This is a genomic window from Saccharopolyspora shandongensis (assembly GCF_900106995.1).
Classification (GTDB): domain Bacteria; phylum Actinomycetota; class Actinomycetes; order Mycobacteriales; family Pseudonocardiaceae; genus Saccharopolyspora; species Saccharopolyspora shandongensis.
This window is the reverse complement of the sequence record NZ_FNOK01000041.1, coordinates 1-55,624: the sequence shown is the minus strand read 5'-3', so window position 1 is coordinate 55,624 and position 55,624 is coordinate 1. Positions and strand designations below refer to the sequence as shown.

General features: G+C 69.7%; 53 protein-coding genes and 1 pseudogene (1 of these 54 cut by a window edge). 21 read left to right on the top strand and 33 right to left on the bottom strand.

All coding sequences use genetic code 11. The features are described 5' to 3' along the window. Nucleotides 1–417: the 5' portion of a winged helix-turn-helix transcriptional regulator gene (locus BLW84_RS32235; RefSeq protein WP_218157557.1), read on the bottom strand. The gene continues 108 nt to the left of window position 1, outside the view; only the first 417 of its 525 coding nucleotides appear in the window; the start codon lies at nt 415–417; the stop codon falls past the left edge of the window. 60 nt (nt 418–477) lie between these two features. Here BLW84_RS32235 and BLW84_RS32230 point away from each other — a divergent pair, with 60 nt between their 5' ends. Together BLW84_RS32230 and BLW84_RS32225 are read left to right on the top strand one after the other, a co-directional pair. Continuing rightward, nucleotides 478–1,887 (top strand): MFS transporter, encoded by a 1,410-nt coding sequence (locus BLW84_RS32230; RefSeq protein WP_245761536.1) that lies wholly within the window; start codon nt 478–480, stop codon nt 1,885–1,887. A gap of 340 nt (nt 1,888–2,227) precedes the next feature. Next, nucleotides 2,228–2,353 (top strand): annotated as a pseudogene (locus BLW84_RS32225) (IS200/IS605 family accessory protein TnpB-related protein); the annotation flags it as partial. Nucleotides 2,354–2,447: 94 nt separating this feature from the next. Here the strand turns inward: BLW84_RS32225 and BLW84_RS47860 are convergent. Continuing rightward, nucleotides 2,448–2,591, bottom strand: a complete 144-nt coding sequence (locus BLW84_RS47860) for a hypothetical protein (RefSeq protein WP_177226798.1) — start codon at nt 2,589–2,591, stop codon at nt 2,448–2,450. Between the two features lie 231 nt (nt 2,592–2,822). After that, nucleotides 2,823–3,719, bottom strand: a complete 897-nt coding sequence (locus BLW84_RS32220) for a LysR family transcriptional regulator (protein WP_093273200.1) — start codon at nt 3,717–3,719, stop codon at nt 2,823–2,825. A gap of 408 nt (nt 3,720–4,127) precedes the next feature. Between BLW84_RS32220 and BLW84_RS32215 the strand changes: the two genes are divergently transcribed. After that, on the top strand, nt 4,128–6,131 hold the full coding sequence (locus tag BLW84_RS32215; RefSeq protein WP_245761534.1) for an acyl-CoA dehydrogenase family protein: 2,004 nt from the start codon (nt 4,128–4,130) through the stop codon (nt 6,129–6,131). 83 nt (nt 6,132–6,214) lie between these two features. Here BLW84_RS32215 and BLW84_RS32210 read toward each other — a convergent pair whose 3' ends face one another. The 6 genes from BLW84_RS32210 to BLW84_RS32185 all read right to left on the bottom strand — a co-directional run bounded on the left by BLW84_RS32210 (nt 6,215) and on the right by BLW84_RS32185 (nt 11,169). Then, nucleotides 6,215–6,793, bottom strand: coding sequence for a GAF domain-containing protein (locus tag BLW84_RS32210; protein WP_177226803.1), 579 nt, complete (start codon nt 6,791–6,793; stop codon nt 6,215–6,217). A gap of 65 nt (nt 6,794–6,858) precedes the next feature. After that, nucleotides 6,859–7,431: a GTP-binding protein gene (locus BLW84_RS32205; RefSeq protein WP_093273153.1), complete on the bottom strand. Its 573-nt coding sequence runs from the start codon at nt 7,429–7,431 to the stop codon at nt 6,859–6,861. Next, complete coding sequence (locus tag BLW84_RS32200) at nt 7,412–7,771, bottom strand: DUF742 domain-containing protein (protein WP_093273152.1); 360 nt, start codon at nt 7,769–7,771, stop codon at nt 7,412–7,414. The genes BLW84_RS32205 and BLW84_RS32200 overlap by 20 nt, the downstream gene beginning before the upstream one ends. Before the next feature lie 2 nt (nt 7,772–7,773). Further along, nucleotides 7,774–8,211, bottom strand: a complete 438-nt coding sequence (locus BLW84_RS32195) for a roadblock/LC7 domain-containing protein (protein WP_093273150.1) — start codon at nt 8,209–8,211, stop codon at nt 7,774–7,776. A 44-nt stretch (nt 8,212–8,255) separates the two neighbouring features. Continuing rightward, nucleotides 8,256–9,998, bottom strand: coding sequence for a sensor histidine kinase (locus BLW84_RS32190; protein ID WP_093273149.1), 1,743 nt, complete (start codon nt 9,996–9,998; stop codon nt 8,256–8,258). A 580-nt stretch (nt 9,999–10,578) separates the two neighbouring features. After that, the gene (locus BLW84_RS32185; protein WP_093273147.1) at nt 10,579–11,169 is read right to left on the bottom strand and encodes a DinB family protein; all 591 of its coding nucleotides are present in this window, start codon (nt 11,167–11,169) and stop codon (nt 10,579–10,581) included. A gap of 76 nt (nt 11,170–11,245) precedes the next feature. On the opposite strand from BLW84_RS32185, the gene BLW84_RS32180 reads away from it, so the two are divergent. Continuing rightward, nucleotides 11,246–12,286 carry a sigma-70 family RNA polymerase sigma factor gene (locus BLW84_RS32180; RefSeq protein ID WP_245761533.1) on the top strand — a complete coding sequence of 347 codons (1,041 nt, stop codon included), beginning with the start codon at nt 11,246–11,248 and terminating at the stop codon, nt 12,284–12,286. Between the two features lie 279 nt (nt 12,287–12,565). On the opposite strand, the gene BLW84_RS32175 is transcribed toward BLW84_RS32180, so the two are convergent. Both BLW84_RS32175 and BLW84_RS32170 read right to left on the bottom strand, forming a co-directional pair. Beyond that, entirely contained in the window at nt 12,566–13,495 is a 930-nt protein-coding gene (locus BLW84_RS32175) for an ABC transporter permease (protein WP_093273146.1), read from the bottom strand. Continuing rightward, a complete protein-coding gene (locus BLW84_RS32170; RefSeq protein ID WP_177226802.1) occupies nt 13,492–16,302 on the bottom strand; it encodes an alpha/beta fold hydrolase in 2,811 nt (936 codons plus the stop codon). The genes BLW84_RS32175 and BLW84_RS32170 overlap by 4 nt, the downstream gene beginning before the upstream one ends. 528 nt (nt 16,303–16,830) lie before the next feature. Between BLW84_RS32170 and BLW84_RS32165 the strand changes: the two genes are divergently transcribed. Further along, the gene (locus tag BLW84_RS32165; protein ID WP_093273195.1) at nt 16,831–17,808 is read left to right on the top strand and encodes a TerC family protein; all 978 of its coding nucleotides are present in this window, start codon (nt 16,831–16,833) and stop codon (nt 17,806–17,808) included. Between the two features lie 334 nt (nt 17,809–18,142). On the opposite strand, the gene BLW84_RS32160 is transcribed toward BLW84_RS32165, so the two are convergent. The 3 genes from BLW84_RS32160 to BLW84_RS32150 form a co-directional block, all read right to left on the bottom strand. Further along, on the bottom strand, nt 18,143–18,799 hold the full coding sequence (locus tag BLW84_RS32160) for an RES family NAD+ phosphorylase (RefSeq protein WP_177226801.1): 657 nt from the start codon (nt 18,797–18,799) through the stop codon (nt 18,143–18,145). A 40-nt stretch (nt 18,800–18,839) separates the two neighbouring features. After that, nucleotides 18,840–19,424, bottom strand: coding sequence for a DNA-binding protein (locus tag BLW84_RS32155; protein ID WP_093273144.1), 585 nt, complete (start codon nt 19,422–19,424; stop codon nt 18,840–18,842). 170 nt (nt 19,425–19,594) lie between these two features. Next, complete coding sequence (locus BLW84_RS32150) at nt 19,595–20,575, bottom strand: chitinase (RefSeq protein WP_093273143.1); 981 nt, start codon at nt 20,573–20,575, stop codon at nt 19,595–19,597. A gap of 198 nt (nt 20,576–20,773) precedes the next feature. Here BLW84_RS32150 and BLW84_RS32145 point away from each other — a divergent pair, with 198 nt between their 5' ends. From BLW84_RS32145 to BLW84_RS32130, 4 genes are all read left to right on the top strand, one after another. Continuing rightward, entirely contained in the window at nt 20,774–22,447 is a 1,674-nt protein-coding gene (locus BLW84_RS32145; RefSeq protein WP_245761540.1) for an AMP-binding protein, read from the top strand. A gap of 43 nt (nt 22,448–22,490) precedes the next feature. Then, nucleotides 22,491–23,246 carry an SDR family oxidoreductase gene (locus tag BLW84_RS32140; RefSeq protein ID WP_093273141.1) on the top strand — a complete coding sequence of 252 codons (756 nt, stop codon included), beginning with the start codon at nt 22,491–22,493 and terminating at the stop codon, nt 23,244–23,246. A gap of 62 nt (nt 23,247–23,308) precedes the next feature. Then, nucleotides 23,309–24,082 carry an SDR family oxidoreductase gene (locus BLW84_RS32135; RefSeq protein ID WP_093273137.1) on the top strand — a complete coding sequence of 258 codons (774 nt, stop codon included), beginning with the start codon at nt 23,309–23,311 and terminating at the stop codon, nt 24,080–24,082. Nucleotides 24,083–24,153: 71 nt separating this feature from the next. After that, nucleotides 24,154–24,771: a TetR/AcrR family transcriptional regulator gene (locus BLW84_RS32130; RefSeq protein WP_093273134.1), complete on the top strand. Its 618-nt coding sequence runs from the start codon at nt 24,154–24,156 to the stop codon at nt 24,769–24,771. On the opposite strand, the gene BLW84_RS32125 is transcribed toward BLW84_RS32130, so the two are convergent. Further along, on the bottom strand, nt 24,749–25,912 hold the full coding sequence (locus tag BLW84_RS32125; protein WP_245761532.1) for an ATP-binding protein: 1,164 nt from the start codon (nt 25,910–25,912) through the stop codon (nt 24,749–24,751). The genes BLW84_RS32130 and BLW84_RS32125 overlap by 23 nt on opposite strands. On the opposite strand from BLW84_RS32125, the gene BLW84_RS48545 reads away from it, so the two are divergent. The 3 genes from BLW84_RS48545 to BLW84_RS32110 all read left to right on the top strand — a co-directional run bounded on the left by BLW84_RS48545 (nt 25,809) and on the right by BLW84_RS32110 (nt 28,189). Further along, nucleotides 25,809–26,030 carry an SDR family oxidoreductase gene (locus BLW84_RS48545; protein WP_218157555.1) on the top strand — a complete coding sequence of 74 codons (222 nt, stop codon included), beginning with the start codon at nt 25,809–25,811 and terminating at the stop codon, nt 26,028–26,030. The genes BLW84_RS32125 and BLW84_RS48545 overlap by 104 nt on opposite strands. Before the next feature lies 1 nt (nt 26,031). Beyond that, complete coding sequence (locus BLW84_RS32115; protein WP_093273129.1) at nt 26,032–26,472, top strand: nitroreductase family deazaflavin-dependent oxidoreductase; 441 nt, start codon at nt 26,032–26,034, stop codon at nt 26,470–26,472. Nucleotides 26,473–26,629: 157 nt separating this feature from the next. Continuing rightward, the gene (locus BLW84_RS32110; protein ID WP_093273127.1) at nt 26,630–28,189 is read left to right on the top strand and encodes an AbgT family transporter; all 1,560 of its coding nucleotides are present in this window, start codon (nt 26,630–26,632) and stop codon (nt 28,187–28,189) included. Nucleotides 28,190–28,244: 55 nt separating this feature from the next. Here BLW84_RS32110 and BLW84_RS32105 read toward each other — a convergent pair whose 3' ends face one another. The 10 genes from BLW84_RS32105 to BLW84_RS32060 all read right to left on the bottom strand — a co-directional run bounded on the left by BLW84_RS32105 (nt 28,245) and on the right by BLW84_RS32060 (nt 37,849). Beyond that, nucleotides 28,245–28,697 carry a MaoC family dehydratase gene (locus BLW84_RS32105; RefSeq protein WP_093273125.1) on the bottom strand — a complete coding sequence of 151 codons (453 nt, stop codon included), beginning with the start codon at nt 28,695–28,697 and terminating at the stop codon, nt 28,245–28,247. 242 nt (nt 28,698–28,939) lie between these two features. Next, on the bottom strand, nt 28,940–30,058 hold the full coding sequence (locus tag BLW84_RS32100) for an acyl-CoA dehydrogenase family protein (RefSeq protein WP_093273122.1): 1,119 nt from the start codon (nt 30,056–30,058) through the stop codon (nt 28,940–28,942). Further along, nucleotides 30,055–31,239, bottom strand: a complete 1,185-nt coding sequence (locus tag BLW84_RS32095; RefSeq protein WP_093273120.1) for an acyl-CoA dehydrogenase family protein — start codon at nt 31,237–31,239, stop codon at nt 30,055–30,057. The genes BLW84_RS32100 and BLW84_RS32095 overlap by 4 nt, the downstream gene beginning before the upstream one ends. Further along, on the bottom strand, nt 31,239–31,994 hold the full coding sequence (gene fabG, locus BLW84_RS32090) for a 3-oxoacyl-ACP reductase FabG (RefSeq protein ID WP_093273118.1): 756 nt from the start codon (nt 31,992–31,994) through the stop codon (nt 31,239–31,241). Before fabG ends, BLW84_RS32095 begins: the two co-directional genes overlap by 1 nt. A gap of 198 nt (nt 31,995–32,192) precedes the next feature. Beyond that, the gene (locus BLW84_RS32085; RefSeq protein ID WP_093273192.1) at nt 32,193–33,404 is read right to left on the bottom strand and encodes an acyl-CoA dehydrogenase family protein; all 1,212 of its coding nucleotides are present in this window, start codon (nt 33,402–33,404) and stop codon (nt 32,193–32,195) included. Between the two features lie 185 nt (nt 33,405–33,589). After that, nucleotides 33,590–34,648 (bottom strand): phosphotransferase family protein, encoded by a 1,059-nt coding sequence (locus tag BLW84_RS32080; RefSeq protein ID WP_093273115.1) that lies wholly within the window; start codon nt 34,646–34,648, stop codon nt 33,590–33,592. Further along, entirely contained in the window at nt 34,645–35,328 is a 684-nt protein-coding gene (locus tag BLW84_RS32075; protein WP_093273112.1) for an HAD family hydrolase, read from the bottom strand. Before BLW84_RS32075 ends, BLW84_RS32080 begins: the two co-directional genes overlap by 4 nt. Before the next feature lie 134 nt (nt 35,329–35,462). Further along, complete coding sequence (locus BLW84_RS32070) at nt 35,463–36,389, bottom strand: NADP-dependent oxidoreductase (RefSeq protein ID WP_093273109.1); 927 nt, start codon at nt 36,387–36,389, stop codon at nt 35,463–35,465. Between the two features lie 86 nt (nt 36,390–36,475). Next, nucleotides 36,476–37,231, bottom strand: a complete 756-nt coding sequence (locus tag BLW84_RS32065) for a glucose 1-dehydrogenase (protein WP_093273107.1) — start codon at nt 37,229–37,231, stop codon at nt 36,476–36,478. 6 nt (nt 37,232–37,237) lie between these two features. Beyond that, on the bottom strand, nt 37,238–37,849 hold the full coding sequence (locus tag BLW84_RS32060) for a TetR/AcrR family transcriptional regulator (RefSeq protein ID WP_177226800.1): 612 nt from the start codon (nt 37,847–37,849) through the stop codon (nt 37,238–37,240). Between the two features lie 143 nt (nt 37,850–37,992). On the opposite strand from BLW84_RS32060, the gene BLW84_RS32055 reads away from it, so the two are divergent. Next, nucleotides 37,993–38,526, top strand: a complete 534-nt coding sequence (locus tag BLW84_RS32055; protein WP_093273104.1) for a DinB family protein — start codon at nt 37,993–37,995, stop codon at nt 38,524–38,526. 136 nt (nt 38,527–38,662) lie between these two features. On the opposite strand, the gene BLW84_RS32050 is transcribed toward BLW84_RS32055, so the two are convergent. Then, nucleotides 38,663–39,571, bottom strand: coding sequence for a TIGR03619 family F420-dependent LLM class oxidoreductase (locus tag BLW84_RS32050; RefSeq protein ID WP_093273101.1), 909 nt, complete (start codon nt 39,569–39,571; stop codon nt 38,663–38,665). 369 nt (nt 39,572–39,940) lie between these two features. Here BLW84_RS32050 and BLW84_RS32045 point away from each other — a divergent pair, with 369 nt between their 5' ends. Next, nucleotides 39,941–40,576 carry a cyclase gene (locus BLW84_RS32045; protein WP_093273099.1) on the top strand — a complete coding sequence of 212 codons (636 nt, stop codon included), beginning with the start codon at nt 39,941–39,943 and terminating at the stop codon, nt 40,574–40,576. Nucleotides 40,577–40,633: 57 nt separating this feature from the next. On the opposite strand, the gene BLW84_RS32040 is transcribed toward BLW84_RS32045, so the two are convergent. After that, on the bottom strand, nt 40,634–41,806 hold the full coding sequence (locus tag BLW84_RS32040) for a benzoate/H(+) symporter BenE family transporter (protein WP_245761531.1): 1,173 nt from the start codon (nt 41,804–41,806) through the stop codon (nt 40,634–40,636). Between the two features lie 49 nt (nt 41,807–41,855). On the opposite strand from BLW84_RS32040, the gene BLW84_RS32035 reads away from it, so the two are divergent. From BLW84_RS32035 to BLW84_RS32025, 3 genes are all read left to right on the top strand, one after another. After that, the gene (locus tag BLW84_RS32035; RefSeq protein ID WP_093273098.1) at nt 41,856–42,419 is read left to right on the top strand and encodes a helix-turn-helix domain-containing protein; all 564 of its coding nucleotides are present in this window, start codon (nt 41,856–41,858) and stop codon (nt 42,417–42,419) included. Between the two features lie 217 nt (nt 42,420–42,636). Further along, on the top strand, nt 42,637–43,203 hold the full coding sequence (locus BLW84_RS32030) for a TetR/AcrR family transcriptional regulator (RefSeq protein ID WP_218157559.1): 567 nt from the start codon (nt 42,637–42,639) through the stop codon (nt 43,201–43,203). After that, a complete protein-coding gene (locus tag BLW84_RS32025) occupies nt 43,200–43,574 on the top strand; it encodes a VOC family protein (protein ID WP_093273093.1) in 375 nt (124 codons plus the stop codon). The genes BLW84_RS32030 and BLW84_RS32025 overlap by 4 nt, the downstream gene beginning before the upstream one ends. Before the next feature lie 199 nt (nt 43,575–43,773). Here BLW84_RS32025 and BLW84_RS32020 read toward each other — a convergent pair whose 3' ends face one another. The 3 genes from BLW84_RS32020 to BLW84_RS32010 all read right to left on the bottom strand — a co-directional run bounded on the left by BLW84_RS32020 (nt 43,774) and on the right by BLW84_RS32010 (nt 48,569). After that, nucleotides 43,774–45,321, bottom strand: coding sequence for a GMC family oxidoreductase (locus tag BLW84_RS32020; protein WP_093273090.1), 1,548 nt, complete (start codon nt 45,319–45,321; stop codon nt 43,774–43,776). A 21-nt stretch (nt 45,322–45,342) separates the two neighbouring features. Then, nucleotides 45,343–46,890: an APC family permease gene (locus BLW84_RS32015; protein WP_093273087.1), complete on the bottom strand. Its 1,548-nt coding sequence runs from the start codon at nt 46,888–46,890 to the stop codon at nt 45,343–45,345. Between the two features lie 185 nt (nt 46,891–47,075). Next, nucleotides 47,076–48,569: an aldehyde dehydrogenase family protein gene (locus BLW84_RS32010; protein WP_093273085.1), complete on the bottom strand. Its 1,494-nt coding sequence runs from the start codon at nt 48,567–48,569 to the stop codon at nt 47,076–47,078. 442 nt (nt 48,570–49,011) lie between these two features. Between BLW84_RS32010 and BLW84_RS32005 the strand changes: the two genes are divergently transcribed. Further along, nucleotides 49,012–49,584 (top strand): TetR/AcrR family transcriptional regulator, encoded by a 573-nt coding sequence (locus BLW84_RS32005; RefSeq protein WP_093273083.1) that lies wholly within the window; start codon nt 49,012–49,014, stop codon nt 49,582–49,584. 267 nt (nt 49,585–49,851) lie between these two features. Then, the gene (locus BLW84_RS32000) at nt 49,852–50,802 is read left to right on the top strand and encodes a coiled-coil domain-containing protein (protein WP_177226799.1); all 951 of its coding nucleotides are present in this window, start codon (nt 49,852–49,854) and stop codon (nt 50,800–50,802) included. 86 nt (nt 50,803–50,888) lie between these two features. Here the strand turns inward: BLW84_RS32000 and BLW84_RS31995 are convergent, their stop codons facing one another. Then, nucleotides 50,889–51,284 carry a PPOX class F420-dependent oxidoreductase gene (locus BLW84_RS31995; RefSeq protein ID WP_093273078.1) on the bottom strand — a complete coding sequence of 132 codons (396 nt, stop codon included), beginning with the start codon at nt 51,282–51,284 and terminating at the stop codon, nt 50,889–50,891. A gap of 148 nt (nt 51,285–51,432) precedes the next feature. On the opposite strand from BLW84_RS31995, the gene BLW84_RS31990 reads away from it, so the two are divergent. Beyond that, entirely contained in the window at nt 51,433–52,800 is a 1,368-nt protein-coding gene (locus BLW84_RS31990) for a S28 family serine protease (RefSeq protein ID WP_093273075.1), read from the top strand. A gap of 37 nt (nt 52,801–52,837) precedes the next feature. On the opposite strand, the gene BLW84_RS31985 is transcribed toward BLW84_RS31990, so the two are convergent. Beyond that, on the bottom strand, nt 52,838–53,950 hold the full coding sequence (locus BLW84_RS31985) for an acyltransferase family protein (RefSeq protein WP_093273190.1): 1,113 nt from the start codon (nt 53,948–53,950) through the stop codon (nt 52,838–52,840). Between the two features lie 106 nt (nt 53,951–54,056). After that, complete coding sequence (locus tag BLW84_RS31980) at nt 54,057–54,860, bottom strand: SAM-dependent methyltransferase (RefSeq protein ID WP_093273072.1); 804 nt, start codon at nt 54,858–54,860, stop codon at nt 54,057–54,059. A gap of 165 nt (nt 54,861–55,025) precedes the next feature. Here BLW84_RS31980 and BLW84_RS31975 point away from each other — a divergent pair. Continuing rightward, on the top strand, nt 55,026–55,624 hold a 599-nt coding region (locus BLW84_RS31975; RefSeq protein ID WP_093272153.1), incomplete at its 3' end, for a superoxide dismutase.

Sequence of the window (55,624 nt, the reverse complement as noted above, 5' to 3'; positions counted from 1 at the left end):
GACGAGGTCGTCGGGGCCCGGGTTCTCGCCGCACGCGGGGCATCGTCCGGACTCGTCGATGTCGGCGTCGCATGCCGCGTGGCTGAAGATCCGGGCGGGGTGCGGTCCGCTGGTGTACCGCTCGCCCCACTTGGACAACGCGAAGATCGCCGGCCACAGCGCCCGGCCGGCCTCGGTGAGCAGGTACTCCGGGTGTCCGCCCGATTCCTCCCGGGTCAGCACGCCCGCCTCGACCAGGGTGTCGAGCCGGTCGGTGAGCACCGCTCGGGAGATGTCGAGGTGCTCGCGCAGGTCGGTGAAGCGGCGCACGCCGTAGAAGCAGTCGCGCAGGATCAGGAGGGTCCAGCGCTCTCCGACCACTTCCAGCGCGCGGGCGAGGAAGCAGCCCTGCTGGTCGTATCCCGTTCCGAGTGCCACGACGCGATTGTACCGCGGGTCGGTCTGTTCACTGGACCATCTCCGTGCGACCATGGTCTGGTGAACAGACTGAGTCTTGGCGATGCCGCGACCCGGCGCGCCGGAGTTGCGCGCAGGTCGTTCGCGGCGGCGCTCGCGCTGACGTCGCTGAGCACGTTCGGGGCGATGCTGGCCTACTCGGGCCCGCTGGGGAACGCGGCGACGCTCACCGCCGCGCTGGCCGCCGGACCGGGAACCACCATGTGGATCCTGAGCTCGATGAGCACCGGCCTCGCGGTGAGCCTGCTGACCGCGGGCGCGCTGGCCGACCAGTCCGGCCGCCGCAGGATCTTCGAGCTCGGCGCATACGTTTTCGCGGTCGGCTCCGCGGTGTGCGCCACCTCGGCCACGGCGGCGCAATTCGTCATCGGACGGCTCGTCGAAGGCGTTGGCGCGGCCGGTGTCATCGCTACCGGGTTGGGGCTCGTGGCCGCGGTGAACAGCGACGCCCGCGCCCGCTCCGCGTCGGCCAGCTGGTGGGGCGCGAGCATGGGCCTCGGCATCGCGCTCGGCCCGCTGATGACCGGCTTGTTCGACCTCGCGGGCCTGTGGAGCGCGCCGTACTGGCTGCTCGCGGCGGTCGGCGTGAGCATCGCCATCGCCTCGCGGTGGTGCTTCCCCGAGACGGCGGTGATTCCGGGCCGTCGCCTGGATCTGCTCGGCGCCGCGCTGATGACCGGCGGGCTGGGGCTGCTGCTGGTCGCGCTGGTCGAAGTGCGCCAAGGAGGAGTCCGGCCCGCGCTGCTCTGCGCCGGTGGTGCGGCGGTCGCGTTGGCGGCTTTCGCCATCAGCCAGCTCCGGAGCCGATCGCCGATGGTGGAGTTCGCACTGTTCCGCCGGGGTGATTTCGCGGCGGCCACGATGGCGGCCGCGGTCACCGGCGCCGGCGTGATCGCACTGATGTCGTTCGCCTGCACCTTCCTCGTCACCAGCATGGGGATGAGCACTCTGGAGGCCGGTGCCCTGCTCGGGCTGTGGTCCGGCACCAGCGCCGTCTCGGCCGTGCTCAGCCGCCGGCTCGTCGCGCGGCTGACCGGCACGGCGCAGTTGGCCATCGGGCTCGCGGCCACGGGTGTCGGCCTGCTGATGCTCACCGGGCTCGGCGCGGATTCGACCGCCGGGCGGCTGATTCCCGGTCTTCTCGTGGCGGGCGTCGCCACCGGGGTGCTCAACGCGGGTCTGGGACGGCAGGCCACGGCGACCGTTCCGCCCGACCGGGCCGCGGTGGGGGTCGGGATGAACAACACCACCCGTTACGTCGGCGCCTCGATCGGGGTCACCGTCGTCGGTGTCCTCGCCGCCGCCCCGCACGACGACATCGCCGCCCGGCTGTCCGGCTGGAACCACGTCGCCGTCCTCACCGGTGTCGTCTCCCTCGTCGGCGCCGCCGCCGTGCTGGCGCTGGTCCGGTTCGGGCGCGAGCGGGGATGAGCGCATTCGACCGCGGCCACCCGGCGAGCCGCATTGCTGTGGCACCGATCGGCTTGTCGGCCGGATCCAGCGCCCCATCCGCGACGCCGACCCGGTGCGGTGGTCGCTGAGCATTGCGGTGATCCTTAAATCAGTTGTGCTCGATGTTCTGGAGTGCGGCGCTGAGCGCGTTCTGCTTGGCTCCGTAGGCGGCTTCGTTATGGTCGGCGATGCTTGCGGGGTCAGCTCCGGCCGGCTCGCCTTCTTGGCCGGGTAGGGCAGATTCCGAGTTTGCTTGTGACGTCCCGATTTTCAGATTCTCTGGCAACCCGTTTAGACGACTCGACTCGTCCGCGAGAACCAAGTGGTCGTGATCGAGGATCTGACTGTCCGCAACATGCTCAAGAACAAAACGCTGGCGCGGGCGATCTCCGACGCGTCGTGGTCGGAGTTTCGCTCGATGTTGGAGTACAAAGCTCAGTGCTAGAGCCTCCGCGCGTCGAGTTCGGCGAGGACCTCATCGGTGTGCTGGCCGGGCAGCGGGGCATGCCTGCGGATCGAGCCCGGCGTCGCGGAGAAGCTCATCGGCACCCCGACCACGCGGTAGCTGCCTCGAGGATCTGCGCGGCGTACGGGCCCATCACCACGGTGGCCATGTCGATCACGCGGACGCCGGCCAGCGGGCCGGACCTGCCTTCGGCGCTCGGTGCGGAATTGGTCATCATCGCCGTTCCAGGTGGGAAAAGGGGAGCCGTCCCGGATTTTGCTAGCTTTGCTAATAATGCTAGGTCCGGCCGGGGCGGCGGTTCAATTGATCAGCGGCACCGATGTGCGAACAATGGCGTGACCGCAGCGGTCACGTCAATCGTTCGCCCCGCGGGGGCGCAATTTCGCGAGAAATCGACGTTTGCCCGGCGAATGCGCATTTCTCGGGAAAATGCGCGCCCGGCGGATGATCAGCGCAGGGCACGCATGGCCTCGTCGATCAGCCGACGGAGGCCGGGCTGGCTCTCGGCGCGGTCGCGACGCCAGATCAGACCGGTCGCCAAGCTCGGGTCGAAATCCTCGAACGGGAGCACAACCGTGTTCTCGCTGCGGTGCTTGTGCATCCCGCTTTCCGGATCCAGCGTCGAAATGGAGAATGCCGATCCGTTCGCCACCAATTCGCTGGTGCTGCCGTAATCGCCGGTGTCGAGCGTGATCCGCCGGTGGATTCCCGCCGCCTCCAACCGCACCAGCAGTTCCCCGTAGTAGGCCGGCAGCATCCGCGGCGCCGGGCTGACGTAGGTGTAGTCGACCAGCTCGGCGAGCGAGACCGAGCTGCGGGCGCCGAACTCCGCCGCCGGCAGCACCGCCCCGAGCGGCTCGCGCATCAGCTCGAACACCTCGATGCCCTCGGCGTGCACCGGCAGGTGCACCAGCGCCATCGCGAGCTCGCCGCGCTGCACCCCGGCGAGCAGGTCGTCGCTGCCGCTCGGCCAGCGCTTGATGTCGCATTCGGCGGCGCACCGGTCCTCGAACGACCTGAGCCGCTGCCGCATCGACGAGTGCAGGCCGGGCGGGATGCCGATGTAGACGACGGCGCGCTGCGGGCTGATCGCCTCGCGCAGCCGCCGCGGGATGTCGTCGAAGCGGCCGAGCACGTCCTTGGCGATCGGCAGCAGCGTCGCGCCGGCATCGGTCAGCTGCACGTGGTGCGAGTCCCGCTCGAACAGCACCGAGCCGAGGTCGCGTTCGAGGTCCCGCACTCGCTGGCTCAGCGGCGAGGTCGCCATGTGCAGCTGCCGGGCGGCCTTGGAGAAGGACAGGTTCTCCGCGACCGCCACGAAGTAGCGCAGGTGGAACATCTCCATCGAGCAGCAGATTACCCCGCTGTCCGGGCGCGCGAACGCGTCCGCCGGATGGGGGGTGATGATTGTCTCACGGATGATCATCGGGTGGGCCAAGTTGATGTCCCAACCCGGTGTGAACTCGAAAATACTGCGCTATGTAACGAAATTCGGGCAGGTTGCCGATTATGTCACCGTAAAGGTGGTACACGTAAGAAGTAAAGCAAGCTAGGTTAATCTCACTGTTCGTAGTTGAATGGGTGCAGTGGGCCACTTTGGATCGGAGATGTGCATGGGCGCCGTCCTGCCGCTTCGCGTCGGTGCTCCCGACGGGTGCGGGCATGCCTCTCCGCAGCTCCGGGTGGCGCTGCTGCCGGCGGTCGGTGCGCATCGCGGGCCGACCCCGACATTTCCGCTCGCCGGCTGGGCGTCGTGGCCCCCGTCGTGCCGCGTCGACCGGCGGCCGGCGTTCGCGAACCGAGCGGCCATCGGCCGAGGAGTCGCCTTTACGCTGTAAGACTCTTCGCAACTCGCCTGCGTGGAATCGCTTCCTGCGGGGTATTTTTCGCGCCCCGAAGACCCGCCCCCGGCAGGCGTCGGAATCCCGGAACCGACCATCTCCCGTCATGGCGTCGCAACGATCACCGCCGAGCGGTCCACATAGGAGGGACGTATGGACTCGACCGGCAAGAGCACGTCGCCCGGGGTGCCGTGTCGGACATGCCGGAGTTCCGGCGGAGGTACCGCGAGGGCGGGATCGATTCCCGGCACCACACCGCCACGTACACCTTCCGACGAGGTCACACCAAGTCCACCGGAGGAGCAGTGACATCAGACCTGAACCAGCGCGCTTTCGACAGGACGTCCAATGAAGAACTGCATTGGAACCTCCCTGCCGAAACCGCAATGCCGTCCGGCAAAGCCGTGGAAATACTGGAGTTCCTCCGCTGGTACGCGCGGGAACGACTCGACTCGCGGAGAATGGACGAGCGTCGATCCATCGACCTCGGCGTAGTGCCCGAGTTCGCCGACGCCGGGCTGCTGGGGCTTCAGGTTCCACGCCGGTACCAGGGACAGGAACTGAGCTACCGGGACACGTTCCGGATCATGGAACAACTCGCAGCCATCGACTGCAACCTGTTCGTCATGACCGCCGTGCAGAACGCGGTCGGCATCCCGCCGATCATGCAGCACGCGTCTGACCGAGTCAAAGCCGACGTCCTTCCGTTGCTGGCCCAGGGAAAGAGCCTGACCACGAGCGCGGCCAGCGAGCCGGGCATGGGCTCGAACCTGCGTGCCATGACCACCTGCGCGACCAGGAACCGGGATGGCAGCTACACGATCAACGGCACGAAGCGGTGGATCAGCCTCGGCGCCGCTTCCCACTACCTGAACGTCTTCACCCGGCTCTGCGACGAGCACGGCGAGCAACTGGGATACGCCGGCTTCGTCGTCGACACCACCACCCCGGGCTTCACCGCCGGTCCCGAGCTGCTGACCTTGGGCCTGAAGGCCGTGCCGCAAAACATCTTGACCTTCAAGGACATGCGAGTGCCGGCGGACTGGATGCTCGGCGCCGAAGGTGAGGGGATCACCGCCGCGAACGCGGCCTTCATGCTCGCGCGGCTCGTGCTCGCCGCGGGCAGCGTCGGAGCGATGAAAAGATCGCTGGAGGTGGCGGCGCGGTACGCCACGCGTCGCACCGTCGCCACGGGCCTGCTGGTGGACAACGGCCGAACTCAGCAGGTCCTCACCGAAGCGGTGGCCGCGACCCAGGCGGTGGAGACGCTGCTCGATCACCTCACGTTCCAGCTCGACATGGGGGAGCAGCCGCCGGAACTGCTTTACTTCGTCGCGAAGATCATCGCATCGGAAGAGATGTTCACGGTCGTGGACCGCAGCCTGCAGATGCTGGGAGCGCGAGGTTTCCTGGACACGAACATCGTCGGGCCGTTCTTCCGGGATTACCGTCTCTTCCGGATCTTCGAAGGAGCGACTGAGGCCATCACCGTCTACGTCGGGAAGATGATCCACCGCAATCCGGCCGGCTTCGGTGAAATCGTCCATGCCTTCCCCGCATCCCGGCAGGTGACCGACCTCGTCGACGAGGCCGCTTCGTTCACCGCCCTCCGCGCCGTCACCGAGCAGGAGCAACACATCCTCTACAACGTGCTTGGAGACCTGCTGTGCTGGTCTGTCATGGCAGCGTTGACAAGTTCGACGGCGACCCGTTCCGAGATGCACGCGTACACCGCCCAGTGGTGCGAGCACAAACTGCGCCAGCGGCTGACGGAAGCACGACGCGACGTGGGGCTGGAGCTTCCGTCCGTGTCGACGCTACTCAGCCACATCGCCGGATACGAGGAGACGATCGGCGACGTCGACCAGCGCAGACCGGACGAAGAACACTGCGTGGATCCGCTGCTCATGCGTTGACGGCACCGTGATCCCACCGCACGACACGGATGCGGTGCGGCTCGCACGGACTGTCCACGCGAGCTGCACCGCGGTGTCGGCGATCAGGGCAACGCGATCCCGCCCTGCCGGTGGTAGATCCCCTGCACCACGTCTTTGGCGAACGTCTTGATGGCGTTTACGTCGGACATGTTCCAGTCCCGCTCCACGATGTCCACCACGCAGACCGTGCCCAAGGCGGTGCCGGTGTCGTCGATCAGCGGCGCCCCGAGATAGGACTTCGCGCCCATCTCGTCGACGAGGACGTTCCCTGCGAAACGCGGGTAGGCCATGACATTGCCGAGCGGAAACGCCTTTTTCCGCGCTAGCGTGTGCGGGCACCAACCAACGTTCTTCGGCATGCCCGTGAGGCTTGAAGCATCTCCGCCCGCCTGCATGTGGGCGCCGACGAAATTCTGATTCGTGGCGTCGAAGATGTTGACCACCGCGACGGCAGCTTGAAACGTCTCCGTCATCTTCGCCGCGAAGCCGGAAAGCTGTTCGTCCCGCTGCAGGCCCAGCAGGCCGAGCTCCCGCAGTCGAGCCACCCGCAACCGCACGACCTTGTCGCTCTCCTGAGGCTCCAGCATGCGATTGCCCTGGTCGTCGAAGGTGGTCGTCCCCTGAGGATCGTAGGTATTCAAGAAGAACTCCATCCCTGTGCGCGGTTGTGTGCTGTCAACGTCACGTCCGTCCCTGCACGTTTCGGCTACAGGCGACGATTGGTGAGGACGTGCTCGGTGAGGCGCGCCAGGGCCGCCGCCGCGGCGCGCCGATCCCGGGCATCGCACAGGACGACCGGCACGTGGGGCTTGATGTCCAACGCTTCCCGGACCTCATCGGGTCCGTAGCGGAAGCCGTCGGGGAACTGGTTCACCGCGACGAGGAAGTCGACGCCGCGCTGTTCAAAGAACTCGACCGCGGCGAAGCAGTCCTGCAGCCGCCGGGTGTCGGCGAGCACGACGGCGCCGAGCGCGCCGTGCACCAGGTCGTCCCACATGAACCAGAACCGCTCCTGGCCCGGGGTGCCGAACAGGAACAGCACGATGTTCTGCGGCGCGAACGTGATGCGCCCGAAGTCCATGGCGACGGTGGTGGTGCTCTTGTCGCCGACCCCGGCCAGGTCATCGGTGCCGATGCTGGCGACGGTCAGCGTTTCCTCGGTGGTCAGCGGCTCGATCTCGCTGACCGATCGGACGAACGTGGTCTTCCCGACGCCGAACCCGCCCGCGACGAGGAACTTGAACGCGGTCGGGAAGAGGTCAGAGTTGTTGGAGACCATGGAGCAATGCCTCCAGTTGTCCTAGGTCGGGCAGGTCGTCGGGCAGTCGGGTGGTGACGGCACCCCAGTCGATGAGGTCCGAGAGCAGGACCTTGGTGACCACGGCGGGCTGGTGCAGGTGCGCCGACACCTCGGCGACCGACGTGGCGTACCGGCACAGCTCCAGCATCTTGGCGTGCATGGGCTCGATGCGGTCGGGCGCCATCCTGCCGGTGGACCGGACCATCGACTGCAGCGTCAGGGTCGCGGTCGGCTTGGTCCGGCCGTTGGTGAGGGAGTACGGGCGCAGCAGCGGCCCCGCTTCGCTGTCGACCCAGGGTTTGTCCGGCGAAACCGACATGATCAGCCGCTCACCTCGCCCGACCGCGCGGCGGCGGGCTGGCGCATGGCCGTGGTCAGGTGCGACGGAACGCGCTTGACGAGCTGGGCGATCTCGTAGCCGAGGACGCTGGCGTCGGCGTCCGGATAGGCGATCACGACGAGGACCGCGCCGACGCCGGCGGCGGAGACGAAGAACAGCAGGTCGTCGAACTCCACCACGACCTGGCGGACCCCGTCACCCGCGCCGAAGCGGGCCCCGCCGTTGCGGGCGAGGGAGCACTGTGCGGCGGCCCACGCCGCGAGGGCGTCCGCCTCGTCGGCGTCGAGGCCGTGGTAGTGCCGCTTGAGCCCATCCGTGGAAGCCAGCAGGGCGCAGCGGGTGTGCGGGACCCGACGGAGCAGGTCGGCGAGCAGCCAACCGAGGTCCGACGCCTGGCCAGCGGGCAGGTCATTGGCCATGGGTAACGTCTCCTTGAGATCAATGCGGTGCGGACGAGGCGGGGTCAGGCGCCGTGGTCACCCGGACCGTCGTTGTCGCGGGCGCCGCCTTTGGCGCCATGTCGGTATGCGGCCCACAAGCCGGGGGTCGGTCCACCGCGCGGAGCCTCGGCGGGCTTGGGGCCACCGGCGAGCTGGGGCGCCACGTAGGACTTGGCGCGGTCGCGCTTGGGCAGCGGCGGGCGTTCGGTGTTGCCCGGCGGGTTGGCGATCGCGTCCTCGCCCGCGGCGGCCTCGGGCACGACTCCCGTGTGCCGCCCGTACCACTGCACGGTGCTGGTCCCGTTCGACGACGCGGGGCCGGTCCCGTTCGACGACGCGGCGGGCACCGAGGCATCGAACTGCCGGACCGGTACCCGCTTTGCGGGGGCACGGTGCGCGCCGCCGCGCTCGCCGTTCGGTGCGGCGGGCAGCGCGGGAGCCGGGGCGATGACCGGCTGCGGCTCGGGCGCCTCGGCGGCGCTCGCGGCGCCCTCGACGACCGCGGGCTGGTGCTGCTCTTCGTCGGTGTCGCCCAGCAGGCCGAGAGGAACCACGACGTGGGCGTCGATTCCGCCGTACATGTTGTTCTCGAGCTCGACGGCGACGTGGTGCCGCTGGGCCAGCTGGGCGACCACGTACAGGCCGATCCGCCCGTCCTTGAGCTGCTCGTCGCGGTCGACGCCGCTGGGATCGGCGAGCAGCGCGTTCAGCTTGCCCCGGTCGGCCCGGCGCATACCCAGCCCGCGGTCCCGGATGTCGATGGCCAGCCCGGCGGTGACCCGCTGGGTGCTGACCGTGACCTGGGTGTCGGGTTCCGAGAAGGCGGTGGCGTTCTCGACGAGCTCGGCGATCAGGTGGATCACGTCGGCCACGGCGTGGCCGTGGAGCGTGCCTTCGACCGGCGGCAGCACCCTGACACGGGCGTAGTGCTCGACCTCGGCGACCGAGGAGCGCAGCACGGTGTACATGGGGACCGGCCGGCTCCACTGCCGCCGCGGCATCGAGCCGCCGAGCACGGCGAGGCTTTCCGCCTGCCGGCGCATGCCGGTCACGAGGTGGTCGACGGCGAACAGGCCCTTGAGCAGATCCGGGTCCTCCACCAGCTGCTCCAGCTCGTCGAGCCGCTGGATCGCCCGGTGTGCGAGGGACTGCACCCGCCGCGCGATGTTGGCGAACACCGCGACGCTGGGCTCGGGGGCGCCGGTGGTGGCGTCGGGAGCCTGCTGCATGCGGACCACGGCGAACTCGGCGGCGGCCTGCGCCTGCCGGATCTCGTGGGAGAGCAGCGCGAAGGGGTGGCTGCCCGGGGCGGGGTCGTCGGCGGGCCACCGCGGCGCGGGCGGCTCGCCCGCGCGAACCTGTTCCACGAGCCGGGGGAACTCGTTCTTGCCCTGCTCGACGGTGGCGCGCAGGGATTCGATCCACCGCTGCGTGTGCTGCGCGGACTCCTCGATCCTCTGCTTGGCGCGCTGGGAGGATTCGGCGATCTCCCGGTCGACGGCGGCCGCCGTGGCGTTGACCCGGTTGAAGGCGATGATCGCGATGGCTGCGCAGCCGACCAGGCCGCCGCCGAGCACCGAGTAGCGGAGCACGTCGGAGGGATTGGTGGCGAGCACGGCAGCGGCGGCGATCCCCAACACTGCCATGGCGGCCAGGTGCACCATGACCAGCCGCAACAATCGACTCCGCAGGTCGTCGTCCGTGCTGCTGAGCCGCGATCCGGGCGCCTGCTCGGAACCTGCGGCCGGCGGGGGTAACTCTGACATCAGCGTCCTTGGTACGGGGAATGTTCGGCGACGGGCACGCGTGCCTGTGGTCGGGGCGTCACCGCTGGGACTACTGGTGCTCACTAGTTGATCAACTTTATCACCGAGGGTGATCCTAGCGACACTAATGAGAGCTGAATAGGCAGGGGGCCGACCTATTGGAATGACGCGGATTACCCGGCGCGACGTGGCCAAACTTCCCGTCCGGATGTGGAATCCGCGACTCCGCTCACTGAGCGCGACGCCCACCGGGAGCGGCCCCGCGCATTGCCCGGGCGCCCGGTCGAGTGGCTGCTGAGCTGCGGAGATCCCGGTCCGGGCGGGCTGCGGCGGCGGATGTCCTCGCAGGTGGCGAGGCTTCGCTGCTCCATTCGGGTATATACGATCCGGCGCTCGGCTCAGCTCCGCGCGGCGGCTGTCGGTGAAACCGGCCCGCCGCGAATTGTCCTTGATCCTTTTCGCGGCGGGCCGGCGGGGTCGATCAATTCATCGGTCCACAGTGGATCGAAGTGGTTCGGCGCTGCCGGCGCGGAACGCCGTGGCGGGCTCGGCGGACCGCGGCCGAGCCCCGCCGAACCGGTCAGCTCGGGGCGGCGCCGGCGGCGATCAGCTCCAGCCGGTTCCGGTAGTCCGCCCACCACTCCGGATCGCCGGAGGCCATCATCGGGACGTCCTCGTGCAGGCCGACGGCGCCGTCGATCAGCTCCCGCACGACGTCCGCGTGCCCGGCGTGCCGGTTCGTCTCCGCGATCATGTGCAGCAGGATCCCGTGCAGCGTCGTCTGCCGGTCCGGCTCGGCGAACCACTCCACATGACCGGCCGCATCCAGCGGCAGCGCCGCGATCGTGCCGTCCGAGTGCTCGCACGCCCGCCGGTACAACCCGACGATGTACTCCCGGGATTCGTCGGCGGTGGCCCACAGGTCCGCGTTGGGCTCGGCGTCCGGCCGGAACCAGGCCACCGGCTCGTCGAAGGGCTCGCCGAAGACGTGGCTCAGGTACAGCAGCTCGACGGTGATCAGGTGCTTGACCAACCCCAGCAGGTTGGTGCCGGTCGGCGTCAGCGGGCGGCGGATGTCGCGCTCGGGAAGCCCGTCCAGCTTCCACAGCAGCGCCGCGCGCGCCTCCCGCAGGTACCGGTGGAGATCGGCTTTCAGATCGGCCTCGGCCATGGTGGATCGCCTCCTGGGCGAGCGGTCGATGTCAGGTCGACACAGGGACTCCCGCGATGCGGCAGAATCGTCGATCGTGAGCGAAGTTTTTTCCGCGCGGACTTCGGATCCGGTGGTGGAGGACGACCTGGCGCAGGCGCGTGGCGGTGACGACGCCGCGTTCACCCGGCTCGTGAAGCCGCTGCGCCGCGAGCTGCACGCGCACTGCTACCGCATGCTCGGCTCCACCTACGACGCCGACGACGCGTTGCAGGACGCGCTCCTGCGGGCGTGGCGCGGCCTCGCACGCTTCGAGGGCCGCAGCTCGCTGCGCTCATGGCTCTACACCGTGGCCACCCGCACCTGCCTGGACGCGATCGAAGCGCGCGGCAAGCGGGCGCTGCCCGTCGACCTCGGCCCGGCCAGCGACCGCGCCGTGACCGGCGATGTTCCGGTGACCGAAGTCGCCTGGCTGGGGCCCTACCCGGACGCGGGCCTCGGCGACGGCCCGGCCGGCCCGGCTTCGCGCTACGAGCAGCGCGAAGCCGTCGAACTCGCCTTCGTCGCGGCGCTGCAACACCTGCCGGGCAACCAGCGGGCGGCGCTGCTGCTCTTCGAGGTGCTCGGATTCTCCGCTGCCGAGATCGCCGCCACCATGAACACCACGACCACGTCGGTGAACTCGGCCCTGGCGCGCGCCCGCAAGGTCGTCGCGGAGCGGGTCCCGGCCCGCACCCAGCAGCAGGCGCTGCGGGAGATCGACGACGCGCGCCTGCACGAGATCGTCGACGGGTTCGCCGCGGCGCTGGAACACGGCGACGCCGACGCGCTGGTCGCGCTGCTGACCGAGGACGTCACGTGGTCCATGCCGCCGATGCGGCACTGGTACCGCGGCATCGAGGCCGTCACCGACTTCGCCGTGCACGTCCCGCTGGTCTGCGGCTCCTGGCGGCATCTCCGGACCACCGCCAACGGCCAGCCCGCGGTGGGCTGCTACCTCTGGGACGACGAGGCCGGCGCGCACCTGGCCTGGTCGGTCAACGTGCTGACGCTGCGCGACGACCGCATCGCCGAGATCACGTCGTTCATCGGCCGCGACCACTTCCCGCCCTTCGACCTGCCCACCGAGCTGCCCTGACAGGATCGTGAGTACTTCCGGCGCAACCCCACCTGTTTGCAGGTGGTTTGATCTTTTTCTTTGAAGCGGCGCAGCCGCTCAGCCCACTCTCGCAACTTGCACCGCCGCGGGTTCTCAGACGGTGCCCACCCCGTCGGGGTTCTTGGCGAGGCCAGTCCCCGATGCCGCGTATTGGTTCATACGTAAGTCGGGGATCCCACAGTGAGAAGGCGTCTGTAATTCCTGCAGGGGGGTCGCGACCCGCACCGCCACGCAAAACGAGTCTGAAAACAGCTTTCGTCAGCTGGTGATGTCCTTGTGGTTGAAGCGCCAGATCGCCAGGGCGCCGAAGACCGCCGCGTACGCCAGGCCGGAGAACGCCCCGTGCGTCATCGCCGTCCAGTCGACGTCGTGGCCCAGCAGGTCCGAGTAGGCCGTCGAGTAGTGCGTCGGAAGGTAGTTCCGCAGGTCTCCCAGCGCCGTGATCTGGTCCAGGATCTCCGACAGGATCGACACCACCACCGCACCGCCGACCGCGCCCAGCGGCGCGTCCGTGCTGACGCTCAGGAACAGGGCCAGCCCGGCGATCCAGGTCAGGTGCACCGCCAGGTAGACCGTGGCCGCCGCGATGCTGACCACCCCGGTCGGGAACGGCACCGCCTCGCCGGTGGTGCTGACCAGGTCGCCGCTGCCGTACCAAAGCAGGCCCACGCCGAGCGCGACCGCCGACAGCAGCACCAACCCGAAACCCGCCAGCAGCGCCGAAACGACAGCCTTCTGCCGGAGCAGCCGGGTGCGGGGGATGGGCGCGGCGAGCAGGTACCGCAGGCTCGACCAGGACGCCTCGCTGGCCACAGTGTCGCCGAAGAACAACGCCACCACCACGACCAGCAGGAAGTTGGTCGAGGCGAACAGCGTGAACACCGCGAAGTTCAGGCCGCTGGCGGTGGCGATGTCGGCCAGCGTGCGGCCGCGCTGCCCGCCGTCGTCGCCGAGCTCGAAGGCCAGCAGCAGGAGGAACGGCAGCACGGCCAGGAAGCCCAGCGCCAGCCGGGTGCGGCGGCGCCGCAGCTGCCGCGCCAGCTCCACCCGCACCGGCAGGGTCCGCTTCGCGCGGTAGCCCTCGACGCTGCCGTCGGCCTGGGTCGGCTGGCGGCGGCCGGACCGGACGACCGCGGTCTCCGCGGTGTCCAGCTGTCCGACCTTGGGTCCTTCGGCGTCCTCGGTCACCGTTGATCCTCCCCGACCAGCTGCAAGAAAGCGTCCTCCAGCCGCCGTCGCGGCCCCACCTGGTGCACTCCGATCCCGGAGGCGACCAGCACGTTCACCGCCACCGCGGTCGAGTGCCCGGCGAGGTTGGCGTGCACCAGGTCGCCGTCGGTCTCCACCGGGCCGAGCCCTTCGATGGTGCACAGCGCCTCGGCGGCCTGTTCCGGCTGGTCGACGCGGAACGTCGCCTCGCCGTTGACCGACACGATGTCGGCCACGCTGCCCGCCGCCACCAGCCGGCCGTCGTGCATGACCACCACGTGCGTGCAGGTCTGCTCGACCTCGGCGAGCAGGTGGCTGGACACCAGGACGGTGCGGCCGGTGGTCGCGTAGCGGCGCAGGATCTCGCGCATCTGGTGGATCTGCGGCGGGTCCAGCCCGTTGGTCGGTTCGTCGAGCACCAGCAGCTCCGGCAGCCCCAACATCGCCTGCGCGATCGCCAGCCGCTGCTTCATGCCCTGGCTGTAGGTGCGGACAGGACGGCGGGCCGCCGTGCCGAGACCGGCGATCTGCAGCACCTCGTCGAAGCGGGCCTGCAGCATCGGCCGCCCGGTCGCCGCCCAGTAGTACCGCAGGTTGTCCAGGCCGGACAGGTGCGGCAGGAAGCCCGGCGTCTCCACCAGCGAACCCACCCGGGACAGCACCGGAGCCCCGCCGACCACCCGGTGGCCGAACACCCGGATCTGCCCGGAACTCGGCTTGAGCAGCCCCAGCAGCATCCGCAGCGTGGTCGTCTTGCCCGCCCCGTTGGGGCCGAGCAGCCCGACGATCTGGCCGCGCTCGACGCGGATGGACAGGTCCTCGACCGCGGCGGGCTTCTCCGGGTACGACTTGGTCAGCCCGGCGATCAGCAGCGGCGTATCGGTCAGCAGCTGGTCGACGTCGTCGGTGCTCTTGCGCCGGATCAGCGAGATCACCCACGCCGCCAGCGCCGCCGCGATAACGACGCCGATGCCGACCAGCGGCGCCACCGGTATCGAGTTGCCGGTCGTGGTCTCGCCGCGCACCGACGGGATCGACACCGAGCCGTCGCCGGCCAGGCCGATGCGGTGCACCGCCGGTTCCCGCGGCACCGCGTAGGCCTGGTCGGTGGTGGCCACCGCCAGCTCCAGCCGGTGACCGGTCTCCAGCGGGTGCACGACGCCCGGCAGCGCCACGTCCATCTCGACCGGCGTGCCGTCCGCCGGCAGGCCGGTCACGTGCAGCGGCGACACGGCGTTGCCGATCAGGCTGCGCTGCTGGTCCGGGCCGACGTCGTAGAGCTTGGTGAACAGCACCGCGTCCCCGGTCGCGGGCTGGCCGGGCACCGACGCCACCGAAAGCCGGGTCTGCGCCGTGCCGGAGATCAGCAGCTGGCTGTCCAGCGGATCGGTGCGGAACACCGCCACCTGGCCGGGCAGGTCGCGCGCCAGCGAGCGGCCGAGGCTGCCCGCGGCGTCGAGCACCTCGCCGGCGCCGGGCAGCGAGCTGGTCGCGGCCGGGCTGCCGCCCGGCGGGTTGACCACCTGCGTGACCGCGCCGTGCAGCTGCAGTGCGAAACGCGGCGTGCGTTCGGCTTGCACGCCCGGGTAGGCGGGGGCCGACACGGTGCGCACCGGGATCTCGCCGTTGCGCTGCGGCCGCCCGGCGATGTCGTACTCGAAGGCGGTGCCGGGATCGGGCACCGGCGGCACCCCGCCGAGGTGGAAGGCGAACCAGTCCGCGATGCGTCCCCGCAGCGCCGCGTCCGGTGAGGCGCCGTCGTGGCCGCCGGCGAACCAGATGGTCTTGACCTTGCCCCCGGCGGCGGAGATCTGGCGGGCGTTGGCGTCGGCCTGGTCGAGGCCGAACAGGGTGTCCCGCTCGCCCTGCACCAGCAGCGTCGGCACCTTGATGCGGGCGGTGACGGACTTGGGGGAGACGCGGTCGAGCAGCTCCAGCGTCGCCTGCCCGGCGCGGCCGGTCTGCGCCACCTCGGTGTAGGCCGCGCACACCTGCTCGGTGAAGCTCCCGCAGGTCAGCGGCTGCCCGGTCGGCGTGGCCGAGGCGCCGTCGGACGGCGGGGCCTGCGGCGGGTCCTCGGCGCGGCGTTCCGGCGAGCTCCCCGCCGAGAACAGCAGGCCCGCCCACGCCTGCTTGAACACGCCCTGGGCGGTCGCGGCGCTGCGGGCCGGGGTGCTGCCGTCGATCTGGTCCCGCGAGGCGGAGTTGGGCAGCAATGCCTGGCCGAGGTCGTTGTAGGTCATCACCGGCGCGATCGCGTCGACCCGCCGGTCGGTGCCGGCCAGCAGCAGGCTCAGCGCGCCGCCGTAGGAGCCGCCGGTGACGCCGACCCTCGGATCGCCCTCGCCGTCGCGCAGCACCTCCGGCTGGCGGGCCAGCCAGTCCAGCAGCTGGCGGGCGTCGGTCACCTCGTAGTCGGGGTAGTTCAGCGCGATTTTCCCTGTGCTGCGGCCGAAACCGCGGGAGGAATAGGTGAGCACGGTGAACCCGCGCTGCGCCAGCTCCTGCGCCTGCGCCGCGGTGTCGTCCTTGCTGCCGCCGAAGCCGTGCGCGAGCAGGATCGCCGGCGCCGGGGTGTCCGCCGGGGCGAACAGCGTGACGTCGATCTGCACCCGCTCGTTCGCGCCGGGGCCGTCGAGCACGTCCAGCAGTGCCTCCCGGGGCGCTTCCGGCGCGGCGGCCGGTTTCTCATCGCCGGACCACAGGAAAGCACCGAACACCACGAGAGCAACGCAGGTAAGGGCTATCAGCGCGAGGCCCTTGCGGCGACGGGGGGAGGCGGACACGCATTCGACATTAGGTGAAGACGACGGCACCAGATTCGTTCCAGACGGGGGCGAAGGCAAGACGCTATGAACCAGAGACCAAACAGCAACCGGACACGTCGTCGTGCCGGCCGCAGAGGTCGCCTCCGCATCCCCGCGTGCGGTCCCGGTGGGACCGGGCGGTGGTGATCATAGCGATGATCGGGTGAGACGCAATGATCTCGGTGCGGCCGTCGGTGTGATGCCCGGTTTGCTCCCGTTGCCGCCTTGGACGGTCGCCCGTACGGTTCGCCACGTGATGTTCGTTGCTTGTGCGGCCCCGGGGTGGTGTGCGGACCCACGCATAAGTGACAATCTTGGCAAGTGGAGGGGAGTATTCCTTCGCGGCGGTGTCGTCATCACGGAACTTGCTCTGACAAGCCCGGTGCCGTCGACCGGCCGAAGGCCGGTGGAAGAGACCTCCGGTCCCTGGCGCATGCCCTGAACCGGAGGTGATGAATGGGTGCCGTGACGTTGCTGGCCCAACAGGCACAGCCCGCAGTCGATCGACTGGACGTTCCCTGGTGGATCTGGGCGGCCACGCTCGGCGGCCTCGCCCTGCTGCTCCTGCTCGACCTCGTGATCGTGGACCGCAAGCCGCACGAGGTCACCACCGGTGAAGCGGCCAAGTGGGTCGTGTTCTACGTCGGTTGCGCGATCCTGTTCGGGATCGGCGTCTGGGTGTTCGGGGACTCCCACTTCGCGATCGAATACTTCACCGGTTACATCACCGAGTACTCGCTGAGCGTGGACAACCTGTTCATCTTCATGGTGATCATGTCCAGTTTCGCGGTGCCGTCCATCCACCAGCACCGGGTGCTGCTGATCGGCATCCTGCTGGCGCTGGTGATGCGCGGCATCTTCATCGCGGTCGGCGCTGCGCTGATCGCCAAGTTCGTCTGGGTCTTCTTCATCTTCGGCGCGTTCCTGATCTGGACCGCGGTCAGCATGGTCCGCAAGAAGGACGAGGACGAGGAGTACAAGGAAAACGCGGTCGTCCGCTGGGTCCGCAAGCTGTTCCCGGTGACCGACGACTACCACGGCGCCAAGTCGACCGTGAAGATCGACGGCAAGCGCCTCCTGACGCCGATGTTCGTGGTGATCGTCGCGATCGGCAGCGCCGACCTGCTGTTCGCGGTGGACTCGATCCCGGCGATCTTCGGCATCACCCAGGACCCGTTCCTGGTCTTCGCCGCCAACGCTTTCGCCCTGATGGGGCTGCGGCAGCTGTACTTCCTGCTCGGCGGCCTGGTGGACAAGCTGATCTACCTGTCGGTGGGCCTGGCGGTGATCCTCGGGTTCATCGGCATCAAGCTGATCCTGCACGCGTTCCACGAGTACCACCTGGTGCCGGAGTGGCTGGAGATCACCAACTGGATGTCGCTGGCCTTCATCATCGTGGTCCTGGGCATCACCACCTGGGCCAGCCTGGCGAAGTCGAAGAAGGACACCGAGTCGCAGCAACAGGAACCGGCCGAAAACGCCTGACCTGAAACACGAGTGCCCGGAGTTCCACATGAGAACTCCGGGCACTTGGTTTGTTTCCAGGCTCGTTTTGCGTGGCGGTGCGGGTGGCGGCCCCCTGCGGGAGTTGCTGCGGTCTTCTCGCTGTGGGATCCCCGACATCATGAATGACCAATTCACCACGTCGGGGCTGTCCTCGCTGGGAGAACCCCGGAGGGGTGGGCGCCGTGAACCCGCGGCGGTGCAAGTTGCGAGGGTGGGCTAAGCGGCTGCGCCGCTTCAAAGACAACAACCCGCCCTACCGCACCGCAGGTCACCACATTCAAAACAGCCGCTATGGCAACAAAACGCACATGGGTCAGTCGAGCAGGGTGTAGCTCAGTTCTTTGCAGACTCGTCCCAGTGGGACGTCCAGTCCCGGGTGGCTCAGGGGCAACAGGACGTCCGGGGAATCCGGGAGCGCCGTTGCCGCCGGCGGGTCCCACAGGCACAGCGACGGGTTCCCCGCGTCCATCGAGGACCGGTACCAGAGGCCGTCGAGTTCCGGGTAGGCCGCGCGGATGCCGCGGGCCCACGCCTGGGTGCGGAGTTTGGGGCCGCTGCTGATCGCCTGCGAGGCCCCGGCCCGGGTGGGCCACAGGCCGGTCAGGTCCAGCAGCCGGAGCGTCCGACGTGGACGGAACAGCACCAGGTGCGGGCTGCGCGTCCGGCGATCCACTGTGGAGGTCGCCTGGTAGACCTCGGCGATGCAGGTCTGCACCGACAGCGAGAAGTACAGCACGCCGTGCTCCCGGGTGACCGTCGGGCCGCCCTGGGTGTTGGGCAGGTGCGGGTCGAACCGGGCGTGCGGCAGCGGGCCGGCGTAGCGGAAGCTGTTCCACTGCTGCGGGTGGTTGCCCCCGGAGGTGAACACGCGCACGAGGCGAGTGCCCGCGGGGACCGCGATCACGTCTTCGGTCCGCCGGAGCATCGCCTGCAGCGCAGCGGGCGCAGGCGGCTGTGGTAGCCGTGCCATGGAGGTCCTGGGTTGGGGTCTCGAAGGTTGGGGAGTGCGCTCAGGCCGGGGTGCCGATGGTGGCGGCGAGCTCGGCGACCCGCTGCGGATCGCCGCCGGCCAGCAGCCACTCGCGCGGGCTCGCCGGCCGGTCCCCGATTTCGAGGTCCTCCTGCGGCGTGGTCATGAAGTTGGCCAGCACGAGCGCCGGCTGGTCGGCGGGCATCAGCGCGAGCACGGCGTCCAGGCCGGGCAGCACGTCGGTGTCGCTGAACTGCCACGCGGGCAGCCGCCATCCGCCGCGGTCCTTCCACCCGATCAGCCGTCGTTCGCTGATGCGGTGGCGGATCCGGCTGCTGTCCACTCCCACGCGGTCCGCGGCCTGGTTGACCGAGAGCGCGGTGTCGCGCAGCACCGCCTGCTCGGCGACGGTCCGCGCCCGGGCGTCGACTTCGGAGTCGCTCAGCGGCGTCAGGTCCAGGCCTGCTTCGGTGAGCGCACGTCGCTCCGTCTCGGTGAAGTGCGCGCCCGGGTCCACCTGCGGCGAGGTGAGCTTCTTCGCGGCGTCCTCGACCAGGGTCAGGAATTCGTTGGCGGTGACCTTTAAACCGGCTCGTGCCAACACGGTCTCCAGCGCGGCTGACATGACTCCAGGGTAGCGCGGGATTCGGGAAATGTGTGCGCGAACGTGCGCCCGGTGCCAAATATCACTTGTCGTAGCAGGTGGATTGCGCAACGTGACGATCTGCTGACTCCGGTCGGGGTGTTCTTTGGCGTGATCGTGGATCTGAAGACCCCGACCGGAGTCGGACTCGGCTACGGCAGGCTGTCCAAATGGGTCCGAACCGGATCGGAGAAAGCGTTGCCGCTGCTGGCGTCCCAGTTGATCGACCAGGTCATCACGCCGCCGATCTCGGGGCGCGGCTGGTCCGGGGTGTACTGGCCGCAGTCGGTGCCGGCGGCCAGGCAGCTCAGCGCGTTGTTGACGATCGATGGATCGACGTACCCGCTACCGGCCGCCGAGGCGGTCGCCGGTAGGCCCAGTGAAACCTGGTCCGGGCGCAGCGTCTGCAGCAGGGTGCACGCCTGTGCGGTGATGAAGTCGACCGAGCCCTGGCTGTAGACCTGGCCGTCGCAGCCGTTCATCGAGCCCGAGTTGTAGTACTGGGTGTGCACGACGGTGAGGATGTCCTTGACGTTCTCGATGAGCTGCAGGTAGGAGCCGCCGGGCTGCACGTCGAGGGTCTGCGGCGCCATGGTGAGCACGAATCCGTCGCCGACGCGTTCGCGCAGCTGGCGGATCGCGCTGGTCGTGTTGGCGACGTTGAGGCCGTGCTCCAAGTCAATATCTAACCCATTGATTCCGTAATCGGTTAAAATTTTTCCAACAGAGTCGACGAAATTTGCGACGTTCGCTTCGCTACCCAGATCGACGTTTCCCCTTTCGCCGCCGATGGACAGCGCGAACGACTTGCCCTCGGCCTTCTTCGCGGCGATGTCAGCTTTGAGTTGCTCGTCCGTGTAGCCGCCGAGTGCGCTGGACAGCTCAGGGTCGACATTGAAGGTGACCGCACCGGGTTTGGCCGGATCGGCGTTGCCGAAGGCCAGTGCGATGACGTCGTAGTTCGCCGAGATGTCGCTGATCTTCAGCGGCTTGGCGCCGTTGACGAAGTTCTGCCAGTACCCGGTGAGGTGGTGGTTGGGCACTGCCTCCGGGGTGGCGGCGGAGCCGGCCGGTGCGAACGCGAGTGCGGTGGCGAGGGCGGCCGCGGCGAGCGCGGCCAGTCGTCTGGTCATGCGGGCCTCCGTGGGGTGAGAGCCGGATGATGTCCTCGAAAAATGGACTGGACCAGTTGTCCGGTCAAGGTTTTGGCGAGGTTGCGACGCGGGAGTTGCGCCGGTCGGAGCACGGCATGCCGCCGAGGGTTGACGAGACGGGGCGCGGGCCGTTGACTGGACGTACCGACTGGTCGGTCTCAACGTGGAGGTGGCGTGTTGGGCAGCGCGTACGACGAACGGCCTTGGCTGGCGCTCTACAACGGCGATGTGCCCGCAGCGTTCGAGCCGCGGATGGGCACCCTGCTCGAACTGTTCGCCGCGGCCCGCCGGGACCATCCGGATCGCGTGGCCATCACCTACTTCGACGGCAGGCTCAGCTACCGGGAACTCGACGAGCTCAGCGACGGCCTGGCGTGCCACCTCGTCGAACAGGGCGTCGGCCCGGGCGACCGGGTGGCGCTGTACCTGCAGAACGTGCCGCAGTTCGCGATCGCGCTGCTGGCCGGCTGGAAGGCCGGCGCGATCGTGGTGCCGCTCAACCCGATGTACCGGAGCCGCGAGCTGACCAAGATCCTCGCCGACGCGCGGCCGGCCGCGGTCGTCTCCTCCGAGCAGGGCTGGCACGACGTCCTCGGCGAGCTCGCCGGCCCCGCCGGGGTGCGGGTCGCGATCACCACCAGCGAGCTCGACCTGCAGACCCGCCACGACCCGCGGCTGTTCGCCGAGCTCGAACGCCGCCCGGCCGCCGGCTGCGCGGACCTGCTGGCGGTCGCGCGGGCGCACGCCGGCCGGCGGCCGCCGGAGGTCGAGCTGTCGAGCTCGGACGTCGCGCTGCTCGTCTACACCTCGGGGACCAGCGGCGTGCCCAAGGGCGCCACCAACACGCACGGCAACGTCGTGTTCAACGCCGAAGGCATGCGGATCCGCGTCGAGAAGCTCGGCGGCAACGGGATCTTCGGGCTCGCGCCGCTGTTCCACATCACCGGCCTGGTCTGCGAGCTCGGCGCCGCGCTGGCGCTGGGCAGGCAGCTCGACCTGGTGTACCGCTTCGAGCCCGGCGTGGTGCTCGACGCGCTGGCCGAGCACCGGCCCTGCTACATGGTCGGCCCGTCCACCGCGTACATGGCCCTGATGAACCACCCGGACGTGACCGCCGACCACTTCTCCTCGCTGGAGCTGGTGTATTCCGGCGGCGCGCCGCTGCCGTCGGCGGTCGTCGAGGACTTCCGCGCGCGGTACGGCCACTACATCCGCAACGGCTACGGCCTGACCGAGACGACCGCGACGGCGACGTCGGTGCCCGCGCACCTGGAGGCGCCGGTCGACGAGGAGTCGGGCACGCTCAGCGTCGGCGTGCCCACCTACAACACCGTGCTGCGCATCGTCGACGACGCCGGGCAGGACCTGCCGGTCGGCGAGGTCGGCGAGATCGTCGTCGACGGGCCCATGGTGGTGCCGTCCTACTGGAACAAGCCCGAGGAGACCGCGGCGGGCATCCGCGGCGGCCGGTTGCACACCGGCGACGTCGGGTTCATGGACGCGCAGGGCTGGTTCTACGTCGTGGACCGCAAGAAGGACATGATCAACGCCTCCGGCTTCAAGGTCTGGCCGCGCGAGGTGGAGGACGTCCTCTACGGACACCCCGCGGTGCGGGAGGTCGCCGTCGTCGGCGTGCCGGACTCCTACCGGGGCGAGACGGTCAAGGCCTACGTCAGCCTGAGCGCGGGCGCGTCGGCCACCGCCGAGGAGCTCGTGGCCCACTGCAAGCGGCAGCTCGCCGCGTACAAGTACCCGCGCAGCATCGAGATCCTCGACGAGCTGCCCAAGACCGCGACCGGCAAGATCCTGCGCCGCGAACTGCGGGACACCGCCCGAGCCGCTGCGCGGTGACGGGCCGTTCGACACCGGAAGTGCCTGGAGAGGAAGGAAATTCATGAGCAAGCGTTTCGACGGCCGGGTGGCGATCGTGACCGGCGCCAGCCGCGGCATCGGCCTGGCCATCGCCGAGCGCCTGGTGTCCGAGGGCGCGAAGGTCACCCTGACCGCCCGCAAGCCCGAGCCGCTGGCGGAGGCGGTGCAGGGCCTCGGCGGAGCCGAGAACGCGCTCGGCATCGCGGGCAAGGCCGACGACGCGGAGCACCAGGCGGAAGCGGTCGCCAAGACCGTGGAGACCTTCGGCCGGGTGGACATGCTGGTCAACAACACCGGCATCAACCCCGCCTACGGCCCGCTGGTCGAGCTGGAGCACGGCATCGCGCGCAAGACCTTCGAGGTCAACGTGCTCGCGGCGCTGGCGTGGACCCAGCAGGTGTACAAGGCGTGGATGAAGGAGCACGGCGGCTCGGTGCTCAACGTGTCCTCGGTGGCCGGTCTGCGGCCCGCGCCGGGCATCGGCTTCTACGGCGCCACCAAGGCGATGCTGGCGTACATCACCAAGGACCTCGCGGTGGAACTCGGCCCGGACGTCCGGGTCAACGGCGTCGCCCCGGCAGTGGTGAAGACGAAGTTCGCCACCGCGCTGTACGAGGACAAGGAGGACGAGGTCGCGGCGGGTTATCCCTTGAAGCGACTGGGAATTCCGGCCGACGTCAGCGGTGCGGCGGCGTTCCTGCTCTCCGACGAGGCATCCTGGATCACGGGGCAGGTCCTGGTGCTCGACGGCGGTGTGACCCTGAGGGGCGGTGTGTGAGCTCGTGGCGATTTCGCGCGAAATCGCCGTTGGCGGAAGCGGAACCAGACTTGGGAAGGGCGGTGTGCGAGTTGCAGCTCGCTGATGCGGTCGTGGTGATCACCGGTGCCGGCAACGGCATCGGCGCGGCGATGGCCCGGAAGTTCGCGGCATCCGGGGCGAAGGTCGTGCTGGGCGATGTGGACGCCGACGCGGTGCGGCAGGTGGCCGCCGAGGTCGGCGGGACGGCGGTGCCCGGCGACGCGGCGGGCGAGGACGGCGTGCGCGCGCTGGTCGACACCGCGCTCGGCGAGCACGGCCGGATCGACCTGTTCTGCGCCAACGCCGGGATCTCCCGCGGCGGCGGGCCGGAGGCCGACGAGGCCGCCTGGGCGCAGTCCTGGGAGGTCAACGTCATGGCGCACGTCCGCGCCGCCCGCGCGGTGCTGCCGCATTGGCTGGAGCAGGGCCGGGGGCACTTCCTGGCGACCGTGTCGGCCGCCGGGCTGCTGACGATGCTGAAGGCGGCGCCGTATTCGGTGACCAAGCACGCCGCGCTCGGCTTCGCCGAATGGCTGGCGATCAGCTACGCCGACCAGGGCATCACGGTGCAGGCCCTGTGCCCGCAGGGCGTGCGCACCAACATGCTCGGCAGCAGCAGCAACGCCGGTGAGGTGATCCTCGCGAAGGGCGCGCTCGAACCGGAGGAGGTCGCCGACGTGGTCGCCGACTCGCTGGGCAGCGGTGAGTTCCTGATCCTGCCGCACCCGGAGGTCGCCGATTACTACGCGCTGCGGGCCGCCGAGCCGCAGCGTTGGCAAGCGGGCATGCGGAAGCTCCAGCGCAAGGTGCAGTAGGCCGGAGGTGTCGCCGCCGGTTCGCGCCGGCGGGTCGATACGCTGGGTTCGGATCGACAGGGGAGGTTGACATGGCGCGGTCGGCGAACGGTCGCACTACTGCCGGACCGGCGGTGGGCGCCGAACCGGTTCCGCAGCGGTTGCTGGCCGTGGCCACGCGGTTGTTCGCCGAGCAGGGCTTCGAAATGACCTCGGTGCAGCAGATCGTCGACGCGGCCGGGGTCACCAAGGGGGCGATGTACCACTACTTCGGCTCCAAGGACGACCTGCTCTACGAGATCTACGCGCGGGTCCTGCGGGTCCAGCAGGCGCGGATGGAGAGCGCGGCGGACAGCGGGGCGCCGGTGCAGGAGCGGCTGCACGCGGTCGCCGCGGACGTCGTCGCCACGACGGCGGCGAACCTCGACGACACGGTGATCTTCTTCCGCTCGATGCACCTGCTGCACCCGGACAAGCAGGCCGAGGTCCGGGCGCAGCGGCGGCGCTACCACGAGCGGGTGCGGGCGTTGATCGAGGAGGGCCAGCGCTCCGGGGTGTTCCGCGAGGACAAGGCCGCCGATCTGGTGGTCGACTTCTTCTTCGGCGCGGTGCACCACCTCGGCACCTGGTTCCGCAAGGACGGCAAGCTCACCGGCGAGGAGGTCGGCGAGCAGTTCGCCGATCTGCTCATCGCGTCCCTGCGCCCGTAGCCGCTACCGGCACTCCTGCAATTCCCGGTCGCTGCCGGGGAGTTCGCCGCGCAGCGCGTTTTCGATGCGGTCGACGTCTCCGCGCTCGCAGGGCGGCAGTGGCGCGCCGGCGGATTCCCGCAGGAGTTTCGGCGTTCTCGGCCGACAGCGCGAATCCGGGCGAGGCGGCCGATGCTCGCGCGGCGAACAGCCGCACCGCCCCGGAGCGCAGCAATTCCGCCGACGGCGCGCCTGGCGTCGGCACGTCCAGCGGCGGCACCTCCCGCAGGTGCTCGCTCGAGACGTCGAGTGGCTCCCGGCTCGTCGCCAGCACGCGCACGTCCGACGCCGGCAGCACCAGCGGCACGAACGCGGCGACCGGCTCGACGACGTGCTCGCAGTTGTCCAGCACGAGAAGCAGCCGCCTGCCGCGCAGCGCCTCGGCGAGCCGTTCGACCGATGACTGCGGCCGGGCGCCGTCGCGGATGCCGAGCGCGGCGGCGACCACGTCGGCCAGTCCGTCCACTGTGGTTTCCCGTGGCAGGCCGGCGAGTTCGACGAGGCACGCCTCGTCCTCGGCGCGGGCCACTTCGAGCGCGAGCCTGGTCTTGCCTACTCCGCCCGGTCCCGTCAGCGTCACCAGGCGATGCGTGCCGAGCAGCGCGCGGACGTCGGCGACGGCGTCGTCGCGGCCGACGAGCTCGGTTTGCGGTGCGGGCAACGGAGTTTGCGTCGGCGGGGCCTGCCGCTGCACCGGTGCGGGCGGCCCGGCGCTCAGCATTTCCTCTTGCAGCGCCGTGAGTTCCGCGCCCGGTTCGAGCCCGAGCTCGTCGCGGAGCAGCCGGCGCAACTTGCGGTAGCTGTCGAGGGCTTCGGTCGTCCGGCCCGAGCCGTGCAGGGCGCGCAGGTGCGCGGCGCGGAGGCGTTCGCGCAGCGGATGCTGCTCGATGAGCTCGCCCAGCTCACCGGCCAGCACCGCGTGGTCGCCCAGCTGCAGCCGTGCCCCGGCGTAGTCCTCCCAGGCCACCAGGCGCTGCTCCTCCAGAGCGGCGGCCGCAGTGCTGGCGAAGGACTCGTCGGCGAACCCGGCGAACGCCTCGCCGCGCCACAGGCCGAGCGCCTCGGCGAGCAGCGCCGCCAGGCCACCCCCGCTGCGCCGCAACGGCACCGTCGAGGAAGTCGCCGCCGCGGCGCTCTTCCTGGCCGAGAGCGCGACGTTCACCACGAACGTCGAGCTGGCGGTCGACGGCGGCTTCGCGCAGGGACTGGGGGGTCACTGACGTGGCCGAGGTGCTGGACAGCCCCGACCCCTCGGTCGCCGAGCACGTGCGCCGCTACCTCGCGACCAACGGCGAGAGCGGCTTCCGCGAGGGCGGCGCGACCAACCTGGTGCTCACCTACCGCGGCCGCAAGACCGGGAAGCTGTACCGGACAGGCCTGTTCTTCGGCGAGGACGACGGTAGGTACGTGCTCGTGGCGTCGGGTTCGGCGATCACGCACACGCACCCGAAGTGGTACCTGAACCTGGCCGCGAACCCCGAGGCCGAGGTCCAGATCCGCGGCGAGCGCTTCGCAGTGCGGGCCCGCACCGCGGAAGGTGCGGAACGCGAGCGGCTGTGGCAGCTGATGGTCGACATGGCGCCGGTGTACCGGACGTACGAGGCGCGCACGCGGCGCATCATTCCCGTGGTGGTGCTGGAGCGCATCCAAGACTCCGCGTAGTGGAGCGCTTCCGGGTGCTGCAGAATCCGGAAGCGCTCGCGGCCCGCCGGTTTCGGTCGTGTTGCGCGGTTCGATCGATCTGTCGCCGGGGGTTGCGCGGGCGGGAACGGAACGGTTCGCTGCTGCTTGGCTTTCCCCTCCGGCCGCAGGAGCCAACATGAGCAGTGAAACCCGCGCCGCCCGGCCACCGAGGCTCGACCGCGTGCTGAACCTGGTGGAACGGGTCGGCAACAAGCTCCCCGAACCGTTCATCCTCTTCGGCCTGCTGTTCCTGGCCGTGGCGGTGGTGTCCACGGTGGTCGCCGCCTTCGGCGTCACCGTGCAGATCCCCGGCGCCGACGGGGTGACGCGGATCCGCGGCGCGTTCAGCGGCGAGGGCCTGGAGTTCCTGTTCACCAAGATGGCGGAGAACTTCATCGGCTTCCCGCCGCTGGAAACCGTGGTCACGATCATGCTGGCGGTCGGGCTCGCGGAGCGGACCGGGCTGCTCACCGCGATGATCCGGGCCGCCTTCGGCGGGGCACCGCGCTGGGTGCTGCCGTACGCGGTGGGACTGGTCGGGATCTCGTCCAGCGTGATGGCGGACTCATCGATGATCATCATCCCGCCGCTGGCGGCGCTGGTGTTCAAGGCGGCGGGCAGGCACCCGGTCGCCGGGCTGCTCGGCGGCTTCGCCGCCACCGGCGCCGGGTACTCCACCGCGCCGGTGGTCACCAGCCTGGACGCGCTGTTCGCCGGGATCAGCAACAAGGTCGCCGAAACCCTGCCGCACGCAGGCACCGCGGTCACGCCGGTGTCGAACTACTACTTCAACGTGGTGTCCTCGATCCTGCTCGGACTGCTGGCCGGGGTGCTGATCGACAAGGTCATCGAGCCGCGGCTGGCGCGCACCGGCGTGTCCCGCGAGGAGTCCGAAGTGGCCGATCAGCCGGTGCTCTCGGTGGCGCTGGAGCCCGCCGAGCGGCGCGGGCTGATCTGGGCGGGCGTGGCGTTCCTGATCGCGTCCGGGCTGGTGCTGCTGCTGGTGCTGTGGCCGGATTCGCCGCTGCGCAACGAAACCGGCGGATTCCTGCCGAAGTCGCCGCTGCTGGACTCGGTGACCACGCTGATCTTCTTCGGCTTCGCGGTGCCCGCCATCGTCTACGGCGCGATCGTCGGGGCGATCGGCCGCGCGGCCGACGTGCCGAAGCTGATGGCCGCCGCCCTGCGGGATCTCACCGGATTCCTGGTGCTGGCGTTCATGCTGGGCCAGTTCATCGCGCTGTTCAACTGGACGAACCTCGGTGCGTGGGTGGCGGTTTCGGGCGCGGACCTGCTGCGCGCGCTCGGCCTGGACGGCTACCCGGCGTTCCTCGGGTTCATGGTGCTGGCGTCGATGCTGAACCTGTTCATCATCTCGGGTTCGAGCCTGTGGACGCTGATGGCGGCGGTGTTCGTGCCGATGTTCGTGCTGCTCGGCTTCGAGCCGGGCTTCGCCCAGGCGGCGTTCCGGGTCGGCGACTCGGCGACGCAGATCATGACGCCGCTGAACCCGTACATGATCATCATCCTGGGCTACCTGCGCCGCTACGAGCCGAACGCGGGGATGGGCACCCTGGTCGCCAGGATGGTTCCGTTCGTGGTCCCGTTCTGGCTGGTGTGGGCCCTGATCCTGACGGTCTTCTACTTCGCCGACCTGCCCCTGGGTCCCGGCATGGGCATCCACATCGCACCGTGACGCGAGAAGGGCATCCCCGAACGATCCGGAGATGCCCTTCGGCGGGGAGGATCGGTCAGAAGACCACCCGGGTGAGGCCCTCCGCCACGCAGGCCGGTTTCGCGCCGCCCTCGATCTCGATGGTGGACTTGACCGTCAGCTGGAGGCCGCCGGCCACCTCGGTCACGTCCGCGAGCTCCGTGGTGGAGCGGACCCGCGAGCCGACCAGGACCGGGCTGGGGAAGCGGACCTTGTTCAGGCCGTAGTTGATCCCCATCTTGGCGCCCTCGAACTTGTAGGTCTGGGAGTTCAGCTTCGGCAGCAGGCTCAGGGTGAGGAACCCGTGCGCGATCGGGCCGCCGAACGGACCCTGCTCGGCGCGCTCGACGTCGATGTGGATCCACTGGTGGTCCAGGGTGGCATCGGCGAACAGGTTCACCTGCTCCTGGGTGACGGTGAGCCATTCGCTGGTGCCGAGCCGCTCGCCCTTGGCCGCGACGATCTCTTCCTTGCTGCTGAATACCCGCAACGCACAACCTCCTTGAGCGACAACGAAAATCTGGGCGCCAGACCGTTGATCCCGGTTATCTGTCTGTTGTTGTGAAGCGCCGTAGGCGCTTGGCCCACCCTCGCAACTCGCACCGCTGCGGGTTCTCAGCGAGGACAGCCCCGATGCCGCGTATTGGTCGCAAGTCGGGGCTCCCACGGTCGAGGCGGCCTCTGAGGTTCCGCTACCGGCACCGCTATGCAAGATGAGTACGGAGACGGTCCTTACGGCGTGGGCAGGTCGGCGAGTTCTCCGATGCGCTGCCGGTGCGCCTCGGCGATGCCGAAGGTGAGCTGGGAGCTCTTGGCCCGGCCCAGGTAGAGGTGCGCCGAGTGCTCCCAGGTCATCCCGATGCCGCCGTGCAGCTGCAGGTGCTCTTCCGCGGCCTTCACGACCAGTTCGGAGCAGTAGGCCTGGGCGATGGCGACCTCGAGTTCCGCCGCGTCGTCGCCGCGCGCCAAGGCGTCGGCGGCGTTGCGGGCCACGGCCCGCCCGGAGCTCACCGTCGCCCACAGGTCCGCCAGCCGGTGCTTGACCGCCTGGAACGAGCCGATCTGGCGGCCGAACTGGTAGCGGGTCTTGGCGTACTCCACGGTGGCGTCCAGGCATTGCTGGGCCAGCCCGACCTGCTCGGCGGCCAGCAGCCCGGCCGCGGTCACCAGCGCCTGCCGGAGGATCCGCTCGGCGTCGGCACCGGCCGCGATCCGCTCGCCGACCGCCCCGTCGAGGGCGAGCGTGCCGAACCGACGGGTGAGGTCCAGCGACGTCGTGGGCGTCCGCGACACCCCGGACACCGAGGTGTCCACCAGGTACAGCGCCGCGCCGTCCGCGTCGGCGGCGGGCACGACCACGTAGTCGGCGACCTCCAGGTCCACCACCGCCGACACCGAGCCGGTCAGCGCGGCGCCGTCGGCCTTCACCGACTGCGGGAACGCGCCGTAGGGCACGGTGGTCAGCCCGACGGCGACGGTGCCGAGCTGCGAGCCGTCGATGAACTGCGGCAGGATCTCCCGCACCCGAGGCTCGTCCGCGCAGGCCACCAGGGTCGCGGTGGTCAGCAGGTTGCTCAGGAACGGCACCGGCGCGACGGACCGGCCGATCTCCTCGGCCACCACCGACAGCTCCCGGGCGCTGGCCCCGGCGCCGCCGAGGTCCTCGGGCACCAGCAGCGCGGCGAGCCCGAGCTCGCCGGCGAGGGTCCGCCACAGCGCGAGGTCGTAGGGCTCGTCGGTCTCGCAGCGGGCCAGCACCGCGGTCCAGTCGCACCGGTCCCGCAGCAGGCGGCGGACGTTCGAGCGCAGGTCCTCTTCGACTTCGCTGTAGAGCAGGTCCGGGGCGCTCATCGCGGCAGCTCCTTCCACGGCCGGTCCTTGTCGGTGCGGATCTCCGGCGGCAGGCCCAGCACGCGCTCGGCGATGATGTTGCGCAGGATCTCGGTGGTGCCGCCCTCGATCGAGTTGCCCTTCGCCCGCAGGTACCGGAAACCGGGGCCGCGCTTGACGAAGTCGGTGTACTCGGGTTGGCGGAACGTCCAGTCGTCGTAGGCCAGGCCCGGTTCGCCGAGGAACTCCAGCTCGAACCCGGTGATCGCCTGGTTCTGCTCGGAGTAGGCGACCTTGACGGCGGAGCCCTCGGGGCCGGGTTCGCCGACGGCGAGCTGCTGGCGCAGCCGGATGCTGGTCAGCCGGGTCGCCTCGGTCTCGACCCACAGCCGCAGCAGCCGGTCGTGCAGGCCGTGCGTGCGCTTCTCGGGGTGCTCGCGCCAGGCCTGCGCGGCGAGGCCGATCATGCCGCCTTCCCGCGCGGGCGCGCGCCCGCCGATGGCGACCCGCTCGTTCATCAGGGTGCCCAGCGCGACCTGCCAGCCCTGGCCGACCTCGCCGAGGCGCTGCGCGTCCGGGATCCGCACCCCGGTCAGGAACACCTCGTTGAACTCGGCTTCGCCGGTGATCTGCCGCAGCGGCCGCACTTCCACGCCCGGTGCGGTCATGTCGCAGATGAAGTAGCTCAGGCCCTTGTGCTTGGGCTGGTCCGGGTCGGAGCGGGCGACCAGGATCGCCCAGCGGGCCTGGTGCGCCAGCGACGTCCAGACCTTCTGCCCGTCCACCACCCACTCGTCACCATCGCGGACCGCCCGGGTGGACAGCGCGGCGAGGTCCGAGCCCGCGCCCGGCTCGCTGAACAGCTGGCACCAGATCTCCTCGCCGGTCCACAGGGGACGGAGGTAGCGGCGGCGCTGCTCGTCGTTGCCGAAGCGCAGGATCGTCGGGGCGGCCATGCCCAGCCCGATGACGTTCAGCTGCGGTTTGTTGTCCGGCGCGCCGGCCTCGGCGAAGGCGGCGTCCACCACCGGCTGCAGCTCCCGCGCGGCGCCCAGGCCGCCGAGACCGGCGGGGAAGTGCACCCACGCCAGCCCGGCGTCGAAGCGGGCCCGCAGGAACTCCAGCCGATCCATCTGCGCGGGATCGTTCGCGGCGAGGAATTCCGTCACCTTGCCGCGGAGTTCGTCGGCGTCCACGGTCATCACGCCTTCGGTCCGCCGGCCACGTAGATCACCTGGCCGGAGACGAACCCGGAGCGGTCGTCGGCGAAGAACGACACCGTGTTGGCGATGTCCTCCGGCTGCCCGACGCGGGCCACCGGAATCTGGCTCGCCGCGGCCTTGGTGAAGTCCTCGAAGTCCATCCCGACCCGCTCGGCGGTCGCCTTGGTCATGTCGGTGGCGATGAAGCCGGGCGCGATGGCGTTGGCGGTGACGCCGAACTTGCCGAGCTCGATGGCCAGCGTCTTGGTCAGGCCCTGCAGCCCGGCCTTGGCGGTGGAGTAGTTGGCCTGGCCGCGGTTGCCCAGCGCGGAGGTGCTGGAGAGGTTCACGATCCGGCCCCACTTGGCCTCGACCATGTGCTTCTGCACGGCACGGCTCATCAGGAACGCGCCGCGCAGGTGCACGTTCATCACCATGTCCCAGTCGTCCTCGGACATCTTGAACAGCATGTTGTCCCGGATGACGCCGGCGTTGTTGACCAGCACCGTCGGCCCGCCGAGCTCGGCGGCGATGCGGTCCACCGCGGCCTGCACCTGCGCGGCGTCGCTGACGTCGCAGCCGACCGCCAGCGCCTTGCCGCCGCCGGACTCGATGGCCGACACCGTGTCGGCGCACTGCTTCTCGTCGAGGTCGATGACCGCCACGGCGAAGCCGTCCTCGGCCAGGCGCTTGGCAGTGGCCGCCCCGATTCCGCGCGCGGCACCGGTGACGATCGCGACACGACTGTCTGCCATTTGATCTCCTTGCGAGTGTTGTGGTGGGGGTCGTGAGCGGTAGTGGCCGTTCCAGCGACCACTACCACTCACGAGGCCTCAGGGACGGTGGTATTGCGTACGCGGCTGCAGGTGGTCATACATGAGTCTGCGATCCCGGACCGAGAAGGCCGCTGAGGTTCCGCTGCCTGCACCGCTACGCAAACCAGCTCGCACCTCTTACTTGTACTTCTTCAGCTCCCGGCGGGCCAGGGAGCGGCGGTGCACCTCGTCCGGGCCGTCGACGATGTGCAGGGTGCGGGCGTGCGCGTACAGGTTCGCCAGCGGGAACTCCTGGCTGACGCCACCGCCGCCGTGCGCCTGGATGGCGCGGTCGATCACCCAGGTGACCATCTCCGGCACCCCGACCTTGATCGACTGGATCTCGGTGTGCGCGCCCTGGTTGCCGACGGTGTCCATCAGCCACGCGGTCTTGAGCACCAGCAGCCGGGCCTGCTCGATCTTCACCCGCGACTCGGCGATCCAGTGCTGCACCACGCCCTGCTCGGCCAGCGGCTTGCCGAAGGCGATGCGCTCGTTGGCGCGGCGGCACATCAGCTCCAGCGCCCGCTCGGCCATCCCGATGGCGCGCATGCAGTGGTGGATGCGGCCCGGCCCGAGCCGGGCCTGGGCGATCGCGAAGCCCTCGCCCTCGCCGGCGATGATGTTCTCCACCGGCACCCGGACGTTGTCGAACACGATCTCGGCGTGGCCGCCGTGGTCGGCGTCGTCGTAGCCGAACACGTTCATGCTGCGGATGATCTGCACGCCGGGCGTGTCCTTGGGCACCAGGATCTGGCTCTGCTGGCGGTGCCGCTCGGCGTCCGGGTCGGTCTTGCCCATCACGATCAGGATCTTGCAGCGCGGGCTCATCGCACCGGAGGAGAACCACTTGCGGCCGTTGATCACGTAGTGGTCGCCGTCGCGCTCGATGCGGGTGCCGATGTTGGTGGCGTCGGAGGAGGCGACGTCGGGTTCGGTCATGCAGAACGCGGAGCGGATCTCGCCGTCCAGCAGCGGCTGCAGCCACTGCTTCTTCTGCTGCTCGGTGCCGAACAGCGACAGCACCTCCATGTTGCCGGTGTCCGGCGCGGCGCAGTTGGTGGCCTCCGGGGCCAGCCGACCGACGCGGCCCATGATCTCGGCCAGCGGCGCGTACTGGAGGTTGGTCAGCCCGGCGCCGTGCTCACCGGGCAGGAACAGGTTCCACAGGCCGCGCCTGCGGGCCTCGGCCTTGAGGTCCTCCATGATCGGCGGGTGCGCCGCCCACGGGTCGTCGCCCGCGGCCAGCTGTTCGAGGAACACCGGTTCGGCGGGGTAGACGTGGGAATCCATGAAGTCCAGCAGCTGCTTGCGCAGCTCCTCGGTGCGTTCGTCGTAGCCGAAATCCATCTTCATTCCTCCTTGAATGCCCTGTCTTTGAAGCGGCGAAGCCGCTTAGCCCACCTTCGCCACCGGCACCGCCGCGGGTTCTCAGGCGTTCCCTCGGGAGGACAGCCCCGGCGTCGCGTATTTGGACATACACGAGTCGGGGATCCCGGACCGAGGGGGCGTCTGAGGTTCCGCTACCCGCATCGCTACTCAAGGTGAGCCCTGGAACTGCTTTTGAGGGTGGCGAGACCCTGCGCGACGAGCGGTGTTACCAGGGCGCCGACGTGGTTGAAGCCCTCGCCGACGGTCTGGTTGTGGATGAAGCGGTAGTGGATCCCCTCCAGGATCACGGCGATCTTGAAGAACCCGAACGCCAGGTACCAGTCCATTTCGGACAGATCGGTGCCGCTGCGTTCGGCGTAGCGGTCCAGCAGCTGCCGGGCGGTGGGGAAGCCGTACTCGGGGCCGACGCCCTTGGCGATGGGGTTGTTCTCGACGCCGTTGAAACCTTCCCAGTACACGGCGAGCAGCCCGAGGTCGGTGAGCGGATCGCCGATGGTGGCCATCTCCCAGTCCAGGACGGCCCGGATGCGCTGGTCGTCGCCGACGATCACGTTGTCCAGCCGGTAGTCGCCGTGCACGATGCCGGTGCGCGGCGTGCCGGGGACGGCGCCGGCCAGCCGGGCGGCGAGCTCGTCGATGCCGTCGATGTCGCGGCTGTGCGAGGCGGCCAGCTGCTTGCTCCAGCGGCGCACCTGCCGTTCCAGGAATCCTTCGGGGCGGCCGAACTCGCCCAGCCCGACGGACCCCGGATCGATCGAGTGCAGGTCGGCGAGCACGTCCATCAGCTGCCAGGCCAGCTCGATGCGCTGCTGCGGCGCGAGCTGCTCGGTCAGCTTCGGCGTGCGGTAGACGGTGCCCGGCACGTACTCCATCACGTAGAACGGGGCGCCGATGACGTCCTCGTCCTGGCACAGCAGATGGGTCTCGGGCACCGGCACGGGCGTGCCCGCCAGCGCGGACATCATCCGGAACTCGCGGCTCATGTCGTGCGCGGTGGCCAGCACATGGCCCAGCGGCGGGCGGCGCACCACCCAGCGGTTCGCGCCGTCGCCGACGAGGTAGGTCAGGTTCGACCGGCCGCCTTGGACGAGTTCGCCGGTCAGCGAGCCGTCGACCAGGCCGGGCAGCTCGGCGTCGAGGTGCGCGCGCAGCCGGTCCAGGTCGAGGCCGGGCAGCTCGCCGGGCGACGGTTGGGCGTTCATGAACTCTCCTTGCTTTGCGGGGCGTTCCGGCCCAGGGCCGGGACGAGCTCGGTGAGCCGGGCGAGGGTCGCGTCGACGTCGGTGTGCAGCACCGCGTGCAGTCCGAGCCGCTCGGCGGCTGCCACGTTCGGGGCGCCGTCGTCGACGAAGACTGCTTCGCCGGCGGTGAGGCCGAGCCGGTCCAGGGTCAGTTCGTAGATGCGGGGATCGGGCTTGCGGAGTCCTACCTCGCCGGAGATCACCGTGCACTCGAAGAGCCCGTCGAGCAATTCCCAGGGGTAGTTGTTGCCCCAGCTGTTGGACAGCAGCGCGGTCCGCACGCCGCAGTCGCGCAGCCGGCGCACCAGGTCGAGCATGGCGGGTTCGCTGCGCATCCGCGCGAACATCCGCCCCATCAGCCCGTCGGGCGCGACCGGTCCGTCGTCGACGGTGCGCAGCCGCTTCGCCAGGGTGCGGTCGAACTCGTCCGCGGTGATCTCGCCGGTCTCCAGCTGGTGGATCGGGGTGCCCGCGGGGGCGTTGCGGGACAGCCAGTCCTTGATCGCTGCGGAGAACGTCTCCGGGCGGATCCGCTCGTGCTCGGTCCAGGCCCGGATGGCGGTGCGGCCGGGCGTGGTCAGCACGCCGCCGTAGTCGAAGATCGCCGCCCGGATCTCCGGGATCGCGTCGCTGGAACCCATGCCCAGGACCGTACCGACTAGACGGTATGTGCGCTAGACCCCGGTGCTCACCTCGGGCGGTGTTCCGCGAAATCCGGGCGAGCAGTTCCGCTGTGATCAGGAGGCGATCACTGCGGGCTGTGCCGTCGGTGTCGTCAGAGTTGGGGCGCGATCGAGAGGACCAGTTTTCCCCGGACGTGTCCCTGGGCCGACAGGTCCTGAGCTGCGGCGATCTCTGCGAGCGGGAAGGTCTGCGCGATCGGGATCCGGACCTTTCCGCTGGCGACCGCATCGATGACGTCCTGCAGGGCGTGGTCGAAGCCCGGTTCGAGGCCCGTGACGAGGATGCCGCCCAGGCCGGGGAACGTCGGGTCGACCAGGGTCACGACCGGCGCGGTCGCAGTGGAGATGCCTCGCAGCTGGGCGTACTTGTTGCCGGTGACCAGATCGAAGGCGGCGTCGAAGGGACGGGAGGCCGCTTCCGCTGCGCGGGCCTCCCAGCCGGGGCCGTAGCTGATCGGCCTGGCGCCGAGATCGGCCAGGTGCTCGTGGTTTCGCGCCGACGCGGTGCCGATGACGGTGGCGCCGCGGGCGATGGCGAGCTGGGTCAGGAAGGTGCCGACGCCACCGGATGCGCCGTCGACGAGGATGAGGTGGCCGCTCGCGACGTTCGCCAGGCCGAGCGCGCGCACTGCCGTGGTGCCACCGACGCCGATCGTGGCCGCGGTTTCCAACGAGACGCTCGCAGGCACTTTTACCAGCGCCGCGGCGTAGGTGACGACGAACTCGGCGGCGGCGCCGGCGGGGGACAGGCCGGCGACCCGGTCGCCGACCGCGAATCCGGTGACACCTTCGCCGATCGCGTCGACGACGCCGGCGACGTCCATGCCGGCGATCGCGGGCGCCGAAAGCGGCGTGCCGTCGCCGAGCAAGCCGCTGCGCATCTTCGAATCCACCGGATTCACGCTCGAGTACGCGACGCGAACCCGCACCGTTCCAGGCTCCGGCGTGGGCGTCGGGACCTCGGCGATCTGCAGCACGCTGCTGTCGCCGTACTCCTGGTAGATGGCTGCCTTGGGCATGCGGGCTCGACCTTTCTCGGCTGGGCGTTCGTACGGGGCGGTGGGACCACCGGGCGCGGTCCCCGCACCCGGTGGTCCCGGCATTGCTAGTGGCCGGGCATCGGCGGGCCGGCCGTCCAGCCGCCGTCGACGGCGAGCTCCGCGCCGGTCGTGTAGCTCGCGCTGTCGCCGAGCAGGTAGGTGATCGCTCCGACGAGTTCGTCGGGACGGCCGACCCGTCCGGCCGGGGCGCTGGGGAAACCGCCTTCGTCGATGCTGATCCCGGTCGGGGCGGTCATGGGGGTGAGCACCATGCCCGGGTGCACCGAGTTCACCCGGATGCGTTCCGGCGCGAGCTCGACGGCGCTGAGCTTCGTCATGCCGCGCACCCCCCACTTGGCCGCGCCGTACGCACCGGTCAGCTCCATGCCCACCAGGCCGGCGGCCGACGAGATGTTGACGATCGACCCGCCGTGGGCCCGCCGCATCGCCGGAACCACGGTCTGGATTCCGATGTGGACGCCGACGAGATTCGTCTGGATGATGCTCTGGAAGGTGTCGAGCGGCTCGTCGACGAGCCGGACCCCGGATGCGACCGCCCCGGCGTTGTTCACCAGCCCGGTCACCGAGCCGAATGCTTCCTCGGTCGCCGCGACGATCGCCTGCCAGGACTCGGGATCGGTGACGTCGAGGTGCATCGAGCGGGCGGCATCGCCCAGGTCGGCAGCCACGGCCGCAGCCTCGGCTTCGAGGATGTCGCCGATCATCACCTCGCCGCCCGCCGCCACGATCCCGCGCGCGAAGGCTTCACCGAGCCCGCGGGCACCACCGGTGACGATGACGACCTTGTTCGACAAATCCATGATTTCCTACTTCGTTGCAATCCGTGCGGCGCCGGGCGGCGTCGCGGTCTGGGGTTCGGCGAGCGGGCCGAACATGACGGCGGCTGCGGCGCGGGCTGCGGCCGCCAGCGGGGTTCCGTCCCGGATCGAATGTTCGAGAGCCACGATCGTCAGCAGTGCTGCCTGCCCGCACACCACGGTGGTGCGCAAGTCGCCCTCCGGTGCGCCGAGCAACGCAGCCACGCTCGGCCTGAGCAGGTCGGTGATCTCGTAGGTGGCCTGCAGCCAAACCCGGCGCAGGACATCTTCGGTGAAGACCACCGCCATGAGCGCGCGTGCCTCTTCGTCGGTGCTCGTCGAGAAGGCCAGGTCGAAGGCCCGGAGGATCGCATCGGCCAGGCCGGTGCCCGGCGGTTGCGCGGTGAGCGCGTCGGCGAACGCCCGGCTGCCCTCGTCGAAGACCGGCCGCAGGCAGTCCTCCTTGGTGGGGAAGTACCGGTAGAAGCTCCGCTGGGACATCCCGGCCGCCTCCGCGAGCCGCGCCACGGTGGGCGACGAATCGCCGGCCTCGGCGAAGACCTCTGCGCAGCGACGAGAGATCGCCAGCAGTTCGTCCCGATCAAGAGCCTGCCTTGCCATGCAGTCCATCGTAGCCCTTAATGGCAGAAACTGCCATTAAGGCGTTGATGCTGGTCGAACGCGTGATCGGGACGCCGGCCAGCGCGATCACCGATCGCCTTCGGTCGCTGAGCACATCGGTGCTGCTCGTCTAGGGTCGCGGCATGGACTGGCGGGCGGAAGTGCTGGATCAGCTCGACTTCTACTGGACGATGTGGCGCCCCGGCCTCGACGGCCTGACCGACGAGGAGTACTTCTGGGAGCCGGTCGCCGAGTGCTGGTCGCTGCGGCAGGTGGACGACGGCTGGGCGATGGACTTCGGCTACCCGGAGCCGGTGCCGCCGCCGTTCACCACGATCGCCTGGCGGCTCGGCCACATCTCCGGGCACGTCTTCGCGATGCGCGCCAGCAACCACTTCGGCGACGCCTCGTACCGGATGGACGACCACGACTACCCGGGCACCGCGGCGGCGGCGCTGTCCTACTTGGATGAGCAGAAGGCGTTGTGGCGCAACGGGATCGGCGCGCTCGACGCCGAGGGCTGGGAGAAGCCGGTCGGTCCGGCGGAGGGGCCGTTCGCCGATCGCAGCTACGTAGCGCTGGCGCTGCACCTCAACCGGGAGCTGTTCCACCACGGCGCCGAGGTGAGCCTGCTGCGCGACCTCTACCGCGCCTCGGCGGGCCGAAGCTTCACCTGAACCAGCCCAATTTTAGGCAAAATCGGAAACCCGAGCCCAGGCCGGGTCGCCCCGAGGTGCCACCCCGCCGGATCCAGGATTTCCCGATTTTAGGCAAAATTGGAAATCTTGATCTGCGCATCGTGCGTGGTTCGCGTCAAGCGGTGGTTTCGAAGGCGGTCCGGATCCGGGCCGCGAGGTCCAGGAGTTCGGCCGGGGTCGACGTGGTGAACTGCAGGTCCACGAACGCGTCGTCGATGCCCAGCTCCGCCACCTCGTGCAGGTAGTCGACGAGCTGCTCGACCGGGCCGACCCCAGGTTTCGCCGTCACCGCGGCGTGGACCGCGGCGTGGACCGCGGCGTTGATGCGCAGGGCGGTGGCGATCGGTCCGCGCCCGGCGTCCCGCGCCTGGTCGGCGATGCTCGCGAGCGCGCCCCGCAGTGCCTCCGCCGGCAGTGCCACGCCGAGCCAGCCGTCCGCGCGGCGACCGACGCGCCGGAACGCGGCGGGGGAGCGTCCGCCCAGGTAGATCGGCAGGTGCTGCTGCACCGGCTTGGGCCCGAAGTCGCCGGGGCTGATGGTCCAGAACCTGCCGTCGTGCTGCACGGGGTCGGCCGCCCAGAGGCTTTCCAGCACGTCCAGCGTCTCGTCCAGCCGGGCGCCGCGTTCCCGCCACGGCACCGCGACGGCGTCGTACTCGTCGCGCGACCAGCCGAGCCCGAACCCGGCGATGACCCGGCCGTCGCTGAGCCGATCGAGCCCGGCGAGGCTGCGGGCGAGGTGGATCGGCGGGTGCAGCGGGGCGTTGAGCGTGCTGGTGCCCAGCCGCGGGCGCGTGGTGGCGCTCGCCGCGAGGGTCAGCACGAGCATCGGGTCGAGGCCGCTGCGGAACTGCTCGGGCATGGTGCCGCCCGGGTACGGCGTGCTCGGGGCGGTGGCGGCGTGCACGCGTTCGCCGGTCCAGAGGCTTTCGAAGCCGAGCGCTTCGGCTTCGGCCGCGATCGCCGGTACCAGGGTCGGGTCGGCGAAGGGGCCGAATTGGGGGAGGGCGAGTCCGAGACGCATGGGAAATCCTCCTGACGATCCGGGATGGGGCTGGTCGGAACGGGTGCACCGGGTCGGCGTTCGGGTGAGCGCGCGCCGCGAACCACGGCCTTGCCCCGGGTGAGCGTGTAACTACCACCAATGGAGCTCCGCGATCACGCAGGGTCGCGAATCGCGCCGCTCGCGCTTCGCCGGAACACGCATGTCGCAACGCGATCCAGCTCGTCGGCGGTTGCGCGCGGAGCCGGGGACAGCGGGCTGTGGTGCTCGGTGCGGGCTGTGAATTCCGTGAAAAGCTTTCGCGTTGACGCCGAGTTTACTCGTCAGTAAGTATTTCGGTCGCCGCGCGGCTCGCCCCCTTTCGTTCACCGATTCTGCGAGGTGAGGCCAATGAAGTCCCTTCTTCGTGGTAGACGCGCCGCCATCACCGCGGCGGTCGCCGCGGCCACGGCGCTCGCGTTGACCCCCCAAGCCATGGCCGCCGCATTCGACATCAACTTCGACTGCGCCGGCGACTCCCCGGTGGGAGAGCAGAAGTTCACCCTGCAGCAGCCCGCCGACGTCACCGCGCCGGCCTCGGTCGCTCCCGGCGGGGCGCTGGACGTCGTGATCGACCCGGGCCCGAACGCCGTGCCCGCCGAGGTCAACGGGTACACCGTGAAGCGGATCGAGGGCATGGACCTGAAGATCCCGATCCCGGCGAACTCCGCGTTCGTCTCCGCGGACCTGACGGGCGGCTCCGGCCTCGGGCCGAACCCGCCGACGTTCACGGTGGACGGCAACGTCGCCACGATCCACCTGGACGGCCCGATCGCCGGCGGCTCGGAGTTCGAGCTGCCCACCGTGACCGCACACCTCACGGCCGGTGATTCCGGCGCGATCGAGACGAAGCTGCACGGCACCAGCCACGACGACCCGGGCCTCACCTTCACGGCCGTGGTGGGGTCGATCATCGGCGACCAGAACGTGCCGTCGCGGTGCTTCCCGAACCCCAACCCGGTCCTGACCACCACGACGATCGGCTGACCCTGCGATGCGACGGCCTGCCCACCTCGGCGACGGAGGCGGGCAGGCCGTTCCGCATCAGCCCCGCCTGGTGATCAGGTGGGTGGCGAGGCCGGCGAGCAGGCCCCAGAACACCGAGGCGATGCCGAAGGCGGTCACGCCCGAGGCCGTCACCAGGAACGCGATCAACGCGGCGGTGCGGCTGCCCGGGTCCTCGGTTGCCTTGGCCAGCGAACCGCCGATGGTGTCCAGCAGTCCGATCCCGGCGAGCGCGGTGACCAGTGCGAGCGGGAACGCGGCGATGAGGCTGCCGAGCATCGCCCCGAAGATCCCCAGAAGCAGGTAGCAGACGCCCGAGGCGATGCTGGCCTTGTAGCGCTGCGCCGGGTCCTCGTGCGCGTCGCGGCCCATGCACAGCGCGGCGGTGATCGCCGCGAGGTTGATGCCGAAGCAGCCCAGCGGCGCCAGCACCACGTTCACCGCCCCGGTCCAGGACAGGATCGGCGAGACCGGCGTCGAGTAGCCGTGGGCGCGCAGCGTCACCATTCCCGGCAGGTTCTGCGAGGTCATGGTGATGACGAACAGCGGAACGGCCAGGCTGATCGTGGCGTGCAGCGACCAGCTCGGCCAGGTCCACACCGGCGTGGCGAGCGCGAAGCCGACGCCGTCGAAGTGCAGCGAGCCCTGGAAGGCGGCGAACACCACGCCGATCACGAGCGCGATGAGTACCGCGTACCGGGGCAGCAGCCGCTTGCCGAGTAGGTAGCCCACCAGCATCGCCAGCACCAGCCAGAACTGGGTCTGCATGGTGGTGAACAGGCCGAGCCCGAACTGCAGCAGCACGCCGCCGAGCAGCGCGGATGCGATCGACGACGGGATCAGGTTGACCGCCCGCTCGAACCAGCCGGTGAGCCCGACGAGCACCGTCAACGCCGCGGCGATCAGGAATGCGCCGACGGCCTCCGCCATCGAGGTACCTTGGCCGCTCGTGGCCAGCAGCGCGGCGCCGGGCGTGGACCAGGCCAGCACGACCGGCGCGCGGTAGCGGAGGGACAGCGCGATCGACGTGACGCCGATGCCCGCGCCGAGAGCGAGGATCCACGAGCCGATTTCCGCGGGGCCCGCGCCGAGGGTCCGCGCGGCTTGGAAGACGATGGCAGCGGAGCTCACCACGCCGACCAGCGTGGTGATGGCGCCGGAGACCACTGTGGACATCGGCGGGGCGGTCGGGAGCTGTTGCCGCAACTGCACTTAGGGCTTCCGTTCTGTTTATGGAACGACGCGATGTTAGGAGGAAGCGGTGGAGCTGGTCAAGGTGGTCGGCGCGAACCTGCGCGCCGCTCGGGCACTGCGCGGCCTGTCGCTGTCCGAGACCGCCCGCCGGGCCGACATCGGCAAGGGCACGCTCTCCGAGTTGGAAGCGGGCCGGCGCAACCCGACGCTGGAGACGCTCTACGCGCTGGCGACGGTGCTCGACGTGCCGCTGGGGTGGCTGCTCGTCGCGGAGTCCGGGGCCGTCGCGGAGCCGACGGTGGTGGTCAGCCGGGCCAGTGGCTCGGACCTCTCCGGGCGGACGGTGGACGTGCAGCTGATGGACCGGGTGTTCAGCGGCGGCCAGCAGCTGGAGGTGTACCGGCTGCACGTGCGCGCCGGAAGCCGGTACGTCTCGGCCGCGCACCGGCCGCGCGTGATCGAGCAGCTCCTGGTGCACTCCGGAACCCTGGTCGTCGGTCCGGAATCCGCGCCGGAAACGCTCGGTCCTGGCGACTACATCCGCTTCGACGGCGGTGTCGATCACGTGTACCAAGCGCTAGAAGTCGATGCCACCGCGACGCTCGTCATGCGCTACGTCGAGGAGGCCTGAAGCATCCGGTTTCGCGCGCGTCTTGGGGCGCGCCGGCGTTGGGTGGATGAAGTGAACGGACTGTTCGCCTCGCCTAGTGGGACGAACGAGCCGTTCGCTCCACATCGAGCGGCGAGATAGATCGGAGTGAGCACTCACTTCGCCCTTGACGGAGTGAGTGCTCACTCCGTAGCTTGGTGGCATGGCGGAAACGAAGACGCGGCGCAGGGCGCCGGGAATGAGTCCGGAAGAGCGGCGGGCGATGATCATCGCGGCGGCCGTGCCGCTCGTCGCGGAGTACGGGGCGGCCGTGACGACGAGCCGCATCGCGCGGGCCGCGGGGATCGGTGAGGCGACGATCTTCCGTGTCTTCGCGGACAAGGACGAGCTGCTGGGGGCGTGCGTGGCGGAAGCCGTCCGGCCGGACCACGTGGTCCGGGAGATCGGCTCGATCTCGATCGACGAGCCGTTGGCGCAGCGGCTCGGCGATGCGGCCGACGCGCTGGCCGCGCACCTGGAGCGGATGGGCGCGGTGGTCGGATCCCTGCACGCCTCCGGGCAGTTGCGCGGGCGCGGAGAGCCGCCGAAGCACGACGACCGGGCGGAATCCATGCGGCAGATCCGCGAGGCGATGGCCGACCTGTTCGAGCCGGAGCGGGAGTCCTTGCGGCTGCCGCCGGAGAAGCTGGCGGCGATGTTCCTCGGGCTGCTGTTCGTGCGGCCGCGGATGGGGGAGCACGACGCCCTGGACACCGCCGAGATAGTCGAGGTCTTCCTGCGCGGAGCGATCGAGGAGGCGAAATGACGGTCACCCTGAACCACACCATCGTCCCGGCGCGGGACAACGACGCGGAGGCGGACTTCTTCGCCGGGATCATGGGCCTGCGGCGCCTGCAGCCGGACGGCATCGACGGGAAGTTCGCGCCGGTCGCGGTCAACGACTCGCTGACCCTGCAGTTCATGACCCTGCCGGAGCCCGAACCGCACCACCTCGCGTTCGACGTGGAACCGGCGGAGTTCGGCCAGATCCTCGCGCGTCTGCAGGCGCGAGGCGTGCCCTACGGCAACAGCCCGCGCGATCCCGCCAACGGCCGCACCGACCACCCGCTGTGCCCCCGCGGCCTGTTCTTCACCGACGGAACCGGGAACCTCTACGAGGTGATGACCAAGGCGTGAACGCCGAAGGTCCCTCCGGGACGGGGGACCGGAGGGACCTTCGGCACGGCCGGGCACGAAGTCGAGATTCGGGGAACGACCTGGACGTCCGGTCCCGGCCGGGGTCTCCGCAGTTTCAATTGAAACCGTGGTTCCGGCGCCGGCACCCGGGGTGATCACAGTTTCAATTGAAACTGTGATCCACCGGATGCCGGGAACCTCAGCGGTTGTCCTCCTTGAGCATGTCGGAGCACTTCTCGCCGATCGCCATCGTCGTGATGTTCGGGTTCACCGCCACCAGGAACGGCATCGCCGAGGCGTCCGCCACGCGCAGGCCCTGCACGCCCTTCACCCGCAGGCGCGGGTCCAGTGGCTTCGTCGGGTCGCCCTCGGCGCCCATCGGCACCGACGCCGACGGGTGGTAGACGGTGTTGTGGGTGCGCTTGATGTAGTCGGCGATCTCGTCGTCGGTGCGCACGTCCGGGCCGGGGAACAGCTCGGCGCCCGCCCAGTCCTGCATCGCCGGCTGCGCCACGATCTTGCGCGCCAGCTTGATGCCCTCGGTCATCACCCGCATGTCGTGCGGATCGGTGAAGTACCGCGGGTCCACCTTCGGCTTGTCCCGGAAGTCCCGGCTGCGCAGCCGGACCGTGCCCGTGGACCGGGCGCGGGTGACGTTCGGGGTCAGGCAGAAGCTGTTCTCCGAGGTCGGGTAGCCCTGGCGCACGGTGTGCATGTCGAAGGGCACCGAGCCGTAGTGGAACATCAGGTCCGGGCGGTTCAGGCCCGGCTCGGTGGTGGTGAAGATGCCGATCTCCCACCACTGCGTGGAGTCGGTGACCATCGGCTGCTTGGCGTCCCAGCTGATCACGCCCTCCGGGTGGTCCTGCAGGCTGGAGCCGACGCCGGGGGAGTCGACCAGCACGTCGATGCCGAACTCCCGCAGGTGCTCGGCGGGCCCGATGCCGGAGAGCATCAGCAGCTTCGGGGTGTCGATGGCGCCGGCGGACAGCACCACCTCGCGGCGCGCGGTCACCGTGCGGGTGTGGATCAGGTCCGCGTCCAGGTACTGGACGCCGGTGGCCCGGGTGCCGTCGAAGGTGATCTTCTTGGCCCACGCCTGAGTGCGGATCTCCAGGTTCGGCCGGTCCAGGTTCGGGTGCAGGTAGGACACCGACGACGAGGACCGGGTGCCGTCCTCCCGCGCGTTGATCTGGAACCAGTTGGCGCCGTGCAGCACGGTCTTGCCGGAGTTGAACTCCGTGGTCGGGATGCCCTCCTGGGCGCAGGCCTCCAGCAGCGCGACGCCGCACGGGTCCGCCGGCGGGACGCTGCGGATGGTCACCGGGCCGCTGCGGCCGTGGTGCTCGCCCGGCCCGTCGTTGGTCTCCAGCCGCTTGTACAGCGGGAAGATGTCCTTGGCACCCCAACCGGTGGCACCCATCGACTCCCACTCGTCGAGGTCCTCGGCCGGGGCCCAGAACGCGATGCAGGAGTTGTGCGAGGAGCAGCCGCCGAGCACCCGGGCCCGCGCGTGCCGCATGAACGAGTTGCCATTGGCCTGCGGCTCGATCAGGTAGTCCCAGTCGTAACCGGACTCCAGCAGCGCCATCCAGCGCTTGAGCTCCAGGATCGCCTTGTCGTCGACGTCGGACGGCCCGGCCTCCAGCAAGCACACAGTGACGTCCGGGTCCTCGGACAACCGCGCGGCGACCGCTGCGCCGGCGCTGCCGCCGCCCACCACGACGTAGTCGAACTGGTCAGTCATGGATCGAAACTCCGTTTCCGCTCAGGCAACCGGGCTGGTCGTGTTGTCCGAAGTGGACCGGGCTGCGTGGTCTGCGAGCACGCCGACCTTGTGGCGTTGGACGAACCAGTAGTACGCGAACCCGCCGACCGCCGCGACTCCGACGAACAGCACCGAGCTGTACTGCAGGTACCAGTGGTAGGGCGGCTCGGCGTTGTAGACCTCGCGGCGCGGCCAGGCCAGGTTGATCGTCATGCCCACGCCCCAGAGCACGGCCAGGACGTTGATCGGCAGGCCGAGCTTGCCCAGGCTGAACCGGCCCTGCCGCTTGGCCTCGTCCCGCGGCACCGACCACTTGCCGCGCAGCCGCGCGACCAGCATCGGCACCGTGACCAGCAGGTACGAGATGTAGATCAGGATGATCGCCAGGCTGGTGACCGCGGTGAAGATCTGCGGCTGCCCGACGTTGACCACCAGCAGCGCCACCGCGAGCACGCCGATGACCACGGCCGGCACGATCGGCGTCTGGAAGCGCGGGCTCACCCGCGCCAGCAGCGAACCGGCGGGCAACGCGTTGTCGCGGGCCATCGCGAAGGCGATCCGGATCGCCGCGGTGTGCACCGCCAGCACGCAGACCGTGATCGCCACGAAGATCGACAGCAGGAACAGCCGGCCCACCAGCGGGCCCAGCGCGTCGTTGAGCACGAACTGCAGGCCGCTCTCGGCCAGCTGCGGCGCCGAGAAGTCCTTGGTGGCCATCAGGCCGAGCAGGATGATCAGCCCGCCGAGGATGAACGAGGCGATCAGCGCGCGCAGGATCGCCTTGGGCGCGTTGCGGTGCGGGTCGATGGATTCCTCGCCCAGCGAGGCGGCGGTGTCGAAGCCGTACATCACGTACGACGAGGCGATCCCGGCGACGAGGAACGCGCTCAGGTAATTGCCGCCGAAGGCGGACTCGGTGCCGTTGGTGTCGAACACGACCGTCGGCGGGTTCACCACGACCAGCGCCAGCGCGACGATCAGCAGCACCGCGGCGATCAGCTCGATGAACACCCCGGCGCTGTTGATCCGGGCCATCAGCTTCACGCCGAAGGCGTTGACCATCGTGGTGAACAGGATCAGCACCAGGGCCAGCATGATGCCGTTGACGGCCTGCTCGGTGCTGGTGCTCCCGTCGCCGACGAACTGGAAGCCGGACCAGATCTGCGGCAGCGTGTTCTGGTAGGCCAGCGCGGTGGCAGAGATCGACACGATGGAGGCCAGCAGCATCATCCAGCCGGCCAGCCAGCCGACGTGCTGACCGCCCAGCTTCTTCGCCCAGTTGTAGATGGAACCCGCGATCGGGTACCGGGATGCCAGCTCGGCGAAACTCAACGCCACGAGCAACTGCCCGACGAATACGATCGGCCAGGACCACCAGTAGGCGGGGCCACCGAAGGACAGGCCGAAGTAGGACAGTTGGAAGGTGCCGGTGAGCACCGAGATGTAGCTGATCCCGGCGGCGAAGGTGGAGAATCCACCCAGGCTTCTCTTCAGTTTGTTGGTGTAGCCGAACTCGTTGAGCTCGGCGTCGTAATTGGGCGCGCTCATGCCCCGAACTCCTTTCCCGATCTCCCCGCCCGCGGGATGCGGGGAGGGGAACGAATCGGGTGGTTGTTTTGCGTCGCGCGAAGAACACCGCCTACGCCGGCGGTTTCGAGCAAAGCGCGGCCCGACGGGCCGCGCCGTTCCCGCGGCGGTGGCTCGTCACCGCCGCGGGGAGAGGGAATTCCTCCTTATTCTCCGGAGAACCAGTTCTGGGGCGCGGGCCGCAGATTCTGGTAGACGTGCTTTGCTTCCTGGTACTCGCCGAGGCCGGCGCGGCCGAGTTCGCGGCCGACGCCGGACTGCTTGAAGCCGCCCCATTCGGCCTGCGGCAGGTAGGGGTGGAAGTCGTTGATCCAGATGGTGCCGTGCCGCAGCCGGTTGGCCACCCGCTGGGCCTTGCCCGGATCGCCGGTGAACACCGCGCCGGCCAGGCCGTAGTAGGTGTCGTTGGCGATGCGCACCGCGTCGTCCTCGTCGGTGAAGCGCTCGACGGTCAGCACCGGGCCGAAGGACTCCTCGTTGACCGCGTAGCTGCCCTGCTTCACCTCGTCGAGCACGGTCGGCAGGTAGTAGTGACCGTTGGCGTAGCGCTCGCCCTCGGGGCGGCGGCCGCCGGTGCGCAGCACGGCGCCTTCGGAGACCGACTTGGCCACGTAGTCGTCCACCTTCTTCAGGTGCGCGGCGGAGATCAGCGGCCCGGTCTCGGCGTCGGAGTCGAACGGCCCGCCGATGCGGATCAGCTCGGCGCGGCGGACGATCTCGTCCACCAGCGCGTCGTGCAGTTCGTCTTGCACGATCAGGCGCGCCCCGGCGGAGCAGACCTGCCCGGAGTGCAGGAAGATCGCGGTCAGCGCGTAGTCCACCGCGGTCTCGAAGTCGGCGTCGGCGAACACGACGTTCGGGTTCTTGCCGCCGAGTTCCAGCGCTACCTTCTTCACCGTCGCCGCCGCGGCGGCCGAGATCTTGCGGCCGGTGTGCAGGCCGCCGGTGAACGACACCAGGTCGACGCCGGGGTGCTCGGCCAGCACCGAGCCGACCTCGGCGCCGGTGCCCAGCACGAGGTTGCCGACCCCGGCCGGCAGCCCGGCCTCGGTCAGCGCCCGCATCAGCAGGATCGAGGTGCTGGGGGTGAGCTCGCTGGGCTTGAGGACGAAGGTGTTGCCCGCCGCGATCGCCGGGGCGACCTTCCAGGCCACCTGCAGCAGCGGGTAGTTCCAGGGCGTGATCATGCCGCACACGCCGATGGGCTCGTACTGCACGCGGCTGATCGCGTCCGGCGAGCCGGTGTCGACGAGGTGGCCCGCGTCGGTGCCGGCGATCTTGCCGAAGTACCGGAAGCACGCGGTGATGTCGTCCATGTCGAATTCGCTCTCGACCAGCCGCTTGCCGGTGTCCAGCGATTCGGCGCGGGCGAACTCCGCCTTGTCGCGCTGCAGGATGTCGCTGACCCGCAGCAGCAGGTCGCCGCGCTCCCACGGTGAGGTGCTCGCCCAGGCGCCGTCGTCGAAGGCGCGGCGTGCGGCGGCGATGGCCCGCTCGGCGTCGGCCGGCCCGGCCTCGGCGACTGTGGCCACCAGCGAGCCGTCGGCGGGGCAGCGGATCTCGCGGGTGCGGCCGTCGGCGGCCGACGCCCACTCGCCATCGATGAACAGCGAGGCTGTCGAATTCTCTGCTTGCGACATGGCTCGTTTCCCCGTGATGTCGATTGTGCTTTTCGCGCCGGAACCGCACCGCTGCGCACTTCTGGTACCGGCGTGCACATTGCCGCGATCCGATTCGCTCCGCCACACTAAAACGCGTTCGTCGATTGCGCCGCCGGTAAGCGCGGGCGGCGCGCTATTCGCCGAATGAGGACCGATCGACCCGCGAGTTGCGGAATTCACCTCCTGGCGGTCCATTCGGTGGCGGGTTAACGCGTGTGTCCCGGCGCAGTGCCGCGGAAGACCCTAACACCGGTCCTGTACATCTGTACATCATCGGGGTTGCAGCCCAGGGATGAATCATCGAAAAAGGCATGATGAACAGGCGGAACGCCGTAGCGGTGACCTGGACCGCATCGCGCGGGGTGGGCGACATGGCACGCTGGACGCCGTTGTGGAGTTCACGGGAGGAACGCCGAAGCGAATGTCGACCACCCAGCCCGCGCCCGCCCGCCGCAAGGACCCGGCCCGCCGCGAGCGCATCGCCCGCGCCGCGATCACGGTCGTCGCCGAGCGAGGGGTGGAGAAGCTCACGCACCGTGCCGTCGCAGCAGCAGCGGGTGTTCCGCTCGGGTCGACCACCTACTACTTCGCGACGCTAGACGACCTGCTGGCCAGCGCGTTGCGGCAGGCCGCCGAGGACGACGTCGAGCACCTGCGGCAGTGGGCCGGGCTGCTGGAGCGCGGCGGCGATCTCGCTGTCGCGCTGACCGACCTGGTGCTGCACTACCTCGGCCCGGCCCGGGCGCAGACCGCCGTCGAGCACGAGCTCTACATCGCCTCGCTGCACAAGCCGGCGCTGCGCGGCGTCAGTCAGGAATGGGACACCGCGCTGGCCGAGCTGTTCGCCTCCTACACCGATCCGTCCACCGGGCGTGCATTGTCCGTTCTGTTCTGCGGTTTGCTGTTGCAAGGCATCGTCCGGGAATCGGTGCCGAGCCGAGATGAAATCGAGACGATATTTCGCCGGGTGCTCGGCCCGGGCGCGAAAACCTGATTCCAGCAGGTAATTCCGCCCTGGTGACCGGATGGTCAACATCCGATGACCGTTGCATTGCACCGGATTCCGGGCAGTTGATCTCGATCGCCGCTGCGGGCGACAATGGTCGCAGCGATCCGTGGCACCTCGCGTTCGCGCGGTTCTCCGCCGGATTTCAGCCCGGCGGAGCACATCGCGAGGACGTTCTCCGGGTGTACAACGGACTTGCCGCGTCGGGGCGTGGCTCGCTCCCAGCAAAGTTGATCAATCGAGCGGGGTGAGACCGTGGGGCACATCGAAGACCGCGAACTGGTGCCGCTGAAGTCGGATTTCGACACTGTGTGGTACGGGTTCCGTCGATCGCAGGTGAAGTTCTACATCCAGCAGACCGAGAACGAGATCAGGCTCATCACGGAGGACCGGGATTCGGCGCTCAGCCAGGTCGGCGACCTGTCGAAGCAGCTGGACCAGGCGCGAGCCGAGATCGAGTCGCTCAAGGTGCAGCTCGACGAGCAGGCGCGCACGCCGATCGACGCCGCCGCGTTGACCGACCGGTTACGCCGGATGGTCCGGCTCGCGCAGGACGAGGCGAACGAGGTGGTCGCCGCCGCGCAGGCCGCGTCCGAGCACGAGTGGGCGCGCTCCGAGCAGGCCGCCGCCGAGCTCCGGGAACGCTACGAGAAGCTGGTTGCGGAGGCCGACGAGTGGCGCCGCCAGTCCGAGCAGCAGCGCGGCGAGATGCTGGCGCGCACTCGTGAAGAGGTCCAGGCGATGGCGCGCGAGGCGGAGCAGTGCCGCCGCCGGCTGGACACCGAGGCCGAGGAGCGGCGCACCCAGGTCGAGTACGACTTCGAGGTGTCGATGGCGGCGCGCCGCGAAGAGGCGATGCGCATCCAGGCCGAGCGCGAGCAGAAGAGCCGCGATGAGGCGCAGCGGCGGGTCCGCGAAGCGACCGCCGAGGCCGAGCGGCGGATGCGCGAGGCGGACGAGTACGCCGAGTCGATGCTGCGGATGCGGCAGGACGTCGCGGAGCGGGTCCGGGCTGCGCAGCAGGTGCTGGCGACGGCGGAGCCGCTCCTGGCGGCGACGGAGGCCGGCGCGGCGAGCGCGGAGGCGGACGGTTACGTCGCCGAGGTGGTCCACAGTGGACAGGTGCCGTCCGGCGAGTTGAGCGTGCCCAAGCAGCGCGACGAGGAGCCGGTGCCGCAGGAGGCGGACGCCGCCGCCACGGCCTGACCGGGTGCAGGAGCGAACGGCCCGTTCGCGCCGTCTAGCGGGGTGAACAGGCCGTTCGCCGCTGCCTGCTCGCGGCGGGCCTGCCGTCAGCCGCCCCAGTTGTGCCAGGAGGTCACCTCGATCCAGCCGCTGATCCGCGGCCGGTCGCGGACCGGGTACTGCTCGCCGGTGTAGTGCCGGGCCAGCCGGTCGATGTCGGTCAGGTCGGGGTCGTCCTCCAGGGCGATCACCCGGCCGCGCAAGCTGATGTGCCGGTACCAGTTCTCGCCGTCCAGCACCGTCAGCGACACCCGCGGATCGGCCCGGAGGTGCTTCAGCCGCGCGCGGCCCGCGTCCATGTTGACCAGCACCTTCCCGCCGTCCCAGAGGTACCAGGTGGCCACCGAGACCGGCGCGCCCGCGGTGTTGACGGTGGCGATCACGGCCGGGTTCGGGCGCGACAGCAGCTCCTGCAGGTCCGGCGGCAGGTCTTCCTTCGGCATCGGTTCTTCCTTCCGGGAGGCGGTTCTCGTCACCTGCCGCGAGGATTCCAGCTGGCGCAGCGGGAAACGGCGAGAACACGCCGCGGTCTTCCCGCTGCCGCCCGGTGGAACTAGGTTCGGCCTGATCTCGGGCCCAGCAGGAGGCGGAATGAACTGGCGCGGTCTGGTCACCTTCGCGGTGGTGTGCGGGATGTTGCTCGTCGGGGCACCGGTGGGCGCGGCCCCGCCGGACGACATTCGGGAACGGCTGGCGGCGGTGCCCGGGCTGACCGTCGTCGGCGAGCGGCCCACCGAGCCGGGATTCCGGCTGTTCGACCTGACCTTCACGCAGCCCGATGACCACCGGCACCCGGAAGCCGGGCAGTTCCAGCAGCGCCTGACCCTGCTGCACCGCGACCTCGACCGGCCCACGGTGCTCTACACGAGCGGGTACGAGCTGCCGGGCCGGACCGCCCGCACCGAGCCGACGCGGCTGGTCGACGGCAACCAGGTCGACCTGGAGCACCGGTTCTTCACCCCGTCCCGGCCCGAGCCCGCCGACTGGGACGACCTGGACATCTGGCAGGCGGCCACCGACCAGCACCGGGTGATCGCCGCGCTGAAGTCCGTCTACCAGCGGGAATGGCTGACCACCGGCGCCAGCAAGGGCGGCATGACGGCCGTCTACCACCGCCGGTTCTACCCCGACGACGTGGCGGGGACGGTGGCCTACGTGGCGCCCAACGACGTCGACAACGACCGCGACAGCTACGACGAGTTCCTGGCCTCGGTCGGCACCGACCCGGCCTGCCGCGGTGCTCTGCTCGCGGTGCAGCGCGAGGCGCTGGTCCGGCGCGACGAGATGGTCGCGAAATTCCGCGCCTACGCCGACGCCGAGGGGCTGACCTTCGACCGGATCATCGGCGACATCGACCGGGGCCTGGAGATGGTCGTGCTCGACGCGCCGTTCGCGTTCTGGCAGTACCGCGGCCAGCAGGACTGCGGCAAGGTCCCGGCGACCACCGCGAGCACCGACGAGATCTACGCGTTCTTCGACGAGACCGTGCAATTCTCCTTCTACACGGACCAGGGCATCGAGCCGTACGCGCCGTACTACTTCCAGGCGGGCACCCAGCTCGGCTGGCCCGCCGTCTCGGACGAGCCGCTCGCCGACCTGCTGCACCACCGCGAGCTCAGCCAGCCCCGCAACCTGGTGTCGCGCGACATCCCGATGCGCTTCGAGCCGGGTGTGATGCGGCAGATCGACGCGTGGGTGCGCAGCAGGGGAGCGGAGCTGATGTTCGTCAACGGCGAGCGCGACCCGTGGAGCGCGGAACCCTTCGAACTCGGCCGGGGCACCGCCGACTCCTACAGCTACCTGGTGCCGGGCGGCAACCACGGGGCCAAGATCGAGGGCCTGCCCGATCAGCAGCGAGTCGAGGCGGAAGCGGCGGTCCGCCGCTGGGCCGGCGTCCAGGCACCCGCCCGCGTCCTCACCCCGCTCGACGCGGAACCCGCGATGCAACGCCCGATCTGACGCGAGACGGGCGCCTAACCGGCCCGGTTGGCGCCCCTCACGCTTCGCTCGACCGCGTGCGGCGGCCGGCGAGGGAGTCGTAGACGCGCATCAGGAACTTGTGCGTCGGGCGCTCGACGACGCGGGTGAGCGCCCAGCCCAGCGCCGTGCCGGTGACCAGCATCGCGGCGGTCTGCAGCAGCGGGTCGACGCCGATCTCGTCGAGCTTCTTCAGGACGATGTAGCCGACGGTCTGGTGCACCAGGAACACGCCGTAGGAGATCCCGGCGAACCACGTGATCCGGCCGGCCAGCCAGCCCGGGACGAACCGGTTCCAGTCCGGCCCGAAGGCCGTCAGCGCCACCACGACCATGCCGATGCACACCGCGACCGTCGAGCCCCAGTCGGCGATCAGGCCCTCCGGCGTCTCGCTGTAGTTGTGCAGCGCCTGGCCGAGCATGCAGGCCGCCAGCATCGCCGCGAAGTGCAGCAGGTGGATGCGCCGCGTCGACCACAGCCAGATCGCCACCCCGGCGACGAACAGGTGCCAGCGGTGCACGCCGATGCCGTCGACGATCGTGCGGTACAGCTCGGACTTGTCGGCGACCCGGATCGGCCACTGCGCGATCGGCACCAGCACGGCCGCCCACAGCACCGCGATGATCCGCCGCCCGTGCCCCCACCTGGTGCGGAACAGCAGCGCGGCCGCGGTGAAACCCATCAGCTGCAGCGGGACCGTCCAGTGCGATCCGTCGATGAACCAGTAGTCCGCCGGTTTCCAGTTCCACAGCATCAGCAGGTTCCACCAGAGATCGTTGAAGCTCGGGTAGAACCAGCCCTCGATCGCCGCCCAGCGCATCACCGCGAAGATCACCACCACCGCGCCGAGGAACGGCGGCAGCAGCCGCGCGATGCGGCCCCACCAGTAGCGCAGCACGGAGCCGCGGCCGATGGTCACGCAGGCGAAGTACGCCGAGATCACCAGCAGCAGGCTCGCGCCGACCTGGTAGGGGAAGACGAGGTCTCGCGGCGTCATCTCGGGGTGCAGGAAGGTGCTGAGGAACGTCGAGTGGTAGAGCATGACGAGCACCACGCAGCCGGTGCGCACCACGTCCCAGCTGATCTTGCGAGTGCTCCGGCCCGAGGTTTGACGGGTTCTCGCAGTAGTCATCTCGGGCACGCCCGCCACCGTACCAGGGAGTTTTGTCTGATTATTACCGGATTCTGATCGGTTTGATCACGACGAGCACCGGTTCGTCGGATCGCTGTCGGGTTGGTCACGACTTCCGAGCCACGGCGGCGTAGCCGAGCGGCACCGCCGGCTGCAGGTCCAGATCGCCCCGCTCCGGCCGCCACTGCGCGATCGGCACCACGCCCGGATCGACCAGGTCGAGGCCGGTCAGCAGGGCCTCCAACTCGGCTCGGCTGCGCAACGTCCCGGGATGCAGGTCGGTCGGCAGCAGGTCGAACACGGCTCGCATGATCTCCGGCGCGTGGTCGGCCGTCAGGTGGGTCAGCGCCACGAACGAGCCGGGCGCGAAGGACTCCAGGTAGGCGCGGACCAGGGCGGACGGGTCGTCGTGGTCGGGAACGTGGTGCAGCACCGCGAACATCAGCACCGCCGTGGGCTGGTTGCGGTCGAGCAGTCGCCGGACGTCGGTGGCGGCCAGCACCTCGTCGATGTCGCGCAGGTCGGCTTGCACGATGGCGGCGTTCGGGTTGCCTTCGAGGACGAGTTCGCCGTGCGTCACGGCGACCGGCTCGCTGTCGACGTAGACCACCCGCGCGGTCGGGTCGAGCCGCTGGGCCAGCTCGTGCGGAGTGCCGATCGACGAGATGCCGCAGCCGACGTCGAGGAACTGCCGCACACCCTGGGCCAGGCACATCCGGACCACCCGGTGCATGCAGGCGCGGTTGGCCAGCACGCTCAGCCGCATGTCCGGGGCCACCGCCAGCACGCGTCGGCCCAGCTCGCGATCCACGGCGAAGTTGCTGCCGCCACCCAGGAAGAAGTCGTACACCCGGGCGCCGCTGGGGCGGTCCGGGTCGAGCTCCTGCGGGAGCTGGCCGTGTTCCGACATGATGCCTCCGGGTAACCGTGCAGGAAGCGGAGAGTAGTCGTCCGAACATCGGCCGAACAGGGTGAAACGTGATCGAGCACACCACGGTCGGGTCATTGACCTTCAGCGCGCTTGAGGTTTGAGACTTTCGTCGATCGCAGAAGATCAGCGGAAGGGATGGGGACAATGGCGCAGCAGTACGTGTTGCCGGAGTTGGATTACGACTACGCGGCGTTGGAGCCGGCGATCGCCGGTGAGATCAACGAGTTGCACCACAGCAAGCACCACGCGGCGTACGTCAAGGGCGCCAACGACACGGTGGAGAAGATCGCCGAGGCGCGGGAGAAGGGTGACTTCTCCTCCATCGTGGGGCTGGAGACCACGCTGGCGTTCAACCTGGCGGGGCACTCGCTGCACCTGGTGTGGTGGAAGATCCTCTCGCCCAATGGCGGGGACAAGCCCACCGGCGAGCTGGCGGCGGCCATCGACGAGGACTTCGGTTCGTTCGACAAGTTCCGCGCCCAGCTGGAGGCCGTGTCGACGACGATCCAGGGCAACGGCTGGGGCGTGCTGGCGTGGGATCCGGTCGGTCAGCGGCTGATCACCCAGCAGCTGCGTGATCACCACTCGAACCTGTCGATCGCGACGACGCCGCTGCTGGTGTTCGACATCTGGGAGCACGCGTACTACCTGCAGTACCGCAATGTGAAGGCGGACTACGTCAAGCACCTGTGGAACGTCGTCGACTGGGACGAGGTTTCCAAGCGCTTCGCCGACGCCCGCGC

Bases quoted from the DNA above. Each gene is read 5' to 3' on its own strand.
- BLW84_RS47860 (WP_177226798.1), bottom strand. From the start codon at position 2,591: ATGATGACCAATTCCGCACCGAGCGCCGAAGGCAGGTCCGGCCCGCTG.
- BLW84_RS32220 (WP_093273200.1), bottom strand. From the start codon at position 3,719: ATGGAGATGTTCCACCTGCGCTACTTCGTGGCGGTCGCGGAGAACCTG.
- BLW84_RS32205 (WP_093273153.1), bottom strand. From the start codon at position 7,431: ATGGTCTCCAACAACTCTGACCTCTTCCCGACCGCGTTCAAGTTCCTC.
- BLW84_RS32200 (WP_093273152.1), bottom strand. From the start codon at position 7,771: ATGTCGGTTTCGCCGGACAAACCCTGGGTCGACAGCGAAGCGGGGCCG.
- BLW84_RS32195 (WP_093273150.1), bottom strand. From the start codon at position 8,211: ATGGCCAATGACCTGCCCGCTGGCCAGGCGTCGGACCTCGGTTGGCTG.
- BLW84_RS32190 (WP_093273149.1), bottom strand. From the start codon at position 9,998: ATGTCAGAGTTACCCCCGCCGGCCGCAGGTTCCGAGCAGGCGCCCGGA.
- BLW84_RS32185 (WP_093273147.1), bottom strand. From the start codon at position 11,169: ATGGCCGAGGCCGATCTGAAAGCCGATCTCCACCGGTACCTGCGGGAG.
- BLW84_RS32160 (WP_177226801.1), bottom strand. From the start codon at position 18,799: ATGGCACGGCTACCACAGCCGCCTGCGCCCGCTGCGCTGCAGGCGATG.
- BLW84_RS32155 (WP_093273144.1), bottom strand. From the start codon at position 19,424: ATGTCAGCCGCGCTGGAGACCGTGTTGGCACGAGCCGGTTTAAAGGTC.
- BLW84_RS32150 (WP_093273143.1), bottom strand. From the start codon at position 20,575: ATGACCAGACGACTGGCCGCGCTCGCCGCGGCCGCCCTCGCCACCGCA.
- BLW84_RS32140 (WP_093273141.1), top strand. From the start codon at position 22,491: ATGAGCAAGCGTTTCGACGGCCGGGTGGCGATCGTGACCGGCGCCAGC.
- BLW84_RS32130 (WP_093273134.1), top strand. From the start codon at position 24,154: ATGGCGCGGTCGGCGAACGGTCGCACTACTGCCGGACCGGCGGTGGGC.
- BLW84_RS32110 (WP_093273127.1), top strand. From the start codon at position 26,630: ATGAGCAGTGAAACCCGCGCCGCCCGGCCACCGAGGCTCGACCGCGTG.
- BLW84_RS32100 (WP_093273122.1), bottom strand. From the start codon at position 30,058: ATGAGCGCCCCGGACCTGCTCTACAGCGAAGTCGAAGAGGACCTGCGC.
- BLW84_RS32095 (WP_093273120.1), bottom strand. From the start codon at position 31,239: ATGACCGTGGACGCCGACGAACTCCGCGGCAAGGTGACGGAATTCCTC.
- fabG (WP_093273118.1), bottom strand. From the start codon at position 31,994: ATGGCAGACAGTCGTGTCGCGATCGTCACCGGTGCCGCGCGCGGAATC.
- BLW84_RS32085 (WP_093273192.1), bottom strand. From the start codon at position 33,404: ATGGATTTCGGCTACGACGAACGCACCGAGGAGCTGCGCAAGCAGCTG.
- BLW84_RS32080 (WP_093273115.1), bottom strand. From the start codon at position 34,648: ATGAACGCCCAACCGTCGCCCGGCGAGCTGCCCGGCCTCGACCTGGAC.
- BLW84_RS32075 (WP_093273112.1), bottom strand. From the start codon at position 35,328: ATGGGTTCCAGCGACGCGATCCCGGAGATCCGGGCGGCGATCTTCGAC.
- BLW84_RS32070 (WP_093273109.1), bottom strand. From the start codon at position 36,389: ATGCCCAAGGCAGCCATCTACCAGGAGTACGGCGACAGCAGCGTGCTG.
- BLW84_RS32065 (WP_093273107.1), bottom strand. From the start codon at position 37,231: ATGGATTTGTCGAACAAGGTCGTCATCGTCACCGGTGGTGCCCGCGGG.
- BLW84_RS32060 (WP_177226800.1), bottom strand. From the start codon at position 37,849: ATGGCAAGGCAGGCTCTTGATCGGGACGAACTGCTGGCGATCTCTCGT.
- BLW84_RS32055 (WP_093273104.1), top strand. From the start codon at position 37,993: ATGGACTGGCGGGCGGAAGTGCTGGATCAGCTCGACTTCTACTGGACG.
- BLW84_RS32050 (WP_093273101.1), bottom strand. From the start codon at position 39,571: ATGCGTCTCGGACTCGCCCTCCCCCAATTCGGCCCCTTCGCCGACCCG.
- BLW84_RS32045 (WP_093273099.1), top strand. From the start codon at position 39,941: ATGAAGTCCCTTCTTCGTGGTAGACGCGCCGCCATCACCGCGGCGGTC.
- BLW84_RS32030 (WP_218157559.1), top strand. From the start codon at position 42,637: ATGAGTCCGGAAGAGCGGCGGGCGATGATCATCGCGGCGGCCGTGCCG.
- BLW84_RS32025 (WP_093273093.1), top strand. From the start codon at position 43,200: ATGACGGTCACCCTGAACCACACCATCGTCCCGGCGCGGGACAACGAC.
- BLW84_RS32020 (WP_093273090.1), bottom strand. From the start codon at position 45,321: ATGACTGACCAGTTCGACTACGTCGTGGTGGGCGGCGGCAGCGCCGGC.
- BLW84_RS32015 (WP_093273087.1), bottom strand. From the start codon at position 46,890: ATGAGCGCGCCCAATTACGACGCCGAGCTCAACGAGTTCGGCTACACC.
- BLW84_RS32010 (WP_093273085.1), bottom strand. From the start codon at position 48,569: ATGTCGCAAGCAGAGAATTCGACAGCCTCGCTGTTCATCGATGGCGAG.
- BLW84_RS32005 (WP_093273083.1), top strand. From the start codon at position 49,012: ATGTCGACCACCCAGCCCGCGCCCGCCCGCCGCAAGGACCCGGCCCGC.
- BLW84_RS31995 (WP_093273078.1), bottom strand. From the start codon at position 51,284: ATGCCGAAGGAAGACCTGCCGCCGGACCTGCAGGAGCTGCTGTCGCGC.
- BLW84_RS31990 (WP_093273075.1), top strand. From the start codon at position 51,433: ATGAACTGGCGCGGTCTGGTCACCTTCGCGGTGGTGTGCGGGATGTTG.
- BLW84_RS31985 (WP_093273190.1), bottom strand. From the start codon at position 53,950: ATGACTACTGCGAGAACCCGTCAAACCTCGGGCCGGAGCACTCGCAAG.
- BLW84_RS31980 (WP_093273072.1), bottom strand. From the start codon at position 54,860: ATGTCGGAACACGGCCAGCTCCCGCAGGAGCTCGACCCGGACCGCCCC.